General features: G+C 37.7%; 75 protein-coding genes (1 of these 75 running past the window's edge). 5 read left to right on the top strand and 70 right to left on the bottom strand.

Annotation, left to right across the window (positions count from 1 at the left end; all coding sequences use genetic code 11):
- The 23 genes from D7Z26_RS00385 to D7Z26_RS00270 form a co-directional block, all read right to left on the bottom strand.
- Window position 1: a 1-nt sliver of a nucleotidyltransferase family protein gene (locus D7Z26_RS00385; protein WP_120973697.1), read on the bottom strand. It extends 548 nt beyond the left edge of the window; only 1 of the gene's 549 nt is visible here; only part of the start codon is in view: it crosses the left edge, with 1 base visible at window position 1; its stop codon lies off the left edge, out of view.
- 31 nt (window positions 2-32) lie between these two features.
- A complete protein-coding gene (locus D7Z26_RS00380; RefSeq protein ID WP_407643472.1) occupies window positions 33-488 on the bottom strand; it encodes a GNAT family N-acetyltransferase in 456 nt (151 codons plus the stop codon).
- A 61-nt stretch (window positions 489-549) separates the two neighbouring features.
- On the bottom strand, window positions 550-1,116 hold the full coding sequence (locus D7Z26_RS00375) for a GNAT family N-acetyltransferase (RefSeq protein WP_120973693.1): 567 nt from the start codon (window positions 1,114-1,116) through the stop codon (window positions 550-552).
- A gap of 4 nt (window positions 1,117-1,120) precedes the next feature.
- On the bottom strand, window positions 1,121-1,768 hold the full coding sequence (locus D7Z26_RS00370) for a cysteine hydrolase family protein (protein WP_120973691.1): 648 nt from the start codon (window positions 1,766-1,768) through the stop codon (window positions 1,121-1,123).
- Window positions 1,761-2,387: a gluzincin family metallopeptidase gene (locus tag D7Z26_RS00365; protein WP_120973689.1), complete on the bottom strand. Its 627-nt coding sequence runs from the start codon at window positions 2,385-2,387 to the stop codon at window positions 1,761-1,763. The genes D7Z26_RS00370 and D7Z26_RS00365 overlap by 8 nt, the downstream gene beginning before the upstream one ends.
- A gap of 202 nt (window positions 2,388-2,589) precedes the next feature.
- Complete coding sequence (locus tag D7Z26_RS00360) at window positions 2,590-3,384, bottom strand: phosphotransferase family protein (protein WP_158602139.1); 795 nt, start codon at window positions 3,382-3,384, stop codon at window positions 2,590-2,592.
- Window positions 3,385-3,395: 11 nt separating this feature from the next.
- Complete coding sequence (locus D7Z26_RS28040; RefSeq protein ID WP_120973685.1) at window positions 3,396-3,911, bottom strand: DUF2569 domain-containing protein; 516 nt, start codon at window positions 3,909-3,911, stop codon at window positions 3,396-3,398.
- A gap of 64 nt (window positions 3,912-3,975) precedes the next feature.
- Window positions 3,976-4,626 carry a hypothetical protein gene (locus D7Z26_RS00350; RefSeq protein ID WP_120973683.1) on the bottom strand — a complete coding sequence of 217 codons (651 nt, stop codon included), beginning with the start codon at window positions 4,624-4,626 and terminating at the stop codon, window positions 3,976-3,978.
- 247 nt (window positions 4,627-4,873) lie between these two features.
- Entirely contained in the window at window positions 4,874-5,665 is a 792-nt protein-coding gene (locus D7Z26_RS00345) for a lipid II flippase Amj family protein (RefSeq protein ID WP_120974308.1), read from the bottom strand.
- A 286-nt stretch (window positions 5,666-5,951) separates the two neighbouring features.
- Window positions 5,952-6,500: a GNAT family N-acetyltransferase gene (locus D7Z26_RS00340; protein ID WP_120973681.1), complete on the bottom strand. Its 549-nt coding sequence runs from the start codon at window positions 6,498-6,500 to the stop codon at window positions 5,952-5,954.
- Window positions 6,501-6,662: 162 nt separating this feature from the next.
- Window positions 6,663-7,049: a hypothetical protein gene (locus D7Z26_RS27220; RefSeq protein ID WP_158602138.1), complete on the bottom strand. Its 387-nt coding sequence runs from the start codon at window positions 7,047-7,049 to the stop codon at window positions 6,663-6,665.
- 320 nt (window positions 7,050-7,369) lie between these two features.
- Window positions 7,370-8,110: a hypothetical protein gene (locus tag D7Z26_RS00330; RefSeq protein WP_120973680.1), complete on the bottom strand. Its 741-nt coding sequence runs from the start codon at window positions 8,108-8,110 to the stop codon at window positions 7,370-7,372.
- Window positions 8,111-8,133: 23 nt separating this feature from the next.
- Window positions 8,134-8,451, bottom strand: coding sequence for a GRAM domain-containing protein (locus D7Z26_RS00325; RefSeq protein ID WP_120973678.1), 318 nt, complete (start codon window positions 8,449-8,451; stop codon window positions 8,134-8,136).
- A 130-nt stretch (window positions 8,452-8,581) separates the two neighbouring features.
- Window positions 8,582-8,737 (bottom strand): YHYH domain-containing protein, encoded by a 156-nt coding sequence (locus tag D7Z26_RS00320; RefSeq protein ID WP_233566557.1) that lies wholly within the window; start codon window positions 8,735-8,737, stop codon window positions 8,582-8,584.
- A gap of 113 nt (window positions 8,738-8,850) precedes the next feature.
- The gene (locus D7Z26_RS00315) at window positions 8,851-9,306 is read right to left on the bottom strand and encodes a hypothetical protein (RefSeq protein WP_120973674.1); all 456 of its coding nucleotides are present in this window, start codon (window positions 9,304-9,306) and stop codon (window positions 8,851-8,853) included.
- Between the two features lie 166 nt (window positions 9,307-9,472).
- Entirely contained in the window at window positions 9,473-9,823 is a 351-nt protein-coding gene (locus tag D7Z26_RS00310) for a VOC family protein (RefSeq protein ID WP_120974306.1), read from the bottom strand.
- Between the two features lie 384 nt (window positions 9,824-10,207).
- The gene (locus tag D7Z26_RS27970; RefSeq protein ID WP_120973672.1) at window positions 10,208-10,408 is read right to left on the bottom strand and encodes a DUF6199 family natural product biosynthesis protein; all 201 of its coding nucleotides are present in this window, start codon (window positions 10,406-10,408) and stop codon (window positions 10,208-10,210) included.
- A gap of 17 nt (window positions 10,409-10,425) precedes the next feature.
- Complete coding sequence (locus tag D7Z26_RS00300; protein ID WP_120973671.1) at window positions 10,426-10,683, bottom strand: hypothetical protein; 258 nt, start codon at window positions 10,681-10,683, stop codon at window positions 10,426-10,428.
- Window positions 10,684-10,710: 27 nt separating this feature from the next.
- Window positions 10,711-11,142 (bottom strand): hypothetical protein, encoded by a 432-nt coding sequence (locus D7Z26_RS00295; protein WP_120973669.1) that lies wholly within the window; start codon window positions 11,140-11,142, stop codon window positions 10,711-10,713.
- Between the two features lie 41 nt (window positions 11,143-11,183).
- Window positions 11,184-11,711 carry a DinB family protein gene (locus D7Z26_RS00290; protein ID WP_407643465.1) on the bottom strand — a complete coding sequence of 176 codons (528 nt, stop codon included), beginning with the start codon at window positions 11,709-11,711 and terminating at the stop codon, window positions 11,184-11,186.
- 909 nt (window positions 11,712-12,620) lie between these two features.
- Window positions 12,621-13,178 (bottom strand): DUF4234 domain-containing protein, encoded by a 558-nt coding sequence (locus D7Z26_RS00280; protein WP_120973667.1) that lies wholly within the window; start codon window positions 13,176-13,178, stop codon window positions 12,621-12,623.
- A 35-nt stretch (window positions 13,179-13,213) separates the two neighbouring features.
- A complete protein-coding gene (locus D7Z26_RS00275; RefSeq protein ID WP_120973665.1) occupies window positions 13,214-13,756 on the bottom strand; it encodes a methyltransferase family protein in 543 nt (180 codons plus the stop codon).
- Window positions 13,757-13,796: 40 nt separating this feature from the next.
- A complete protein-coding gene (locus tag D7Z26_RS00270; RefSeq protein WP_120973663.1) occupies window positions 13,797-14,351 on the bottom strand; it encodes a hypothetical protein in 555 nt (184 codons plus the stop codon).
- Window positions 14,352-15,103: 752 nt separating this feature from the next.
- Here D7Z26_RS00270 and D7Z26_RS00260 point away from each other — a divergent pair.
- Complete coding sequence (locus D7Z26_RS00260) at window positions 15,104-15,571, top strand: DUF1772 domain-containing protein (RefSeq protein WP_120973659.1); 468 nt, start codon at window positions 15,104-15,106, stop codon at window positions 15,569-15,571.
- Between the two features lie 25 nt (window positions 15,572-15,596).
- Here D7Z26_RS00260 and D7Z26_RS00255 read toward each other — a convergent pair whose 3' ends face one another.
- From D7Z26_RS00255 to D7Z26_RS00235, 5 genes are all read right to left on the bottom strand, one after another.
- A complete protein-coding gene (locus D7Z26_RS00255) occupies window positions 15,597-16,040 on the bottom strand; it encodes a hypothetical protein (RefSeq protein WP_120973658.1) in 444 nt (147 codons plus the stop codon).
- 49 nt (window positions 16,041-16,089) lie between these two features.
- Window positions 16,090-16,557 (bottom strand): GNAT family N-acetyltransferase, encoded by a 468-nt coding sequence (locus tag D7Z26_RS00250; protein WP_120973656.1) that lies wholly within the window; start codon window positions 16,555-16,557, stop codon window positions 16,090-16,092.
- A gap of 401 nt (window positions 16,558-16,958) precedes the next feature.
- Window positions 16,959-17,441 (bottom strand): hypothetical protein, encoded by a 483-nt coding sequence (locus D7Z26_RS00245; protein WP_120973654.1) that lies wholly within the window; start codon window positions 17,439-17,441, stop codon window positions 16,959-16,961.
- Between the two features lie 124 nt (window positions 17,442-17,565).
- Window positions 17,566-18,138, bottom strand: a complete 573-nt coding sequence (locus D7Z26_RS00240) for a hypothetical protein (RefSeq protein WP_158602137.1) — start codon at window positions 18,136-18,138, stop codon at window positions 17,566-17,568.
- Between the two features lie 395 nt (window positions 18,139-18,533).
- A complete protein-coding gene (locus tag D7Z26_RS00235) occupies window positions 18,534-19,265 on the bottom strand; it encodes an RDD family protein (protein ID WP_158602136.1) in 732 nt (243 codons plus the stop codon).
- A gap of 61 nt (window positions 19,266-19,326) precedes the next feature.
- Here D7Z26_RS00235 and D7Z26_RS00230 point away from each other — a divergent pair, with 61 nt between their 5' ends.
- Complete coding sequence (locus D7Z26_RS00230; RefSeq protein WP_120973649.1) at window positions 19,327-19,833, top strand: TlpA family protein disulfide reductase; 507 nt, start codon at window positions 19,327-19,329, stop codon at window positions 19,831-19,833.
- Window positions 19,834-20,016: 183 nt separating this feature from the next.
- Here the strand turns inward: D7Z26_RS00230 and D7Z26_RS00225 are convergent, their stop codons facing one another.
- The 16 genes from D7Z26_RS00225 to D7Z26_RS00150 form a co-directional block, all read right to left on the bottom strand.
- Entirely contained in the window at window positions 20,017-20,421 is a 405-nt protein-coding gene (locus D7Z26_RS00225) for a hypothetical protein (protein WP_120973647.1), read from the bottom strand.
- Between the two features lie 52 nt (window positions 20,422-20,473).
- Window positions 20,474-20,926 (bottom strand): hypothetical protein, encoded by a 453-nt coding sequence (locus D7Z26_RS00220; RefSeq protein ID WP_120973645.1) that lies wholly within the window; start codon window positions 20,924-20,926, stop codon window positions 20,474-20,476.
- A gap of 27 nt (window positions 20,927-20,953) precedes the next feature.
- Window positions 20,954-21,409 carry a hypothetical protein gene (locus tag D7Z26_RS00215; RefSeq protein ID WP_120973643.1) on the bottom strand — a complete coding sequence of 152 codons (456 nt, stop codon included), beginning with the start codon at window positions 21,407-21,409 and terminating at the stop codon, window positions 20,954-20,956.
- A gap of 71 nt (window positions 21,410-21,480) precedes the next feature.
- Window positions 21,481-21,729, bottom strand: coding sequence for a hypothetical protein (locus D7Z26_RS00210; protein WP_120973641.1), 249 nt, complete (start codon window positions 21,727-21,729; stop codon window positions 21,481-21,483).
- An 84-nt stretch (window positions 21,730-21,813) separates the two neighbouring features.
- On the bottom strand, window positions 21,814-22,320 hold the full coding sequence (locus D7Z26_RS00205; RefSeq protein WP_233566531.1) for a GyrI-like domain-containing protein: 507 nt from the start codon (window positions 22,318-22,320) through the stop codon (window positions 21,814-21,816).
- A gap of 52 nt (window positions 22,321-22,372) precedes the next feature.
- The gene (locus D7Z26_RS00200) at window positions 22,373-22,903 is read right to left on the bottom strand and encodes a hypothetical protein (protein WP_120973639.1); all 531 of its coding nucleotides are present in this window, start codon (window positions 22,901-22,903) and stop codon (window positions 22,373-22,375) included.
- A 21-nt stretch (window positions 22,904-22,924) separates the two neighbouring features.
- Window positions 22,925-23,254, bottom strand: a complete 330-nt coding sequence (locus tag D7Z26_RS27635; protein ID WP_120973637.1) for a low molecular weight protein tyrosine phosphatase family protein — start codon at window positions 23,252-23,254, stop codon at window positions 22,925-22,927.
- Window positions 23,255-23,305: 51 nt separating this feature from the next.
- On the bottom strand, window positions 23,306-23,800 hold the full coding sequence (locus D7Z26_RS00190; RefSeq protein ID WP_120973635.1) for an AAA family ATPase: 495 nt from the start codon (window positions 23,798-23,800) through the stop codon (window positions 23,306-23,308).
- Window positions 23,797-24,330 (bottom strand): AAA family ATPase, encoded by a 534-nt coding sequence (locus tag D7Z26_RS00185; protein WP_233566556.1) that lies wholly within the window; start codon window positions 24,328-24,330, stop codon window positions 23,797-23,799. Before D7Z26_RS00185 ends, D7Z26_RS00190 begins: the two co-directional genes overlap by 4 nt.
- 199 nt (window positions 24,331-24,529) lie before the next feature.
- Complete coding sequence (locus D7Z26_RS00180) at window positions 24,530-24,985, bottom strand: GyrI-like domain-containing protein (RefSeq protein ID WP_120973631.1); 456 nt, start codon at window positions 24,983-24,985, stop codon at window positions 24,530-24,532.
- Window positions 24,986-25,046: 61 nt separating this feature from the next.
- A complete protein-coding gene (locus D7Z26_RS00175; protein ID WP_120973629.1) occupies window positions 25,047-25,580 on the bottom strand; it encodes a hypothetical protein in 534 nt (177 codons plus the stop codon).
- 1 nt (window position 25,581) lies between these two features.
- Entirely contained in the window at window positions 25,582-26,001 is a 420-nt protein-coding gene (locus D7Z26_RS00170) for a GNAT family N-acetyltransferase (RefSeq protein ID WP_120973627.1), read from the bottom strand.
- A 27-nt stretch (window positions 26,002-26,028) separates the two neighbouring features.
- Window positions 26,029-26,532, bottom strand: coding sequence for a GNAT family N-acetyltransferase (locus D7Z26_RS00165; RefSeq protein WP_120973625.1), 504 nt, complete (start codon window positions 26,530-26,532; stop codon window positions 26,029-26,031).
- 232 nt (window positions 26,533-26,764) lie between these two features.
- Entirely contained in the window at window positions 26,765-27,583 is an 819-nt protein-coding gene (locus D7Z26_RS00160) for a VOC family protein (protein ID WP_120973623.1), read from the bottom strand.
- A 74-nt stretch (window positions 27,584-27,657) separates the two neighbouring features.
- Window positions 27,658-28,119, bottom strand: coding sequence for a GNAT family N-acetyltransferase (locus tag D7Z26_RS00155; RefSeq protein WP_120973622.1), 462 nt, complete (start codon window positions 28,117-28,119; stop codon window positions 27,658-27,660).
- A 69-nt stretch (window positions 28,120-28,188) separates the two neighbouring features.
- Window positions 28,189-28,512, bottom strand: a complete 324-nt coding sequence (locus tag D7Z26_RS00150) for a DUF3024 domain-containing protein (RefSeq protein WP_233566530.1) — start codon at window positions 28,510-28,512, stop codon at window positions 28,189-28,191.
- Between the two features lie 180 nt (window positions 28,513-28,692).
- Between D7Z26_RS00150 and D7Z26_RS00145 the strand changes: the two genes are divergently transcribed.
- A complete protein-coding gene (locus tag D7Z26_RS00145) occupies window positions 28,693-28,989 on the top strand; it encodes a hypothetical protein (RefSeq protein WP_120973620.1) in 297 nt (98 codons plus the stop codon).
- 91 nt (window positions 28,990-29,080) lie between these two features.
- On the opposite strand, the gene D7Z26_RS00140 is transcribed toward D7Z26_RS00145, so the two are convergent.
- Entirely contained in the window at window positions 29,081-29,437 is a 357-nt protein-coding gene (locus D7Z26_RS00140; RefSeq protein ID WP_120973618.1) for a VOC family protein, read from the bottom strand.
- A gap of 1,491 nt (window positions 29,438-30,928) precedes the next feature.
- Between D7Z26_RS00140 and D7Z26_RS00135 the strand changes: the two genes are divergently transcribed.
- Complete coding sequence (locus tag D7Z26_RS00135) at window positions 30,929-31,177, top strand: hypothetical protein (protein WP_120973615.1); 249 nt, start codon at window positions 30,929-30,931, stop codon at window positions 31,175-31,177.
- 239 nt (window positions 31,178-31,416) lie between these two features.
- Here D7Z26_RS00135 and D7Z26_RS00130 read toward each other — a convergent pair whose 3' ends face one another.
- The 13 genes from D7Z26_RS00130 to D7Z26_RS00070 form a co-directional block, all read right to left on the bottom strand.
- The gene (locus D7Z26_RS00130) at window positions 31,417-31,890 is read right to left on the bottom strand and encodes an HAD domain-containing protein (protein ID WP_120973612.1); all 474 of its coding nucleotides are present in this window, start codon (window positions 31,888-31,890) and stop codon (window positions 31,417-31,419) included.
- Window positions 31,891-32,074: 184 nt separating this feature from the next.
- On the bottom strand, window positions 32,075-32,788 hold the full coding sequence (locus D7Z26_RS00125) for a class I SAM-dependent methyltransferase (RefSeq protein ID WP_120973609.1): 714 nt from the start codon (window positions 32,786-32,788) through the stop codon (window positions 32,075-32,077).
- A 60-nt stretch (window positions 32,789-32,848) separates the two neighbouring features.
- On the bottom strand, window positions 32,849-33,187 hold the full coding sequence (locus D7Z26_RS00120; protein ID WP_120973606.1) for an HIT domain-containing protein: 339 nt from the start codon (window positions 33,185-33,187) through the stop codon (window positions 32,849-32,851).
- Between the two features lie 124 nt (window positions 33,188-33,311).
- Window positions 33,312-34,127: a VanW family protein gene (locus D7Z26_RS00115; RefSeq protein WP_199731625.1), complete on the bottom strand. Its 816-nt coding sequence runs from the start codon at window positions 34,125-34,127 to the stop codon at window positions 33,312-33,314.
- A gap of 74 nt (window positions 34,128-34,201) precedes the next feature.
- Window positions 34,202-34,600, bottom strand: coding sequence for an MmcQ/YjbR family DNA-binding protein (locus D7Z26_RS00110; protein WP_120973601.1), 399 nt, complete (start codon window positions 34,598-34,600; stop codon window positions 34,202-34,204).
- A 42-nt stretch (window positions 34,601-34,642) separates the two neighbouring features.
- Window positions 34,643-35,062, bottom strand: coding sequence for a VOC family protein (locus D7Z26_RS00105; RefSeq protein ID WP_120973598.1), 420 nt, complete (start codon window positions 35,060-35,062; stop codon window positions 34,643-34,645).
- Between the two features lie 188 nt (window positions 35,063-35,250).
- Complete coding sequence (locus D7Z26_RS00100; RefSeq protein ID WP_120973595.1) at window positions 35,251-35,721, bottom strand: hypothetical protein; 471 nt, start codon at window positions 35,719-35,721, stop codon at window positions 35,251-35,253.
- Between the two features lie 176 nt (window positions 35,722-35,897).
- The gene (locus D7Z26_RS00095; RefSeq protein WP_120973592.1) at window positions 35,898-36,425 is read right to left on the bottom strand and encodes an RDD family protein; all 528 of its coding nucleotides are present in this window, start codon (window positions 36,423-36,425) and stop codon (window positions 35,898-35,900) included.
- Between the two features lie 87 nt (window positions 36,426-36,512).
- Window positions 36,513-37,034 (bottom strand): nucleoside/nucleotide kinase family protein, encoded by a 522-nt coding sequence (locus tag D7Z26_RS00090; RefSeq protein ID WP_120973589.1) that lies wholly within the window; start codon window positions 37,032-37,034, stop codon window positions 36,513-36,515.
- Between the two features lie 51 nt (window positions 37,035-37,085).
- On the bottom strand, window positions 37,086-37,574 hold the full coding sequence (locus D7Z26_RS00085; protein ID WP_120973586.1) for a GyrI-like domain-containing protein: 489 nt from the start codon (window positions 37,572-37,574) through the stop codon (window positions 37,086-37,088).
- Window positions 37,575-37,752: 178 nt separating this feature from the next.
- On the bottom strand, window positions 37,753-38,298 hold the full coding sequence (locus D7Z26_RS00080; protein ID WP_147423813.1) for a DUF4760 domain-containing protein: 546 nt from the start codon (window positions 38,296-38,298) through the stop codon (window positions 37,753-37,755).
- A gap of 196 nt (window positions 38,299-38,494) precedes the next feature.
- Window positions 38,495-38,953 (bottom strand): GyrI-like domain-containing protein, encoded by a 459-nt coding sequence (locus tag D7Z26_RS00075; protein ID WP_158602135.1) that lies wholly within the window; start codon window positions 38,951-38,953, stop codon window positions 38,495-38,497.
- Window positions 38,954-39,197: 244 nt separating this feature from the next.
- On the bottom strand, window positions 39,198-39,770 hold the full coding sequence (locus tag D7Z26_RS00070; protein WP_120973578.1) for a DinB family protein: 573 nt from the start codon (window positions 39,768-39,770) through the stop codon (window positions 39,198-39,200).
- Between the two features lie 288 nt (window positions 39,771-40,058).
- Between D7Z26_RS00070 and D7Z26_RS00065 the strand changes: the two genes are divergently transcribed.
- On the top strand, window positions 40,059-45,152 hold the full coding sequence (locus tag D7Z26_RS00065) for an InlB B-repeat-containing protein (protein WP_120973575.1): 5,094 nt from the start codon (window positions 40,059-40,061) through the stop codon (window positions 45,150-45,152).
- Between the two features lie 88 nt (window positions 45,153-45,240).
- On the opposite strand, the gene D7Z26_RS00060 is transcribed toward D7Z26_RS00065, so the two are convergent.
- The 12 genes from D7Z26_RS00060 to D7Z26_RS00005 all read right to left on the bottom strand — a co-directional run.
- Window positions 45,241-46,170: a response regulator gene (locus D7Z26_RS00060; protein ID WP_120973573.1), complete on the bottom strand. Its 930-nt coding sequence runs from the start codon at window positions 46,168-46,170 to the stop codon at window positions 45,241-45,243.
- Entirely contained in the window at window positions 46,167-47,990 is a 1,824-nt protein-coding gene (locus D7Z26_RS00055) for a histidine kinase (RefSeq protein ID WP_158602134.1), read from the bottom strand. The genes D7Z26_RS00060 and D7Z26_RS00055 overlap by 4 nt, the downstream gene beginning before the upstream one ends.
- Window positions 47,991-48,108: 118 nt before the next feature.
- Window positions 48,109-48,489, bottom strand: coding sequence for a VOC family protein (locus D7Z26_RS00050; protein ID WP_120973567.1), 381 nt, complete (start codon window positions 48,487-48,489; stop codon window positions 48,109-48,111).
- 72 nt (window positions 48,490-48,561) lie between these two features.
- Entirely contained in the window at window positions 48,562-49,086 is a 525-nt protein-coding gene (locus tag D7Z26_RS00045; RefSeq protein WP_120973564.1) for a hypothetical protein, read from the bottom strand.
- A gap of 138 nt (window positions 49,087-49,224) precedes the next feature.
- On the bottom strand, window positions 49,225-49,557 hold the full coding sequence (locus tag D7Z26_RS00040; RefSeq protein ID WP_120973562.1) for a cupin domain-containing protein: 333 nt from the start codon (window positions 49,555-49,557) through the stop codon (window positions 49,225-49,227).
- A gap of 173 nt (window positions 49,558-49,730) precedes the next feature.
- Window positions 49,731-50,195 (bottom strand): VOC family protein, encoded by a 465-nt coding sequence (locus tag D7Z26_RS00035; protein WP_120973559.1) that lies wholly within the window; start codon window positions 50,193-50,195, stop codon window positions 49,731-49,733.
- A gap of 215 nt (window positions 50,196-50,410) precedes the next feature.
- Window positions 50,411-50,863 carry a VOC family protein gene (locus D7Z26_RS00030; protein WP_120973556.1) on the bottom strand — a complete coding sequence of 151 codons (453 nt, stop codon included), beginning with the start codon at window positions 50,861-50,863 and terminating at the stop codon, window positions 50,411-50,413.
- A 285-nt stretch (window positions 50,864-51,148) separates the two neighbouring features.
- Window positions 51,149-52,072 (bottom strand): hypothetical protein, encoded by a 924-nt coding sequence (locus D7Z26_RS00025; protein ID WP_147423812.1) that lies wholly within the window; start codon window positions 52,070-52,072, stop codon window positions 51,149-51,151.
- Between the two features lie 106 nt (window positions 52,073-52,178).
- Window positions 52,179-52,706, bottom strand: a complete 528-nt coding sequence (locus D7Z26_RS00020; protein WP_120973550.1) for a hypothetical protein — start codon at window positions 52,704-52,706, stop codon at window positions 52,179-52,181.
- A 1,336-nt stretch (window positions 52,707-54,042) separates the two neighbouring features.
- On the bottom strand, window positions 54,043-54,633 hold the full coding sequence (locus D7Z26_RS00015) for a hypothetical protein (protein ID WP_233566529.1): 591 nt from the start codon (window positions 54,631-54,633) through the stop codon (window positions 54,043-54,045).
- 312 nt (window positions 54,634-54,945) lie between these two features.
- Window positions 54,946-55,530 (bottom strand): hypothetical protein, encoded by a 585-nt coding sequence (locus D7Z26_RS00010; protein ID WP_147423811.1) that lies wholly within the window; start codon window positions 55,528-55,530, stop codon window positions 54,946-54,948.
- Between the two features lie 197 nt (window positions 55,531-55,727).
- Window positions 55,728-56,084, bottom strand: a 357-nt coding sequence (locus D7Z26_RS00005) for a serine hydrolase (protein ID WP_147423810.1), incomplete at its 5' end; no start/stop codon positions are given.

Here is a 56,084-nt window from a genome sequence, read left to right as displayed (position 1 = left end):
CCCCGTCGTCACCAACTTTTCATCTGTTCAGCTTATGATTTCTTGATCGTCAATTCATAATGAACGTAATGGTCGTCACACGTATACCCATGCTTTTCATACAATCCGCGCGCGACGATGTTGTCTACTGCCGTCTCTAAGCTTAACCCCTTCGCATCGGTCGCTTGCGCGTATTCTTTCGCCGCCTCGAGCAATCGATGGGAAATCCCCAAGCCTCTATAGTCTTCAAGAACGTACAGATCGTTCAGAACCCAAGCTCTCCGCATGGAAATCGACGAGAAAGTAGGATAGAGCTGCGTAAACCCGACTAACTTCCCATCATCTTGATGCCGGGCGACTAGAATAACCGATTCCCGATGGGCGAACCGATCAAACAGAAACTGCCGGGCGCCTTCGATATCCGAGGGTTGTCCATAAAATACGCGATAAGCGTTAAACAACGACGCGATCTCATCCAATTGTTGAATTGTGGCATGCAGTACCGTTATTTCTTTCAAGTTAGCTTTAATATCCATTGCGTGTTCAATCCTTCCGTGAAAATTCTAAACCTCAATTATCGAGAAAGTTTTCCAACCGAGTCTTAACTGCGTTCCATTCGCTGTTAATGATTCCGTAAATGTAGTAGTCCAGCCCGTAATATTTTTTTCTCAAAAGACCTTCCCTAAGCGCCCCCAGTCTCTCGATTGCTTTCTGAGAACGTACATTATCCGTTGATGTAACGAATTCAACGCGATTCGCTTGAAGGATTTCGAATGCATACTTCAATAGGACGTACTTGGTTTCCGTATTCACTCGCGTTCTCCATACTACAGGAGAATACCATGTCGAGCCAATATTCAGATTGTTATTTTCTTCGGATATTCTTAGGAATCGAGTCGTTCCGACGAACTCGTCGCTCTCCTTATCGAATACGGCGTATGGGAACTGTTCGCCTCGCTCGCGGCCAAGAATCGCCTTGTTAACGAAGCTGAGCATCTCCTCCATCGTGTTGATTTGGAAAGGATAATGAGCCCAAATCTCGGGATCTCGCGAGCAACGAAACAAAGGCTCGGAATGCTCCAGCTCCAACGGCACTAGCTTTACTCTCTTGCCTTCTAGACCCGTGAATGAATACATGAAGTTACCTTCCTTTATTTAGCGAAGTGATTAATTCTACCGTCGTATGCACCTTAATTCCGATATTTTTGATCTCCTCGATCCCCTTATCGTAAACTCCGGAAATCGCATCCTCTACCATCACGACCTTAAAGTCTCTTTCGCTCGCTTCATAGATGCTTGTCCTCGGGCAATTCGGAAAGTTACAACCTATGAAAATGAGCGTATCGATTCCCCGACTCCTGAGGAACGGTTCCAAATCCGTTTGGTAGAAAGCTCCCCATCTAGGCTTATAGATTGCCCATTCGGCATGTGCGAACGGTTGTATCGTACCTTTTAATAGATCACTATAGTCCAGAGTTTCCGCATGTAATGGCTTAATCTCGCTAACCAGATCCGCGCCGACTGTTCCGGGCTTGACGATCGCGACTCCGGATTCGATTAAATCTCTGCGGCAAATGTCTACATTAGTACCGTTTTCCTCGTAGAGGCGGATGACGTGCAGGATAGGAACCTGTAGGCTTCGGCATGCATCAAGAATTTGTTTCATCCTCGGGATGACTTCGTTCGTCCCCTTGATTTCGGCAATAGCCCCAGGCAAGCTAAAATCATTCTGGGTATCAATCGTGATCACGGCGCAGTTCTCGTAGTTAGGCAGCGTGTATTTATCCACTAAAATTCTCCTTCACGATACTCATTAAGCTGTGATTACTCCACGCCTTCCATTCCTCATAGAAGGTTTGAAAAGAGACGTTCAATAGCTCTTCGAAATGATCCGGATTCCTAATGACCTTATTTAAGCTTTCTTGACCGTATTTATCCGTTATGAATTTTACGATCGTGCCGCTATAGAAGTAGGCTGATTGATTGAATACGTCGAAAAAGGAAGGACTCGCAACTTGCTCGAAATCAGGAAAAACAGGGTGTCTGGTCGGGGATTTCAGCTCGGCTTCAAGCTGCCCGGAAGCATAGTAGGCCGTCCCTTCATCCAGCCACTTTACTTGCCCGATCTTAGAATTGATCTGTTGAATGACGGAGTGAACGAATTCATGAATCAATTGAAAAACGTACTCCGATCTTACGCTAGGGCTTGAAAGATTTAAGGGCGTATAGATTTTTATCGTATTGTCGTCGAGATCGTAAGTTCCCTCCGTAACTCGACCGACCACATCATAGAACTGAGAGACCTCCGCATAGACGTGTATTACCGTTTTCTTGTCCGAATGGTAATTAAACAGTTCGGTGATCCTCTGTTCTTGGTTCTCGAATTCCTGGGATAAGATTCGTATCATGTCTCTGACGCCATCATCGGACTCCGGACTATAGAATAATCCATGCGCTGTTTCTTCGATTAAACTGAGCTCATTACCCGCATCGTCTCTGACTGCCTTCTTGCCGCTGGAAGCACACGAGCTGACCCCCATGGATAGCGATAGAATTATGAGTAATAACGCCGCGCGCCGCCTTCGGAATGAATGAGTACTAGACAAAGAATCAACTCCTAATTAGATCAACAAGTGCATGCTTCTCGTCGTCAGGAAGCCATTCGCATATTCGGGCTGCCGCGACGGGAATCAACCATTGATCTATTTCTTCCCTCGTAATATCGGAAATCCGTATGTACTCTTCTATGTAAGTTTCAAGAAGCAGATTTCTTAAATCTAAGATCATATTCACGATCTCTGGAGGTGTTTCATCAGGGAGACTACCCCATTTGAGCATTAATATCGTTCTAGCCACATCTCCCGCTGGATTTCCTTGCATCCCAGTTATCCAATCGATAACCCAATCCTTTTCTACGCCTATCATAATATTGTCGGGGTGAAAATCGCCGTGGCAGAGAGAAGCCCCTTCCCTTAAACCGTCCAATTGCAAGAGAGCTCGCTTTTTCTCCTCTTGCGTTAGTAATGGCGCATTCTCAATTTGGCCCTTTAATTTTTCTTTCTGCTTCGGCAAATTCCTGACCGTTTTCATATGTATATCCGCGTGGAGTCGAGCCATTTTCCGGGCTTCTTCCTCTAGCGTCCATTGATTGTTGAGCATCGTACGGAGCATGGTTACCCCTGCTACTCTTTGATAAATAATCCCTCTACGTTGATTGTACTCCATCATGCCAATAGGTTCCGGACAGGGTATGCCTTGATGAAATACTTCCTGGCCAATCAGAAATTCCTCTTTAATCAGATGTTCGGGAATGTCATTTCTAAATAGTTTTAAGACTTGGTTATCCGCGTAGGACAATATATCAGCGGTTCTACCGCTTGCAATGAATTCATAGGATGAGTTCATGTAATAATCTCCTAATTCACAAATGTGTTCTGTACCCTCACGGATTTTCTGAAATACGGGATCCATATCGCGCATGTTATTATCGATCTGAAAATACCGCTAGTCGAATTGCCTTCTTCTATGTTAAAAGAATCTTGAATTTGAAAAATTAAAATATAATCAATGATTCCAACTACCAAGCCCAAGCTGATCAAAATAATGATTAATCTAGGGAATATCGATTGTTTGCGATACATGCTGTACAAACAGTATAGGACTAATAAAAACAGTGACGCATTCACTACGAGTTCAAATACGAGCAAAGGTCCCCATAACACATGATACATGCTCGAATTTTTGTCGGTTAACTCACTCCACAATTCACCGGTTATGGACGGGATATTGTTTTTGGTTAATTGAATAATAAGCATAAGCAATGTCGCATATAAACCAATTTGAACGAGTATTAGCCAACCTCCAAGACCTTTAACGCCTAACGGCAATTCATTTTTATACTCGTAATTCGTTTCCACGGTATTGTTTTCCATGTTGTTCACGCTCTTTCTTTGGGTTTGTGATAATACGGATCATCGTGACCGACGTCCCACCTGCTTAAACAACGCCTTTAACGATTTTCTTCTTTCCATCGATCATCATTTCTACTCCTATAGCAGGAAACGTCCCCATAAATCCAGCTCCGTCATTCTGAAGTCCATTGAATTCTGTACCGATCGTAACCTTGGAGTGCGGTCGGATATTGATTTGCTTGGATTCGAATTCGATGTTAGTGAAGTTACCGTATAACACCGGTCTGACCATAAGGCTTTCTTCCTTACCATAGTTATAAAAGGTCAGAGAGCATTTCGCCGTTGTATTGTTTCCTTCGGATTGAATACTGCAATTACTGTTTTTCTTCGAATAATCTATGGAATTTAGTCCATGGGAATCGTGATAAAGGATAAACATAGCTTTCTCCGTGTGGGCTGGATACAAAAATACAAATGCAATGCAAGCTAATATTGTCCTGCTTAGCACCTTTGGATATCTAGATCTATAAAACTTAACCGTTCCTCTAATTCCAACGACTAATAAAATTAATCCGAGTAATACGGATAAGTGAAAGCCGTTGTTATCCCCTTTTGTCCATGGACTTAAACCAAATAGCTTGAAAATACGATCACCAAGAGAAACGCCTAAATAACTATTCGTTAACAATAATAAAGCCAACGCTATCGCGACAATGAATAGTGGTTCCTTCTTCATAAACATGACCCCCTATCTTATTAATGAACTTAGCAAATAGATGGCCACTCCCCACATGACGATCGCGGAAATTTTATTTAGATATCGAGCCAATCTGCCCGAAGTACTTACTTCCTGTAAACCTGCCCAAGGCAAGCAGCATGATATGCCCAAGAGATCATAATACATGCGCAGGTAAACGCAAACTTGTCATAGCCTTCATAACTTAATGAATGCTGATATCATTGTATCTCCCTCTATCGGACAGTTAGATTATTTTCACAAGATAACCGATTAAGTAGGATGCCGGAATAAGTACGAGTTGCGCCAACATCGTGCCGAAAAACCTGCTCGTCATCAACAAAATGTAGATTTTACCGAGCTGGTGACGTTGCTCCTCATTGGTTAAGGCTTTGTCCGTGATTAAGCCTAATTGCGGATCTATAAATAGAGTCAATAAAATCGTCGCGACTCCATTAATGATTCCAGATGCTTGCGAGGCTGCCGTACTGTGCTGAGGCAACAAATGTGCCGCATAGAGGGAAGCTAATACTCCGACCGTATAGAAAGAAGTGACGATGACATTCAAGAGGATGAACTTCTTCGATATGCCTAAGTATCGATATTGACTGATTTTGAACCTCGGAACTCTAATATAATGCTTCGTATTCTTTAGTTGACCGATCGTTACGCTGGATATCAGCTTCGGAATCGATCCCGTGAGCTCCAGCCGTGCAATAATCCTTCCGGACAATCTGACGAACGTAGGGAATAAAACTATGGCAATCAAAGTGCCCACCGTTGAAGCCAAGATGATGATACGAAGATGATTGAGTAAGTTGAACGAAGCGTGGCTTCTGGCATAATCTACGAACTTAGCCGTAAGAGGCGCTTGTATCAAATTGGCCGTTCTCGAGATAAGTACGACGATTCCGGAAAGCGATAAGGCAACGGCGATTTTGTTTAATCTTACTCCTGCCAGCCGAACGGAATAAGAAAGCGTCTCCGCCGTATGAATTATCATCGTCATTACGAATACAATGATCAGGCTGTGAGTCAACATTTCATCACTCCGAGGATCGAATTGTCTAACTCCGCATTACTCGTCAGATAACTTTAACCCACATTCCGGGCAGAATCTTACTGTTTGACCAACATGCTGCACAGTCCCGATTATCCAAATTACGATTGCAGATCCCTTTGTCTAGCCTCTCGGATACTTCTAAGCACGTCTCCTTATTTGGTATTATAACCCAGTCGGTAAATATCCGCTCTCTTTTAATTTAGTAAAAAAGAAGCCTGAGTGGCGAAAAGGGTTGCTCCCTTCTCATTGCCTCTCAAGACTTCTAAGCGTCAATTACCTCATATTCAATTAACCAACAGTCTCTTAACTCCCCTTCATGCAGCTCATGTTGCTCGAGATATTTCTTCTTAATAAAACCATTCTTCTCATACACTCTAAGGGCTCTAGCGTTCCAGGCTTGGGGATCCATCACAATCTTGCTGGCTGCCTTTTTCTCAATCAGATATCGTAAGGTTATCATAATTAGGATCGAACCAATACCTTGATTCCAATATCGGGTTTCTCCGATAAATTGATCCATTCCATAAATCCGGCCAGTATAATCTTGGTAGCCGTATAACTCAACTTCATCATTTTCAATGAGATAGAACTGAAGATAACCGATGTCCGTTGCTTTATATTGGATAATACATTGCGTAATTTCGTCGCGCTCTACGTAGTAATGACTTCTAACTTTTTCGATATCGTGGGGATTGTCTCGTCCCTCATAATATTCCAGGACAGTTGGATCGGAGAGCCACTTCGCAAGTAAAGCAGCATCCTCAGGTTCAAGCCTTCGTAGAGCAATATCATTGTTCTCGAAAAGGATCATTCGAACGCTCCCTCTATTATGGCTTCCCCTTCACCCGAAGGTACTTCAAAACCATTTAAGAATGACGTTATAGTATCTACTGTTATCGTAAATGCAGCATTCGCATCGAATCGCTGAATATCCAGTTCGATAGGAATCAAATACTTTGATATTGACCTGCATTTATTGGTCGCCAGCTCTATTATTGGATCGGTTAGAGATAATGTATATGAAGAAAATAATTTGAGAAACCGTAAAAATTGCAGGCAGAAAAAGTTCCCATAATCCCCAATCCCAAGGAAATGAAATCCATCCGCCAGTATTGGTATCGGTTCGTGCATGCAGCATAAACAGCAATCCTGGAATGAGGGATGACATCAACCATTTCAAATAAAATCTCTTCTGGTTTGATCTTACTGAAAATATACAATTGGGTACGCTTATTAGTAATAGAACTCCATATTCGATTACGTAACTATAATCTGGCTCTTCAAAGAAAGTACTGCCAAGGAGTCTCCCAAATAGGTAGTAAACCAATATTATGATGAGATATGCACCTATTGCCTTCATGTTATACCTCCTTAAGTCGTCTCTTGTAAACATCATAAGGAAGTTAAGGCATATGAAATAGTACCAACTATTTATAGTACCGTAATCACACCATGCAAATGACTTTTCAGAGTATACATAGTCTTAAGGCTTAGTAGCTTTCCATATGTATTTGTATTCTTATACTTGAATAATTCCCTCGATCGTATTTTCTTTAATTTTCGCTTCTAGTTCATCCCGATGTTCACTGAGAGCGTAATCCGGGTTGCCGGGAATTCCGGACAGGAATTTAGTGAACGCCGTTTCTAATCGCGATCGCGTTGTACCAATCTACTCCCACGTTATCCCCCCAGGTGTTTATTTAGCTTTCCTGAATAGCCTACTCCTAGGTTGTACTCGCCTTCCGTCATTCTGGGGTCTATTGTCCATTGTTTGGCGATAGATAATACATCTTCCTCATCAGGATGCTTCATTCCATCATTTATTGTTAAATTGCTGAATACCAGATTTAAACTAGTTTCTTCATCTGTTGGGACTCCTTGATCCAACATAATTGTTCCGGATTCCCCCAAATAACCAAAAGCCCTCTCAACAATGCCTTTACTTGCTTTTGCCCAAGAATAGTAGCCGACGATCCGGTGGTTACCGAAATAATACGCTTCCCCAAATCGTTGACTTAAATAAGAAATTGCTTTTAACGGAAACGAAAGTGGATCTGAACTTATTTCCGCTCCTAAGTCAGGCATTAAAGGATTAATAATTAAAGTCCACCCTTGAACAGGAGGCGAAACAAAATAGTAGCCTGACCCTGTTCCTGCAAAGCCAGTACGCCAATTGGCTTCATGCACATCGGTCAAACTTATCGAATCAACAACCGATTTTGTGTCACTCGTTTTTACTGCAATCCACTGTGTCTTATATCCAAAACCTACGGGCAGATCGGGTGAGCTATCAAAAGCAATCATTTTGCTGGCAGCACTCTTTTTCAAAGTTTCCTTGACTAGATTATCGTTTTTATTGAACAGGAAAATTAAGCCGACAATAGCTGCTGAGATTAGAAACACGACATAGTAACGATCCATTTTGTCTCCTTAAAAACTACCTTTTATAGCGAAGATTTTTTCAATTTCATTATGAGATCAATAAGCTTTGCTCTATTCCAAACTACAAATTTATATTCTTGTCCATCGTTCAATCTTATTTTCATTCCGTTCGGAACTAATAATAAGGTATTCCGTTTTTCAATACTAACGATGTCTTGAATATTTAATTCTAGCGGTTTGGTTTGGACATTGAAGCCATGAGGCTTAAATATCACTCTTTCATTGGTAACATCTATTTTACCGCCTACTGCTTCAATTCCCCTGAATAAGTTCGCTGGCAAATTTTCTTTAATATATCTTTCAGTTGCCCTTAATTCCATCGTTTAATTCCCCTTGAGTTAATTTTGTCATGTCCTCTTATTTCCCTACACTATTAAACCCAGCCATAAATATATCTTAGCTGGGTTTAATTAATTAAATTAAAATTCGTTTATTCTTCATTTCTTCCTGCTACTTTTTCTTATTATGATAGTGGTACCCTGTGCAAAGCCCTTTTTGCTTTGACTTTGCGGAGCAGTTATGTCCGCCATTTTTATCGGTTCTTCCTGAATGAGCATACGCAGAAGTTGCCGTACCAAACAATACAGCCAGAGCAACGATTATCATAATAATTTTCTTCATTTATTCACCCAGAAAGGTCCTATGCTTTAGGACTAATTAGAAATCCTCTTCCATTCTATAACATATTCCATTTTTAGGACATAGATTGTTTAGCGACTTTAGAATCTTATACTTATTGTTTTCCCAAAATGATTTACCTCTTCAACTCGATCTACATATCCCTTAATTTCTAGATAGCATTCATCCATCATGATTTTATCATTTCCTTGAAGCTCTTCGATAGGTGTAAATGCACTTAAGAGAACCTCTTCATGTGGCTTAATATCCAGTTTGTTATCCTTCGCCTCTACCTTGAATTCATTCCCCTTTGAACCATTTGTGGTCTTAATAGCATAACTAATAAATACATTGTTTTGTTTTATTGTATGATTCGACTCGTTGGATAATTTGATTGTGTACGCGATACCTACAGGCATCTCGGATCTGTCAATTACTTCGACGTTAATCTTATCGAGTTCATTAGGGGTTATCGGCTTATTCGTGTTGCAGCCTGTTATTATTATCATAATAATTAGAAGTGAAAATAGAAACTTGAAAGGAGCCTTAACCTCCATTAAAGAATCCCTCATTTCATAATTACCTGTTGCCCTCATTATTATATGTTAAAACCCTGTCCGGATTCTTCATTTGCTTCTCTAATTGCTGGTTGTTCTATTGATTCCTTTCTGGTTTAGAACTGAACTATAAAAAGGGACCTGCAAGCAGATCCCTTTTCCTAATTTATTTATTCTGAATTAATCCTATTCCATTACCTACTGGATCAACTAAATAGGCAAGGTAGAAATGATCAAATTCCATTTTATCCCGTACGATTTGTGCACCTAATTCAACAGATTTATGTATTGCTTCTTCAATGTTCTCAACTTCGATTTGTATTCTAATTCCGTGCGGAAAATCATTTGGCCCTTTCGAGATGCCCCCATTGATTCCTGGTTTATTATCTTCACCTGTCGTTACTGGATAATACCCCCAGTTCGGCTCAGAAATCTTCCATCCAAACACAGATGAATAGAAAGCTCCCGCACGCTCAGGATCTTGACTACTGATATCAAATAGAACGACTCTCCCCATCATTTTCAGCCTCCACAATTGGAATTAACATCCAATTAAACTATACCAAACACTTGTTCCCCTGTAAAGGGTGAGGCTGAGCCATTCATGATAGCTACTTCTTTCTTGTTGCTCTTATAAATCTATAAGTCAAAAAGATTCCCAGTACGACGATTCCTATCGATATAATTTGAGCAATTGCAGCTGACCAACTAAACACCATTATGTGCTCCTCCCTATTACTTTTCATTAATCTGTCCTGTTTATCGATTTAACGAACTCCCAACTTGGTAATGGTACCCCCACTTGAAGTTCATTCATTTGCAACGGGTTAAAAGATATCTTTATTCCCGCATCCAATCAATAACAAAACGATTAGAAGCATAGAAATACAAAATGATTTCATTACGCCACCGCCAAAGCAATGATGACTCCAATTCCTGACAGAAAACAAACGATTCCCCCAAAGCGGGTTGAAATGATATACAAATCGGAGGGTTCCGTTGCGTCATTTGATTTCCAACTTTCTGATATTACCCAAATGAGGTCTGGCCGAATGCTCCCAAACAGACCAAATATCGCCAAAACGCAAGCGAGTACAATCATAATAAACCTCTCTTTCGCTATTTTTTTAACAAGTGAATTACCTGGTTGAGAATAACTCCGACTACAATTAGTAAGTTGATTATTATAATCCATCTTATGATTTGTTTAAGATAACTCGGAAAATGATTAAGTTGTTTGGGTGATTGAAATCCGTTAACTGCATCATAATGCTTCAATACATCATTAAAACCCTGTCTTTCAAACCTCTCATGGTTATCGGAAGCCTGAGTTGTATGAATGGTTTCATCTTTATAAGGATTGTATTTATTGTCCATTACACACCTCCTCATATTGAGCCCTCATCATCCACCTGCTGCATCAAAACTTGTCTCAATGCCATTTTTGAAAATCTGGATTTTCTCATATTTATTAGCACTTGCCAGACTGAAAACTCTCATGCTCCCTAATCTTTTGTCTTGGTAATCCTGTGTACCTAATACATTAATATTTATGATTAGGGTATGATCCTGGACTTTTGCATTTATTGATTCGAGAAAATTTGCTTCCTCTCCTTGATTAACGTTTGAATAATTAACGATTAAATAGTTCTTTTCGCCGACTAGCGTATATAAAAACAACCCATTACGATCCTTTAAGATATCTGCAAAGTCTTTTACCTTTTTGTTAAGGGATTGTGGGTTTACTTCAGCATACAATTCGGCTGAGTGGTTACATCCGACTAAGCCACTTACGGCGAGTATGAAAAGAAATAATAAAGCCCCTACTCTCCTCATTGTATTAACTCAACTCCCCGAGATTACGGCATCTTGAACATTCAAACCTTCAGTCTCTTCTTTATCATTCTGATCTGACCTCTATGATTAATTTCATCTTCAAATACATGAAACCACATGAAATAATGATTAGCTTGTTTCTTATACCAGAACTCTTCTTCTTGGTATAACCAGTCATCGTCGACGGTTTTAAATAATTCATAGGTTCGATTTCTGATCTCATTTAATTTACCAACATAGTAATCCAGTTCATTTCCCCTAATTTCTGCCCGTCCTCTTTCACCGAGTTCCACAGCAGCTCCCCAGATGGACATCTCTTGTTCATTCAATTCTCGTTTTTCGAAGGTTTCCACTTGATAGGCGTATTCCACCGCAGCGAAATGCATCAACAATGCACCAATTGAATTACTCTCAGGATCTAATAAAAAATCCAATTGATTAACGGATAAATCTTTTGTGGCTTCTAATGTTGTATGCCTTGCATAATTCATCATCGACAGCAATCGACTTATTTGTGGTGGATAACCAGGAATGTCCGAAATGAGATAAATATTATTCATGTTTAGCATGTTTTCCTCCAAGTGTTTACGTTTTGTCAACTTCCAGATATTAGGTACAATGTAGCACGAATGACTAAAAAAGAGAATACGAAATTCGTATCCTCATCATACTTATTTGAATTCAGTAATTATCTTAACGCATGTAGCATGAACAATGCTATCAGCTGTTACCTGTCTTTCTCGATTTACTCACAAATACCGTTCTGAATTTATAAAATAACCATGTTTTTATTAACGATTCCCGACTTCTATGTATGGAGACCTTATTGTAGAAAGGAAAATCACCGGTAGCTACTTGTAGTCTTGTTATTGGCTTTATTGGTTCTTCACAAATCCACTCGTCAAAGGTTATAAGACCCTTTCCAACTTTATAAAATGATTCTCGGGGAAGTATATACACGATCCCATCTGTCCATGGGTCATTATTTAAGGTTTCTTCAGTTAACGAGAAGAAATAAAATCGATTGCTATTGTTAGATTCAATACAGCCGTTCCTGAAGTTTCCGATTAGTTTGCTTCTATCGAACACTGCGTAAAAAATCGGCCATATCCCATCGCTTGTTGAAAATACAGCTTCTACATATTGCCCATTGAATAACGTCTGCCGTCGAGGTTGAAATTCATTGATTTCTTTATTGTTAGATCCATGGAACAGCACATTCCTACTCATTGAGAGGTATTGTAAGAAACGGTGTTTGGGAAACGAACTTTCGTATTTAATCAACCCATTCTGGCTCAATGCTTCTTCATATATATTGTTGTATTCCTCTTTCTCTACATCGCTAAACTTATAATGATTAATACGATTGAAAATTAAACTTAAAACAAATGAAATTAGGATAGGGACAACCCCCTTCCATTAAGCTCAATTAGTGTTCCACTCTGATTTCCAATTACTCAAATGTAAAGGACGACTCCTCATTCAGGGACTGTCATTCCGATTATTGCGAGCAGCCACCAGATTACTCCAATAACTATCAAAAAGATCTGCCGGCCTCGAAATTTGGTTCTATGTATCAAACCGGGCTGCACTTTCCTCCACAATTCATTTAATATTTTTTGCACGATGGCTAATGGAATCGTCGATAAAAAACAAAGTAACCAATAGGGATCAGGCAGCCTGGTCAACAAACCAGTTATGATAATAGCCACTACGATGAGCCCCGGGTAGATAGTTCTATTTACCCCTTCTTCTTTTATTAAATTATGGTAATCCTTATGCGCGCTATAAATTAGATACAATCCAAAAATCGGGACAAGTATACCTATTGTTCGCCATACTGGACTTATATTTAACCCCTTATATTTCTTTAGATATTTCCAATTTCGATAGTACCAATAAAGATCATAGAGTCCAAATGTAAGAACCGATAAAAAAACAAAATGCCACACTGGTTGACAATATCCATTTAGATCACTTTTATTAATAACTGTACTAGAAGCAACTAACTCAATTGTTCCATCGTTGTTGTCCAAGATATTTCCTACCTCTTCCTATGTCATTTAAATAATCAATAAATAAACGGTATTATTCTCCACGTCTTTTTTATGTATTGAATGTACTCATCCTTAAATTCGGATTTCATAACTCTCTCTTCAATATTCATCCGATAAGTATAGGCAAGAAAGTATAATGCAATATTTACGATTACAGAGATCCAACTCGATGTTGAAATTGCAAATCCTAAATAGGTTAATAGTGTCCCTAAATATCCGGGATTCCGGATATATTTATACCAACTAACCTGAATAACCTTATGCTCTTCTTGAAAGCCTACTTTTCTACTATAGAATCGACCTAAGACTCTAATAGCTGAAAATCTGATCCAAACCCCCACACAGCTCATAAGCATCCCAACTATTAATAAATATATGATTAGTTTCGAATTAGCAAATTCATAAAAGATAAAGCTTGGAACAACAATCATCCCTAATAAAGTCATTCCAATGATCTTGTTGGAGTTGTCTTTTGTCGTTACTTCCTTTATAGGCTTAAATCTTTGGAATTCCAATAAAAAGAAAAAGATGATTGGTATATATGCTAGTAAGAACATCAATTAACTCCTTTCTGAAAAAGCTAGATTAGCAAGTATCCTAAACCAAGGGATATCCATTCAAAAGTTTTTTCATTAGTTTATTTGCAATGTCTATTGCCTCTGATCTATTTTCAGCAGGCCCGGATATCATGAATCCGTCTTCGCCACTCCATCCTTTATGGATTCCATTTAAGTCATTCTTTTCTTCTTTGTATTTCATTATAGAAATTTCACTTAGATTATTATTGATAAATACTATTCCATATGAATTTAGTTTTGGTATCCCACTACTGGTTTCATCAAAAATGATAAGTCCTCTTCCGACTTTATCGAAAGTAATTTCGATATTTCTATTTATTTCAGGCTCAGAGGAGTCACTCAACTTTAAATAAAAAGAACCGACAAACTTTTTGTTTCCGTTGAGTTGTCTATTTAGATATCCATTCAATTGAACATTGACTGGAGTAGCCAACTGTCTGTTTTCAATTCCCAATTGATAACTGATCCCATTAATATTACTAGAGTATTTCTTGGGATTTGTATACAAAGTATACAATACGAGTAGCATGATAATGGAGATAACAAGAATCGGAATAATTATTTTCTTCGTCAAGATACTTCCCCCATTATGGAGAATTATTAGATATTCGATTCGAATGGTTAGAGTTTCATTTCCAGATATTAGGTTCAATGTGCCATAATTAATTTATTCTTTACCGTATTTCCTATGGAATTCCTTAATTAACCTATCTCTTTTTTCCTTGCCCACTACAATCCATGCGTATGGTTGGTACCTTGTGGTAATAATTTTGTTTGCAATGTCTTCTCTAGCTCTTGATCCTATTGGTGTTGTATACAAGAGACCTATAAATAGAATAAATACAATAAACACAGTCGAAGCTCTTTTAATTAGATTATTAATAACGATTCCCCCTGAAACTACTAGTTTATCCAAATTGGAATTAATAATAGCACCATTGAGAAAGTGATTAAACTTATTGTCGAGCTTTTTTTTAGTTTTTTATTATTCTCTGATTTATACCATCCCTTAAACTGAAAATAATTTCGGTAAACCACTAAAAATAATATCATGTTTCCTAAAGTCATACTCCAAAGGTAAATTGGATTGCCAAATATCAATCGATAGATTTCTCTTTCTAGGCCACCTAGAATAAGCAATGTCAAAATAAGTAAAATACATAGACGTAGCAATTCAAATACAAAGGAAACTAATTTAATCATTTGATCTATCTTCCTTTCACGTATTGCGCGGATTTCCGTTCATATTGAGTTCATAAATTTATTTTAACTTTAGTACACATTACTCTCGCGCAAACATGAAAACACTTATTTGGAGGATATCCCATGTACCTTGTCATTTTTGAGTTCGTTAGTTTGTTTCTCGCTGGCATTCTAGCTGGCGAAGAGTTTGTGGTTCGTTATGGAGTCCATGTGTCACTGTCTCATCTGGATTACCAATCACAGATTCGGGTCCGTCAAGCACTCATTCTGAAGCTACGAGTTCTTGTACCCGCTATTATTCTACCGACGGTTGTTTCGGGGATTACCGTTCTATTTCTGAATGGCACTGGCCCCGGTTTCGCCTTCCGGTGCGCCGGAGTACTTGCCTTGCTCATTTTCATCTTGACCACGATTATCGGAACTGTCCCTATTAACAAGGGAGTACTCGACTGGCGTCCAGATGCGCCACCAAGCAATTGGAAGCAGTTAATCAAACGTTGGGAGCGATTGGACGTGGTTCGTTCCTCCGCAGCGATCTTAGCATTTGCATGCTTCTTGGCAGCCGTGACGGTGCAATTGACTGTAAGTTGATGTTTGAAGGCTCACATTAGATGCATTATCCCACCTCAACGATTAATTTTTCAGAATTTATCCTGTAGTTCTTATATTCGTTTTTCATTTTTATACTAAAGGATGCAGTAATATTAATTTTATATTTACCTGGCTCTTCAATTTTAATTGTCTCGATATTTGCATATTCATTATTCGCCCAGATTGTATCTTGATATCCCGGACCCTCAATTATTAAATCAACTGGATCTTCTATTTTACGATATTGTACTAATATTAATTTAGGTCCTCTTTGAACATCAAAGTTTTGCTCTGTTTTATTAATTAATTTAGTGTTGATTGTAATTTCCTCTCCAACCTTGGGCGACATATTAGATACGCTCGAACTAATCGTAAAATCATTTTCCTTGGGGAATTCTTTGGATTTTTCTGTACAGCCTAATAGAGTAAATATTAAAAACATAAGAATTATTATTTTGGTATATTTCATCGAACTCTCCCCCTAGGGAATCCTTATCTAAACTCCGCCGAGTTATCTATCAAATTCTTTTCTCATAGATCATTATCTCTTTGTTATCAATCATTGTTGTAGTTACTTCTATAAATCCGTGCTTCCTCCAAAAAAAATGAGCCGGTTCATTCTCTAACAGGACTCCAATTCTAAATGCTTTAATCTTTCGTTCACTCATAATTTTATAAAATTCGTTTAATGATTTACTTCCATATCCTTTATTTTGAAATTCCTTTTTTACAATTAATAAACCAAGCCAGGGAAATCCATCATTCGGATTCTTCATAAGGAATTCAATTACTCCAACAGATTTATCTTTATCTTTAATGAGATATCGTTCTGCCCCAACTTGTATTGAATCGGTAATCTCAGTTAATAAGTCCTCATGGGTCAATTTATCTTTGTCTTTGGAAATTACATTAAAGAACATGTTGGAGTTAATGATCTCCAATTCAAGTTCAATATCATTGATTGAGGTTTCAACAAACCTTAACATAAAGCACCTCTCCGAATAAATTGTTCATGTCTCTGCAGAAATACCTGAGATCTCTATGAATCACTTTCAAATACTCATTGAACTAAGTTATCAAATTGATTCCATATCCTAGATGTACTGAAAATATTAAAGGACCTATGTAGAAAAACCTATTTACGATAAGACTTTCTTCAAACCAGGCTATTTCCTCTTTGGTTGCATTGGTAGTAGCAGAAATGAATTTCCTAAACAGATAAAAAGAGAAAATCATAAAAGGTAATGATGCAATGATAGTAAACAGATATTCAAGCTTTTCTAAATTCAAGTTATGATAAAACCATCTCGATATTACTACATTTATCGAAAAGATTATAAAAATGATGGTTCTATAAACTAGCACATTTTGTTTCCCTTTAATAAACTTATTTTAAATCCACTGTTTTTGTGAAAACCAATCCTAAGTATTTGTATTTGATTTTCACAATTTCTACTTTATCTTCATAAGTAATTCTTAGTCCATAGTCAGTAGGATGTGCTTTACTTTTTATAAGTTCAATTCTTTGTTCAGAATTTGTTGCGGGTCTAATTTTTATTGAACTAATATCATCAGTAAATTTAATATCTGGATCCTCGTCTAATAAACCACCTGCTACTAAATGTGATGAGTAGCTAGCAACTAATTCTACTTTGTTTGGCAATTGCGAGTTATTAATAAAGACCTTCAATAATTTAATATCCGCTACTCCTTTGTTTTCTAACTCTAAAATGATACTTTGTTTTCCAGTTTCATTGGATTGAGTCAGTCCTGTAATATTGATCACTTGATTATTTCTCAAATATATAAAACTGGCAAAAAGAATAATTATCAATATTGTTGAAATGATTACTATAATCTTTCTTTTCATCTAACAATTCCTCCATCAGTTTTTTCATCAAGTGTTGTCTTATTTACGTCGTCCCGCCAACTTATTCTGCTGCACTTTGGGGTTTCTATCCCTGTTAACGGTTGATCACGCCCTCATTTAGTACTTAAGAGAATTTGTTCCGCTTCTTAATTCTCCATATTCCAAAAATCGTTATTGTAAGCATTATTATTATTCCAACACTCACTACTACAATATAAGACGGCCCTTGATTAGATTCTGTTTGTATCTCTGCATTCTTATTAACTGTTGTCCCTAACCCTAACTGATTAATTTCATCTCCCGCTTGCGAAATAGGTATGTTCCCGCTACAATAATTTGTTTGTAATGAATTGTCTTTATCTAGATAGGAATAGACTAAATAACTCTGCCCCTTATTAAACTGAAGCCCACATGAAGCTTCACTACCATCATAGCTATAAATAGTCACTTTACTCGATTGAACGCCTTTCCATGCTTTATCAACATCAAATGTATACTCTCTTAATCCACCAAACTGAGACTGCCTGGTCTTGCCCTTTTTGATAACTTTCCCTTCAAAGACTACTGTAGATCGTTCTAATTTATCTTTAGCACTTCCACCCACACAACTACAAGCAGATGCTCTATTGGCTGGATACGATACTATTCCGGTTACAACAAAAAGGATACTAAACATAACAAGAAGTATTCGTTTCATAACTATCACTCCCCCGCTTTGTAGGGCCGATTGTCCGAATCGGCTTTCTAAAACAGAAATAACTAGCGAAATATGATTTGTATGAGATTTGTTACGATCCATAAAGAAACTATAATTAAGATTACGATTCCGCTTTTTCTTGAGAACTCTGAAATCTTTGTATCGCTTCTTCTAATTACAGGGGACATAACATAAAAAAATAATCCAAGACAAAAAGGAATTATGCTATTCATCAATAGAGATAGGACTGATTCAAACATATTTATTCTCCGATCAGTTTAAATTTCCAGATATTAGGTATAATGTAGCATGGATAACCAAAAAAGAGAATACGTGTTTCGTATCCTCTTCCTTAATCGTTCTGCCTTATTCGAATAGCTCGCTTTAATTACTTACTAATAATCAACGCTTTCAATAAACCAATCACTACCAGGTTTCTTATCCAACAGAATATGCACGGATATTGTTTTATTTTTTCCCTTTACTTTCATAGTTAAATCCGATTTTCCGTAGCCATTCTCATACTGGATACTCCCCATTGGAAAATAGCCAAACTTGATCTCATTACCTACAATCTCTCTTATGTCTGAACTTGACTGAATATAGTCCGTGGCAACCTTGTAAGAATCACTTTGTTTCATAATCTGAAGAACTCCAAAAAGGATAATACAAATAAAGAAAATAGCTATTGAACTAATAGATAAAATAATGCCTAAGATACCTTTATTCTTCCTAATCACAATAACGTTAGTATGAACTAATCGATCGCCAATTTTCTTTTTTTGTTGACTTACCAATATTACTATTAATTCTACTGGCCATAGGAAAGTAAACAAGTTTCTGATAAATAATTTACTGGCTTTAGGTACATTATTATTGTCATCTCGGACTGCGAGTCCAAAAACCCTCTTTCCAATACTTCTTCCATTTATGATATCTTTAGAACAGTATAAAATAAAAGCCGCAGCCAACAATATAATCATTTTAATAGGCATTGCAGATATATCGAGGTTATCTTGTCCCAGAATTACAAAAAAGATCATAACTACAACAATCGTAAAGATAACATGATCGATCAAAAAGGCACATACTCTTCTAAAAACCGATGGATTCTGCAATAGTTCCAAGTGTTTATCATCCTTTGTGTTTATCATCATTGTAATTATTTTTAAATTCTGAGGTGTAGTAATGAAAAAAATACAACAAATAAGTACCGTTATCGTCTTACTCATTGCAGTTTTTACGTTGTTTTATGCTTTAAAGGATAATAAGGAAAATCCCGAAGATATTGTCCTAAAAGATCTTAAAACTTCAAATCAGGTTTCAATAAAATTCTCTGAGAAGCCTACGGTATTATTGTTCTTTACATCTTGGTGTCCTTACTGTAATGAAGATGCCCCTAAAATCGTGCAGTTATACAATAAATACAAAAATGATTTGAATATATTCGGAATAAATATAACTAACCGTGACGACATTCAAGATGTTAAAGATTACGTAGCTAATTATCATATCGATTACCCGATACTTCTAGATGAGTCTGGAAGTATATACAAGAAATACGCAGGTTCTGGTTTTCCTTCTCTGTACTTCTTTAATTCTAACGGTGAGGTAATAGATACAATAATCGGTGCTACTGATCTCGATACCATTGAAAATTCATTTATCTTTCTTAAGAATAATTATAAAGCTTAGTCATTCTATCACCTATGTAACTTTCAAATCTCTTATCATTCAATCAGACTGAAAAGAATTAATCACAATATCTTTTTCCATTAACATTTCAGACGCTTTTAACCAATCTTCTCTCATTAAATTAAGTTCATTATTATCAATACCTGTAGTCTTTTGGATTGGGGAGTTGGGTTTTGTAGTTCCTTACGGTCGCGTCCATTCACTTTGAATATTTTCCGTTTGATAATTCAATAAATAATTAAGCTTATTTCCACTTTGTTGAAGTTCAAGTTTATTTATAAATTCTTCTTTAGTATGGTTTTCATTTTCTTCTGATAATTCTTCAATAAAGCCATGAATGACTATGTATTGTTTTTGTACATTCACTTCTTGGATTGTGAAGTCGGCTTGGGAGATTTTTTCCGAATCTTCAATCCCTATTGTTTCTATGTTTTCTTTAAGCTCTAAAAAAATAGAATTATCCTCAGAACTTATCCATTTACCCATAATATTATTGATGAGTTCATTTTCCGCTTTATTGGGCTCTTTATTACATGCAACCAATAATGATAATAACAGTATTGAGAGGACTACTTTGAGCTTAGACAAGCTGCACCTCCAAAAGGAATTTACTTGTATGCGTGACACCACACCGATTGCTTCATTCTTTTACTCCAGAAAACTCTCCCTCACTCAAATCTAATACTTTGAGTAAATAAGATCTAAATTGATTACCTTGTGGCTCCATCGCCCAGTAGACTTCATTATTATATTTCACTTGTTGGCATCCTGTTGCGGTTACATTAACAACTGTATCGTTAAATATATTCTTGAACTTCAAATCATAATTTACTCCGTTATCATTTGGGCAAAAAATTGTCTCATCGGGAAATCTTGATAAAGCTTTAATCTGATTTATCAATTCATTTATTTCTTCAACATCATCTATTTCTTTTGTTAATGCTTTTGACTTTAGATTTTTTAGAGGATCATGCCCTTCAATAATCAGATAGGGATTAGGATTAGGATTAGGATTAGGATTTTGCCCTTTGTTATTCTGAGAATCACAAGCTGCGAGTAATAAAACTAACACTGTGAAAAGTAAGAATCTCATTTAGGTCCTCCGATTTGACTTTTCGACTTATTGATATTCTGTAAACGGTATTTGATAATTCGTCTGGATAATATTAAATATTATTCTTAGGTCTTTTTCAAAATAAATGCTGTTTTTTATTTCCAGCATCTTTTCTTCATTTCCCTCAGTAAAGTATACAAGTACGATAAATAATTTTGACCCCAGTATTTTTCGGTTAATGTATTCCAGCTTCTTGATATTGCTTAATTCAATAGTATACTTTTTATACCCTCTGGCCCCATCCAATTTAATAACAAGTTTTGAATCCTCGATACTGATTCCATGTAAAAAGTAATTCAAGGCGACCATCAATAAAGAAAATGATGTTCCGATTACCATACATAAAACAAAATTTTCGACTCTCTCTGTAAATAATATTATTGAAAAAAAGACTGTTCCTATAAATAGGATTATGAAAACAGTTAACATTACGGTTTTAGGGTGCACCTTGGAAGCATTCAAAATAAATCAGTCCCCTTATTTTGAATATGGAGTTAACGTCTTGGGTTTCGTATAAGGATCGAATTATTATTTCAATAGTGCTTTTTCAATTTCTCAAGATCATCTATTTTCTTTCTCAGATCAATATTTTCAATTCTCAATTTGTCTAATTCGGCTTTTGAAGCACTTATTAATTCTTGTAACACTACTCCAATGATGATGGTAATTACTCCAAGCATTGGGAAGGTGTGTTCGTATATCAATTGTAAGAAGAAAATAATTATTCCAGATACTAAAGTAATTTTGGCAAAGACATTTGATTTCTTGAATGTATCAAACATTTTATGGCTCCAATCGATTATTTTTTCAATACTTAATCCAATGTATATGGTGTTATGAGATGCCGTCTAGAAATACTATCAAAATTACTTTCTCTTTACTGGACAATAGATTAGAATTTCACTGCTTTCATCATCTGTTCCTCTAATTGTCTTTTCATCATAGCGCTCAAAATAATACGAAGTATCGTCATATTCATATCCATTTTCTTCAAGCCACTTCGTTGTATAATCATAGGCCTTTACTATTTTATTCGATGGACCTTTATAATGTGTGACTGAATATGTACGAGGTAGTAAATGAATATGAATCATACCTTGTGGCAAATTGCCGATTGGATCTACTTCATAGCAGCAGTAAAAATCAACCAAACCACTATTGCCTTTGTAGTTGGGTGGCGTAATTCCATACGTAACTTTGTGAGAGGTTATGTGTTTTATTTCTTCTCTTCTGTTAATTAATTCATTAAAAGCTGCTTCAACAGCAGCTCCCAAATTAGTCATGTAACTGTTGGCTCTAACCCCTACATATGAAGTGATTTCATTGGTTTGAATGATTTCAATCCTCATCGAACTCAAGCCTTTAGGATCCATGAGTTCCTCCTATATGAAAATGGTGTTAACGGATGTTTTCCACATCATTTAATCAACTAAAATCATTCTTTATCTTTTCTATGCTTCTTTTGGCTCGATCGTTTAATGACTTTTTATCTTTCAAGTTGTAATTTTCTAGTTCATGTCCTGGATCAATAATTAATGGTTTATTGATAATATCTTCAAGTATTAGATAAGTTGTCTTATAGGCTTCAGTTCTAAGGTCATTTTGTATCTGGTCTTTTGTTTTATTAATGATTTCAATGATCCCTTCAGCATACATAAGCTTTACAATACTATCGGAACTCATTACATTCCTAGAGGTAAACGCAACAACGTTCCTTAGAATCCTTTCGTCTTTATAATGGTTCGCAATTGAATCTAAACGATATACTGCGTTCCAGTCTTTAATTGATAGCTCTTGAGTGTATTGGTTTATCAGTTCATTAAACCAGTCGATTTCTAATTGCTTTGGAATATTATATTGTTTGTATTCTTCTAATTGTCCTTCACGATACATATGCAATGTACTGCCATCATAGGAAGTAAACAATTCTTTAGCTCTTATCAGCTGATCATCCATGCTAACACCATCTTTTGATAATTATTCGGGAACTTCCAGATATTCAGATACTCTGGATTTCAATATTTCTATTAATTCTTCATCCATAAATCTGTAATCATCCGGGATATCTAAGCAAATCAATTGTTTGGTCACTAATGTGTTTGAAAACTTCTCTTTAAGCCTTCTTGTATGTTTCTTCTCCATAACGAAAATCATATCTGACCATCCGATGTGTCCTTCGGTAACCTTAATTCTAGCGCCTTCCTCAGTTCCTGCCGATCTAACTTCGTAACCATTGTATCCATTAAAGATTTTTTCAGCTGTTAAACTACGCCATTTATTACGGCTGCAGACAAAGAGTAATTTAATGTCTTGTCACCTGTTCCTGAATTGGTTTGGTTTTTATTATATCACTTGAACTTAAGAATCATTAATGTATTTCCAAATCTCTTTATGGTTATTAATTACTACTCTTTTGCCGTTATATTTTTCTGTAATTTCCATCACTTTATTTATTTCATACTTGTGATTCCACGCGTACATCATCTTAAATACATTTTGAAACGTTTGTTTGTAATTGGATTCCTCAAGACCCCATCTTGTCTTAATAAATCTCTTTAATATTCTCCAATCTCTTACTAATACATGAGGTGTGAGAACAAAAATAACATCAGCATGCATAAAACTTTCATGTGACCAATTGTAATGAACACCTTCGATAATCCATTTCGAATTGTTTACTACTTTATTTAATTGGTCATTCCTAATCGCTTCAGGGAATCTCTTTGATTCCTCACTTCTATCCCATACAAAGTTATCTAATTGATAGAACGGGATATTTTTCAATTCAGATATTTCACGAGCGAGGGTTGTCTTCCCGCTTCCGCATGATCCAATTATTCTTATTCTATTCATGAGTCAATGTTCTTAGTTGAAATCTTGTTTAAGATGATTTCAACAATTTCTTCCGTTTCGATTTGGTCTGTTAGGATATGTTCTTGAAACTTATTGTCCTCAAAAGCATTAATACACTTCTGTGTTTGTTGATATGTCCAACCTCCATAAGTATCTCCACGTGTTGCTAATCGTTTATGTATCGTATCTTCAGAGGCTATAAGACAAAAATGAAAAATATCATTATCGAAGCTTCTAAATCCGTTATATATGTAGTCATAATTCTCTGACTTGTAAATGGTCATGGGTACAATTATATGCTTATTATATTTTTGCTTTACTTCACTAGCAGTTTTTACTGTAAGTATTCTCCATAATTCTATGTCTTGAAAATCATCTGTTCTTTCCTCTTCTAATCTATTCTCTTCTAAAATGATTTTTCTAATCATATATCCGATTTCCTCAGGATCATAGATCATACTATTAGGTATTAAAGGTTGCAGCATATGGGCTGCCGAAGTCTTTCCGGATCCAAAAGCTCCGTTAATCATGATAATCAATTTATCACTCCTATTACTTTGATTTCCTAAAGCTCTATTCGAAATTTTCGCAGGTCCTTTTATAAGCGACGTCCTTTCCCATAAAGTCGAAGATTTCTAAACGCATCTGATTTCTTGTAGTTGATTATGATTGAGATTGAATCTACCAATTGGAATCAATCCTTATATTATTCTCATGGCAAACTTACTATTATTCTTCGATCGGAATATATACATCTACATTATTTGGCCATTGTGGGTCTTCAAATTTATAGATTTCTAAGGACATCGCTCTATTATTATTTTTGATCCCATTCTGATTAAAATAATTATGTATTACTGAATATGGATCATTTTCTGATCTTGTTTTTCCATATTTATGAGATGGAATTGAAAACCCTAGCATCCCTTCTGGTACATCGATTAATTCCTTTACTTCCAAGCAAATTAGATAAGTAAACAATGATTCTGACACAAAGCTTAGGCAGACATATTCCAATGGGTTAGTTATTTCTTTTATTTCTTCTTTGCGAGATACAAACTCATTTTTAACTTTTTCGATTTTATTTGGATCATGTCCTATACCTATAAATGCCGAAGTGACAGGTATTCCAACAAACTTCTTTTCTTGTAAGTGAATGATTTCAACATCTTGAGAAAGAAACATCGCTAAAACTCCCTTCAAAATGTATTTGAATATCGACTAGCAGACCCTCAATCCCAGCTTACTAAATATATTTTTTGAGTACTTCTTCATCCCAAATTTGAACTTCAATATATCTTTCTGGTCCTTTGTCTCCCAGCCTATTCCATACCTGCGGATAACCAAACTTTTCAATTACATCTTTTATTTCTTTCTTTGTATAAACTTGTTTGCGATATGGTTTATCATCCTGATATCTCATCGTTGGAAATAGATCACCGTATGTAAAACTAATTGATTCTTCTAAAAACTTATCCAAGTTTATTGATATCTTACCCGGAGTTTCATACCAAGATTCAAGCCAGTCACAAGATCCCAATGTCATGTAGTGTGGAAATAAATTGCGTGGTTTACCGCCTTTAACTATAAATTGATCTCGAGCTATTTTCTCTAATTCTCTTCTAATAGTCATATAATCACTTGATCTCTGACTGGCAAATATCTTTCCTTCATGTTTAATTTGATTAGATATCTCCAACGCTTCTTCGATTGATAAACTGGAGAGGTTTCTGAATGGTCCATATTTTTTCTCGAAATAATGAAACAAATAATAGGTCATTTTAAATATCCTTCTTTAAATAATAATACGTATGCCCTCCAGCATTTTCAATGGTTCCAAATATCTCGAATCCTTCTTTCTTATAAAAGTCTAGGGCTTGAAAACTCAATGTATCCAACTTTATAAAATCACATTGCTTTTCTTTAGCTATTTTTTCTGCTTCCAATAATAACTTTCGACCATATCCCATCTTTCGAAATGCTTGTTCAACAAATAAATACTGAATCTCTAACCAGTTCCAACAAAACTCCCCAACAATTCCCCCGGTGATTTGATTATCCGAATCTATCAGATACAAATTTAACTCTTGGTATCTGCCTCTTAATTCAACTGGAAAATGAAATAAATTGTATTCATACATTTTGTTCCTTACGTACTCTTTATATTCTGATTTTGGCTCATTGGATATTTGCAATGACATAAGAAATCTTTTAGATTCTGTAAAATTCTATAATCGTAGTACCATTAAGTCCTCATCATAATATTGACCGTTATACTTTAAAGCTCTTCGTTCCACACCATAAACGTCAAATCCTACTGACCTGTATAGCTTCTTTGCTGATTCGTTATTGGATACGACGATTAAATTTAATTGCTCCAAGCCATCGCATTCTCTTGCTTCTCTTATTAATTCCAGCATGAGTACTCTTCCTAGTCCTTTTCCTCGCATTTCTTGTGTTACATACATCCCATATACATTTCCTTTGTGGGAGGTTTTAATGCCAGTTTCACGAACAAAAGTTACTATCCCCGATAAAGTGCCATTTTCCAAAAACGCACCTAAAACAAACTTGTCCTTATTTGGTCTTATTCTTTCTTTTACAGCGTCTAATGAAAAGTTTGATTCTCGATCGTATGTTGAACCGAAAGCTTCTGGGTTAGTTTTCAACCCGCTCAATCGTACTTCCTGATACAATTGAGCGTCTGATTCTTGAAGTATCCGTGTGATCATTTATTCACCCTCCGTTTCAACTATCCTACTCAGTTCACTAGTACAGTCTATCAATAAGATTTAAGGATAAAATAAACAAGAACAAAAAAATAGCAATGCTTACTATCAAACTGATTGCAATTCTCTTTTGATTGTTTTGTTCCAATTTTCTCACTCTTGATAAGAAGTACATGATTGCAATGAAAAAACAAATTCCGAATGGGAATTCCTCCATTGCTTCTTCGAGTAATACCTACATGCTACTTATGTTAAAACGATTCCCATCAGGATCGTAGAAATGAAAACTTACCATACCTCTTGTAACAAATCCCCCGATTTCAGACGTTTCAATCCCGCTATCAATCAAATATTGATGGTATTTAAAAAAATCATCCCTGCTATTAATCCAACATACTGGTTGGATTTGGCCATCTACTTTTCCAGTAAAAGTTTCAATTGGTTTCTGCTCGATACACCAGAGTGAATCTTCTTCAGAATGATTTAGCTTTAATGTCATAATTACGAATTTGTTGCTCTTATCACGTTCAACTAATTTCATTCCCATATGTTGTTCATACCACATGATGGAATCATCAAGGTTTTTTACACCTACTCTAATCCAGGAAGGAAACAACTCTGCAGATGGTACAGATAAATCCTCTTGTAAAGTCAACCTGATGCCCTCAGGTGTGGCCCATATATCAAAATATTTTGTCACTGGTCCATCATATATAGGAGAAACCCTCACTCCATCATCTGATAAAGTTTTATGTATTTCCCCTAATTCATTAATTCGAAAACATAACCGAATATTGGACTCAACTGTACCCCGTTCAGCATAATGGTGTGGCAATCGTGAATTCGTAAGATATGAGACAAGCCACGTACCATAATTCATTTGAGTCATTTTTCCTTCTAAACATCTCGGATCTACTTTCCAATCTTCTTGCCTGATTACCTTCCATGTAAAATATTTCTCAAACCATCTCACAAGATTTTCATGATTGTCCCACAAAACATCTATAAACTGTCCATCAAAAAACAGTGTAGGAACTGAAGAGTTAGGTGTCATGCTTTACCTCCTCGATTTTACTTGAATATAGTGTTATATGCTGAATTACAACTCGAAGCCATACATCTACAATATTATTCCTTAATTACATATTCATAAATTCTTGTTTCATCATCACTAATAGAATATCCCTTACCCACATAGTTCCAATTTGTTCTTTCATAATATTCCGTTAATTCTGTGCAGAGATATAACTTTAGATATCCCTTTTGCCTAGTCTCATTAATTGCATGGGTTTGTAGAAGATCTCCAATATTTCTTCCTCTTGCTTCAGGATTAATATAAAGGCAAGCAAACCAAGGGCTTAGATCCTGTCGACTATTAAGATCACTTCTAAGCAGCGCATACGAACCTATGATCTTGTCATCTTCTATCGCCAGATAAAATCTGGGCAAATCACTTTCTGTCCTACAAGATTGAAAAATACAGTCTTGATAAAAATTAAAGTTGGTTTCAGTTCCCCATTGTCCCCAGAAGTATTGAATGGCTTCATTAAGGAGTTCGGGATAATCCCGAACATTTTGAATTCGAATCATCTTTGACTCCTATAATTGTGACATTATACGCACTTGCGGTAATGCACATAACTTTCTTGTACCAACCGATTAAAACCAAAAAATATCGTTACTATCTATTTCCATTAATTGTTTTTCAAAATGTCTGTCAGGTACTATATCATCTACAAAATGCCATTTATTCTTACTGTCTCGCCAATATACTCTCCAGTAAGTTTCTTCTAATCTTAATTGTGCAATGGGGTACTCAAAGCGTCTTTCCATATATCCTGGTCGCTCTTGACTTAATGTGACGGTATTGCCCCTAAATTTATAAAGTATTTTTACGTCATTTTTGAGATGTGCTGGAACTTTTTGGTCTATATAGTTTTCTAATAATTTTTCAATTCTCTTCTTAGTAAAATCATCTAACACGATTATCACTCCGTCTTTTTATGTACTATGCAATGATTTCACATGATCTTAAGCCAAAGTTATTAAGATTCCCCTTTACAGCAAAGTCTTTTAATGGAATTGTATCCTAATGCATATAATGATGCCATCATATCAATATCCTTGACAGTTGGAAAAATAATAAAGGGACGGTGGCGGAGTATGAAATTAAAGAAATTATTACTAATGTTACTACTAAGTGTTTCTGTACTTTCATTAACGGGATGCGTGCCAGGGGATGGAATCAATAACGAACATCATCTTGCTGGATTCTTCTGGGGGATTTGGCATGGATGGATCGCACCTATATCACTAATCATTGGATTGTTTAAACACCATATTAGGATTTATGAAATTAACAACACTGGATGGTGGTATGACCTAGGTTTTTACATCGCTGTAATCACTGGATTTGGCGGTCTCTCTATATCCCGACGTAGAAAGATAAACAAAGACTAATCCAGTGCTAATCTTCAAGTGAAGACGACTAGAGCATTGAGCTTTGCTCTGTCATCATGATCTCGGAGGTTTCGGATAACATTTATTCTTCTTAATCATATTGAGAAATCATTAACTGGTTTCCTTCACAGTCCTTAAAACTAAAGCTTTTATGATCTCCATATGTTTCTAGTGAATCAACTTCTACACCATTGTTCTTAAGTGCTATATAGGCGTGTTCAATATTGTAAGTATTAAATGAAAAGACTGCTCTCGTTATCGGCACTAGATCTAAATCCCTAAATAAATGCATTACATATGTTCCTTCAATTGCTAGTTCAACAAAGTCATCAAAGTTATAATCCGTAATTTGAAATCCCAGCTTATCAGAATACCAATTACTTGCTCTTTTCAAATCCTTAGCGTAAAGCATAACACCAAGCAACTTAGAACTAACTATTGGTCTCATATTATCCCTCGCCCTTCAAAGAAATAAGGGAATTTCATTAAACGCTCTTTTATTCATGACGAGACCCGGCCTTAGATAGCTCCTATCTTAGACCGGGTTGTGTGTTGTCTGCGTCTCTTCCATTATTATACATTCAATAACCAAGGGACGAAAGCCCCGAAGCGTGAATATGGAGTTATATGATACTCCCTCTTCTTCGAGTTTAATACTCCTTGCTTCTTAAGATCGACCAAATGAATAACCCTACTATTGCAAACAGTGAATACAATATAATTAACAGATTGAATCCAAGTTTATCGAATCCTACATTTATTTCTTTGTTTAAATCGGTAATGAACGTTGATTCAAATTTCCCCTTAGATCTATCAAGACTTAGATAGATATCTCCAGAAATAGGCTCAATCGCGAAATTATTATTTTGTATGCAATACGTTGAGGGGAAAGAAAAGTTAATTGCCGAATTTAATGTGCCATTTATTCTTGGAAATTTAGAGTTATTTGTTGTTGCTGTCCATACATGAGCTCTTCTTTCAAAAGCCATATATGTATTTGGCTTATAAAAATTGAAATCAACTTCCTTAATAATAGTAGGATTCTCACATTGATTATTAAAGAAATCTTCCAAAGCCACCTTTAAATCATTTTTAGCTATAAAGTAATCTACACATCTATATATCGTTGGTATAAGGACGACAAGTAAAATAGAAAAATAGATAATAAAGAACTTAGATGATTTACGTTTAATCTAGTATCACCTCTTTCTGTACTTACACCCCTGAATCTTCATCTATCTCTAGCCAAACTGAGGGGCGAAAGCCCCGATGCGTGCACATGTTGTTATTCAGACCTCCAGGATCTCCTGGTTGAAATCGTAATAAAATACTAATGATTTCAATATTGTATTTTCCTCCGTAGGTTGATTACGCTTCCCTGCTGCTGCCAATTACAACACTGAGTCCTTATCTAACTTTTGCCGGATCGAAGGCCGACTGGCCCGAAACTCGAATATGGTGTTATACGTAGTTATAGCCCTCCTCGAAAATGCTTACTATTGATTCCCATAAATATCATACTCCTTATGAATTTTGATTTAATCATAAGGAATAGTCTCTAAACCGAATAGTTCTATTTATTTATAGTACCTTTCAAGGTTTTCTATTTACATATATGATTTCACCCTGGCTGCGTCAAGCGCGGCCCTTTTTTGATCAATTATTTAATCCTTATAGTTCCCTTATTAAAAATCTGCTTCTAAAATTTACGCTTATAGCTTAGCTACTTATTTCATCCCTTCATGAGTTTCCTAATGTGTGATATCCGTCACATTAATCGAATGCTTAGCAGATTAATATAGAAATCAGAAAGAGTATCAATCACTGTCGCTTGAAGCAACCGAATAATAGCGGAAGTGTGGATGTTATGATGAAGCAGCTCTGCCCTATCCGGCGACTCCGCTCCCCACCAAATTAACTTTTATTGGAGGAAACCTCAATGAAGATCGAGCTATTATCGAACCTGCCCCCTATCGGAGAAAGTGTTGCAAAGTTAGCCTCGAAAGGCGGGCAGCTGATTGTAGACATAATGAGTGTTTACGGATTCTTCGCCCTATGTCTAGCATTCGTGGGCTTCTTCCTGATGGTCCCGGTTCGAATCTATGAGAAATATTATTATGTCGTGGACGATGAAACTATTGTTGAACTCAATCAAGATAAACAAAATTCAACAAATCCGGCAGCATGAGCTGACACTCAACAAACAGTGTTCATTAAACTATCAGGATAAGATAGTTCGGCATTGAACGCCTAGTGAACTACCCCCAGTATCCTATTCAAACTTCAGCCAGACCGAGGTCCGAATGGACAACCAAATCGTGAATATGGTGTTAACTGAAGTTCGGCTCTTCTAGAAATACTTAAAAAATATTATTCTTTTCATCCAAATCAACTTCATTCACTACTTCTTGTTATGTTTCTATTAGATCATGTGTTTAGTATTATTTCTGCTTTCGTCCTTAAATCATCCGTTAAACCTTTATAGGCTTGACACCTTACAAATCTTCTTGAATAAATCGCCATGTCCCATTCGTCATCTAAAATAACAAAGGATTCAATTCCCTTATCTTCATTCTTAGATAACCAATCTTCAATTTCTTTCCATCGAATCGAAGTGTTCGAATTCTTGTCGTGAACAGGGGTTATTCCAATAATTCTTTCATCTATCAGGTATTCAATAAAGTTCCTTATCAAATCTCTCCAAAGTTTCTCATTTGATTCATAATGAATTCTCCATGTTGAACAAATAACAATAAATGAATCTGTCATTTCAACCAGTAACTTTAGATTTTTCATTGCTTCTGGGTCAAATGTAATCTGTCCATTATTGTGATTTTTTTGTATTCTTATGTATCTATCGGTGTTCAAGACACCATCGATATCCAAGAAAATGAGTTTCATCTAGAACACCTCATATTTATTGCAGTTTAGCTTTAAGCGTATTTCAGATAACAAAATTGTGTTCACGACATCCCACTACCTTAGCACAAAGGGCGGTCGCGACATAGTTAGGTGGTGCGGATGTGTCCGGCTGATCCGGATCTAGGGGGGGGGGGGGGGCATACATCGATGCGTGAATATGGTGCTAGCTAATGCCACCCTTTCTTCGAGCTACAAACGTAATCCAATTACTTCTGAATTCAATTTCTTTACCATATTTCATTTCATCTATTGTTTGTGGAAGATATCTCTTAAATAAGATTTCCCAATCCTCGTATAGTTCTTGTAAAAGTGCAAATGTCTCCTCTGTCTTTAAATTCAATTCTATTAAGCCCTCATTTATCTCTCCAGTTTCAATATCTAATTCTTCAATTTCAGTACTCATTAATATTGTGTTTATTCCATTTTCTTTTGTTCCCTCAATCATTCGATTAACGACTATTCGAAATGCATCTACTGAAGATAAATGCTCTAAGCAAGAACATGCAATTATATAATCAAAACCGTTCGGCTTTATTAAAAATAACTCTGCATCAGCTATTTCTGCAATGATCTGATTATGAACATCGTATTTCTTTGAGTTTTCAATTAAATGTTCAATAGCAGTTGGAATCAAGTCAACGCATGTAATAATCCCTTGATGATTCTTTAATTTCTGGGCAATTGGAATACTGTTCCTTCCTACTCCACATCCAAGATCAAGTATTTGAATTTCGTTGTGATTGAAAAGTTCCAACATATCCATTACAATCTTGACCGGTTTCGCCAACCAAGTTCCAGGCTCAAAGAGAACATTGTATGAATAAAATGTTTCGTGATATTTAATCTCTTCTGTTCGAGCTTGAATAAATTTATTCATAGATCACCTAGGATTTAATTATTTTTCGCACTTGGGTGGTTTCAACTAAAGATATTTGTTCTACATCTGCCAGGTTAGTTCCCTACCACCAATCAAATGATAATGTAAATGATTAATCTCTTGTTGTCCGTGCTTTCCAGTATTCGTTATTATTCTAAACCCAGATTGATCAACTCCGAGTATTCTTGCTACTTTCTGAAATCCTAAATGGCACTTATAAATAATGTTTTCATCCTGAACTTCAATATTCATAATGCTCTCTATATGTTTCTTTGGAATTACAAGAGCGTGCACCGGCGCCATATATTGAAGTCCATAAAATGAAATTACATCTTCTTCTTCATAAATAATCTCTGCTGACTCTTCTCTTGCAATGATTCTGCAAAAAATACAACTCATAGGAATCCCTCGCTCTCGAGATTATTTGTGATTCCGCTTCCCTGCTACTGCCAATTGCATCATCGAATCCGCATCTAACTTCTGCCGGACCGAGGGGCGAATGCCCCGATACGTGAACATGGTGTTATACGAAGCTGTTGCCATCTTGAGTAACTTCATATTTCACTTCTGAAAAATTTTTGATCATCATCTCATGAAGAACAGTATTTCCAGTTATCTTATCCACTACTTTTCTCCAAATTTCATTCTCTCTGAAGTTTTTTCCATTAGCCCTAATAAATCGATGGCCTCTTTCTTCAACATGATATGAATTAGGCCAATTGTGATTGCAGTGAATAGATCCCTTGATATGATCATGAGTTAACCAAACAGTTATCTGAAAGGTAGATTCAGTATTATTATAAAAACGCAAATCAACATAGTTATAAAAAACACTAGCTCCACTACCAAAAGGTAAAACGCGACGATCATCAGGGAATGGATCGAAACTATGATGATACCTCTCCCGTAATTCCAATGGTGAATGTAGGAAAAGCCAAAAAAGTAAATTAGCTAATTGACAGACTCCACCGCCAATTCCCGTTTTAACTTCTCCTTGGGATAATTGCAAACCCTCAATATATCCTTTTTTTGAGGTTGTCTTTCCAACTAGCTTCCAAAAAGAAAAGGTTTCACCTGGCTTGATCATTATTCCATCTATTTTTGAAGAGCTTATTCTTAAATTAGTAATCTTATTCTCTTGCAACTTGGGGTCGCTTGTTCCTAACTTTCTCCTTAATAAAGATTGATGCCTCATAATAGGAAACTTCAGTCTTTCACTTGACCTAGTCATCGAATAATGAATTGCAGGATTTAGATTTAATATATGTCTTTGAAGTCTTAACTGCATTATTCTAAGATTGTATAGAGCAGGAATTTTTTTTAGTAAATATTGTTTCATCAATTACACAATCCTTTGCAGCGGTATCGTATAACGTTTCAGTGTTGTACTGCAGTTGGGTGGATAAAATATCCTTAAACCTTTTTAATCATTTCTCTAAATTTCTTTGGTGCTCTATTCAGATAAGCATCTTCAATTACTCCTCTTATATCTGTCCAAGTCGCATCTCGATCAAGTCGTAATCCAATCCAACCTAGATGTCCCACATATGGAGGCCTAAAATAGATTTCAGGTGTTGACTCAATTAATAATGATTGAATTCCTGATGGAGCAGAACACCAAAGTGCAATTCTTCCGTCGCCATGATGATTTACTCGATATTGTACAAAAGACAGCTTGCCATTTATGAAAAATGACGGAGCGCCATGACTTATTCGTTCACTTGTCCCAGGTAATGAAAGACACAAAGTTCTAATTTTTTCAAAAAGAGCCTCAAGATTTGGCGATTGCTTAAATAATTCTTCGCTGTCCAACTTTCTCAACCCCTTTTTCACTGGTTTCGTATATACACAGTTTTACCAAGATATCTTATTAGTTGCATGTTTATAAAATGGGGAAGTTTCTTTCTCGCAAAAAATTGCGATTTGATTTCCACTTGGGTCAATGATATAGATTTCATTCATTAATCCATGATCCTCTTGTTTCATAATTTTTATGTTATTTCCCCTTAAATGGGCTTTAATCTTATCTAAGTCATCTGTTTCAAAATGAAAGTAAACATTATCAACTTGATTATCACCAGTTGAAAAATGTAAAGGTTGAATCTCGCTTACTTGAATTAGTGCTACCAAAGCTTCTCCTGAAGGAAACTTGAAACTTGCACCGGCTCCCCAATTATCAACAAGCTCAAGTCCAAAACATTCGGTGTACCAAGTAATGCTTGATTCAAGGTTTAGAACAGGAATGAATACAGTTCCTACTCTTAACTTATTCATTGCTTGACTCTCCTTTAGAATTATTGTTTCGATGCGGTTAGTCGGTGTGGATATGTCCGGCTGACTCCACTTCACTGATACTGCCAATTACTTCTCTGAATCCTCATCTAACTCCTGCCAGATCAAGGGGCGAATGCCCCGATTCGTGAATATGGTGTTATATGAGGTTCCCTCTTCGTCGAAATACATTACTCTCTAATCTTCATAATTATCCAAATTATAAATCCTGTGATTACTAAAAATGAATACAAAATAGCCAGCAGAAATAAATCCAACAATAAATAACCGATCTTTATTTCGTCACCAAGTATAGTCATATTGGTGGCTACAAATTTATTATGTGTTCTATCCAGCACTAATGGAATCTCTGTTGTAAAGCCTTCTACATTCATCCCACATAACTCGGTCGGAAAATCTAAATTAAATGGTTCATAAAAATCTCCACCAATATATGGATAGCTTTCATTGTTGGTTTGAGCATACCAATGATATTGATCTTTATTAAATTTATAGTCTTTACTATACCATTCATATTGATAATTATTGTCTCTATTATTAATAATGAAGTTAACATGAACAGTTTCAATCTGAGTTGGATTCTTACATTGATTATTTAGGAAATCTTCTAAAGCTACCTTCAATTCATGCTTGATAACCAAAAAATCTATATACCTATAAATTACTGGTGTTGTAAAAAGAAAAAATATAAAACAATAAATAATCAAGAATTTTGTTGATTTTGATTTGTTCTTTAGTATAATCCCATGTCACCTCTTTTTCAGCTCTATAAGGGAGTATCATATAACGTTCTTGTTTTCGGTTTATAGTGCGAGTCTTACATAAATCCATATATTGTCAAACAAATAAACCCAACAACACAAACTGGACAAATTAAATAACGAATCAAACTAGTCTTCTCATGGACTATAACTAGATCTAATTCTTGATCCCAGGAAGTTATGCCTTCCTTCTTTAATCTATTATAGCCCATAATGTTTGCAACTATTTCAATAATACCAATTCCTAATCCCATTCCTCTTAACCAAACTAGACGAGATCTCTTAAATGAAATCGACTTAGACAATCTATTTCCGTCACTATGTAAAACTTTAATATTCATAATTTTTTTGCCAGGGGTCGTTCCAAAAAAATACATATATATTCCATCCAACACAATCCAAGAAGCCATTAATAAAAAGCTCAAAATACTATTATTAATTTCATCAAGACTTTTCATATCAATAAAAGCCCAAATAACACCAATTAAGAATGAGTGAGAAAGGTAATCAAAATTTCTGGCCCAAAATCTACTCCAAGGTTTTACTGTTGTTGTATTTGTTTGCGACTCAGCTACAAAATCCATTTGTTTTTCTCCTTTGGAATTAGGGTTTTCCTTTAACGTTCATTTGCTCACGATACCAATGCCTACTAGGATTACGGTTTAAATCTCTTACTCTTCTACAATAAATCTTGGATTATTCATAATTTCATTTACGACATCCTCAATTTCCATATCCGTTGTTGTTAATAAATGCTTTTCAGGAGGGTTTGAATGTAAAATCTCTTGTAATCCTTCAATACATCTTTGGCCCATTTGATGTTCCGGAATTCGTTCAGCATCTCTACCAAGTAGTTCTTCTTCGCCAACTATCAGAACAACAAATTTGATTGTTATTTTATTATCATTTAACTTCTTCTTGATCATATCTACATTACTAAAGAATGCTACATAATCAATCACAACATCATGGTCATGTTTTAGATAATTCAAGGTTAACGATAAAATATTCAACCAAATCAGATCACTATGATATGAACTTAACCACGGCTTTTCATGGCCACCAATTACCATGTGATCAATCAAGTCACCCTCAATGTATGCACTTCTGGTTAGTCGCTCCGCAATAATCTTGGATGTTGTGGATTTACCGGCGCCTGCAGGGCCGGAGATAATATATACGTTTCTTTCCATGATCTTCATCCTTTGCAACGGTTTCAGATAACGTTCCTGACTTCAATTTGATTACTTGTTTTCCCGTTTTTCAATTGGAAAGTATAAATAAAGATCCCCGTTTGTTTCTACTGGGTTATAGTATTCATGAATGGCTCCCACAATTGTATATTTGTTTTTTGGTAAATAATCATTGATCATATAATTGAATATCTCTTGATATGAACTTTGACTGCATTTCATTACTGCAAATTTATATGAAGGTATTATCCATTTTGTCCATCCAATTGGAGCAATCGAATTCTCTAACACTTCACAACCAGCTAGATATTTACCTTGATCTGTCCAACGGTTAAAGCTTTCAGATAAATCACTCATCGCCCCCCATATACCAACGATATTACCTTCCGTATCAGTCTTTGCTAATGACCGGATCTCTTCAAAGTTATTATTTGCTTCTTGCCAAAGGGGTGGAATCCAACTTTGACTATCGGCTGCAAAGCCCTGCCCGACCTTGCCGATAACTGTAAATGAATTCTTCTCTTCAAAAAATACGGACATAACACACGCTCCTGGCTACTTGGTTTAATTCTCTGAATTGCAAGTATTTCGGATAATGTTCTTATGTTCACGACGTCCCACCGCCTTAAGCCCGAGGGGGCTTGTCCCCCGATGCGTGAACACGGTGTTAACGGATGAAAATGCCTCATTAGAAAATATCCCAGATCTACTATTATCTTCACTGTTTCAACCATAGAAAATACCATTTCCTTTTAGAACGTTTTTGATTATAGTTCTTAATTTTGTTGTAAAGATATTCAAAATCATTTGCATACAAAGGGTTATCTTTTCTTCTTTTTTCAATATATCTCTTAAGTACATTATATATTTTTCTGACACCATGCCCTGATGCCCCTTTAAATATGTAAAATGGCAAGTTCCCGTATCTAACCATCATGCTCCACTTATTAAAAAAATTGCATACAAATGCCGCATCTTCATCGAATTCATTGCTTAGAATTGCATTATTGTTATCGTATAAATTAAGTAAGTTCTTTCTAATTTGAACTAATTCCTTACTGTCGCCTTCTTTGTAATATTCTTTTATTACATCCAATTGCGTTTTCTTTTTGTTCCATTTGCTAATTAAGTATCCAAAAAAAGATAGAATCGAAGTTGTGATAGCAGTGAGAATAGAAACAATTATTTGGATTTCTTTGAAGTCCATCTTTTTCTCCTTTAATATGCAGCTTGCATGTATTTCCGATAACATTCTTTTGTTCACGACGTCCCACCGACTTAAGGCGATGAAGTTGCCGAGCTCGATGCACTTAATCTGTGCGGATGTGTCCGATTGATTACGCTTCCCTGCTACTGCCAATTGCTTCTCCGAATTCTCATCTATCACCTGCCGGACCTAGAGCAGAAAGGTCCGATGCGTGAAAATGATGTTAGCTGAAGAAACTGCCTCCCTGAGAAACTTACATAATTCTTTCTACTATTGGTATATATATATCCGCGTTATTTAAGTGTTGTTCTTCACCAAATTTAAATACTTCTAATGCTAATGATTTTACATTGTTTACAAGGCCATTTTCTTTTAAGTATTCCTGGCTTATTGCATATGGATCTTGATCTGATGATCTTACTTTAATATATCTTTGACTAGGTACTTGAAATCCAATCATACCATTGGGAGTCTCAGTGATCTCATTCACTTCCATGCAGTAAATGTAAGTAAACAATATATCGTTTGCAAAATGCGGGCAAACATACTCTTGATTATTAATAATTCCATTAATTTCATTTTTTCTTTCAAGAAAAAGCTTGTTTGCTTCCTGCATTCTTTCTGAATCAAATCTGTCGAATACATTTGTCACCGGAACTCCGATAAAGTACTTCGCTTCTAATGTAACGATTTCAATTTGATAAGTTTTCATCATCATCTCTCCCATATTTGATTTGATTAATCCCTTGCTCTTATTTCAGATAACGTTCTTGTGTTCATGACGTCCCACCACCTTAAGGCTCCGAAGGAGCCGACCGCGACGCGGTTAGGTAGTGCGGATGTGTCCGGCTGATTACGCTTCTCTAGTACTGCCAATTACTTTTCTGAATCCACATCTGACTCCTGGCGGACCGAGGGGCGAATGCCCCGATGCGTAAGCATGATGATATCTGTAGCTACTCGACTTCCTTGTATCTGCTAAACTCTTCTTCCACGCTTTGCATTTGTGTGATATGTCGTTTTGCATGCTGACAAAGAAAGTAAATATATTGATAAACATCAATCTTTCCAAGATCGTTTACTGTCATTGTGGTTTTATATAATATTCCTTCACCATTCGGTATTTCAATTAGGATTTCTTTACATTCATTTATTTGTTCTTCAAATAAAGCTTTTACTTCATCTAATGTCTTTTCTCCCTTTGGTTCCATGTGTTCTGGTCGAATCCACTCAAAAGAGTTGTGCTCCGAGATCTCCTTAAGTTTTCCTAAATTATATTGATAGTTTGATAATGCTTGGAGTAAATCGGCTTTCAATGAAAGTTCTTTAGCCTTTTTCTTACCTTTACGAATCAGAATCAATAAAAAATGATTCGTTAAAGTTACGTGTTCTAGTATTTGTTCAACACTCCATCCAACAAGTGGTCTATATCTAATTAGGTCAGGATTTTTATCAAACCATACATAGTATTCATTCAAAGTAAGTGAAAGTTCATGATTTATGAACTCAATAGTTTGTTTTAACGTCATTATTTTTCCCGCCTTCAAGTAGTTTCAGATAACGTTAACGCATTCACGACATCCTACACCCTTAAGCCCCAAAGGGGTAGCTTCGGCTGCAATCCCTTCTATGCTTTATTACTTCTCTGAATTTACATCGGACTCCTGCCGGACCAAGGGACGAATGTACCGATGCGTGAACATGGTGTTTTGGGCTGCAGTGGAATTCCTGAACTGTGTTTAGATTCCATTTAGATTCGTCTGGTAAGATCAGTCATTGACTACAAGTTGAAAGATTACTGAGGAGGGAAATTGAACTTGCTTAAACGCCTAATAAGTATTTTACTATTGTCTAGTATTCTCGTAACCCTAATGCCTCCTGGGATTCAAGCTGATTCACCCGCTTCTGTCAAACCTGCGGCAACGCATCAATCGACTGCGCAGTCCGTGCCTCAAAGCTTATTTGCGGACGTGAAGCCATCGGACTGGTTCTATGACGCTGTCATGTATGTAAAGCAAAATGAAATATTCAGCGGCACGAGCAAGGATCGTTTTTCGCCCCGCGCTACAATGACTCGTGCCATGTTTGTTACTGTACTGGGGCGAATCGCAGAAGTCGATGCAAGTCAATATAAAACTTCTGCGTTTACGGATGTGAAGCCAGACGCTTGGTATGCGCCTTATGTACAATGGGCAGTGGAACAAGGCATTACAAGCGGAACCAGCGGCAGCAAATTTTCGCCGAACGTTGCGATTTCAAGAGAACAGATGGCAACGCTGACATTGAAGTATTTTGAAAGCGATAATGTTCCATATCAAACAACCGAGAGCAAATCCAAGCCAGACGACATAGAAGCCGTTTCTCCGTGGGCGGCGGATGCGGTAGTTAAGCTTTGGCAGGCCGGCTTGTTTGCAGGAGAAGCCAGTAGCAATTTCCGTCCGCATGCCAATGCGACTCGCGCCGAGGCGGCCTCTCTTTTAATGCGTACCGACCAAGCTTCGAGAGTTAGCGACGTTACATACACGATTGCTTTTAACTCCAACGGCGGCTTGCCGATCGATAACCTTCGTCTGAATCGAGGCGCATCGCTAAACAATCTTCCGCTCGCATTCAAGGAAGGCTTTATTTTTAATGGCTGGTATAAGGATCCTGCTTTCACAACGCCGGTAGTGAATAAAGATACCGTCAAGAGCGACATGACTTTGTATGCCAATTATATGGCATCGGCCGATGATGCCGTGAAAATCACACCGAATGCATATGCCATGGATCAGGCGCCGAGCTTCAAGATCGCAGTGAAAGAGGCTATAGGTAAAATGACTGCGGCCCAAGTTCAAGCCGGAATGACTCTTAAATCCCCGTCCAATCCTGATTTTGCAGGTATTGCGGTAACCGGCTCGAATGGCAACTTTACAGTTGCTGCAAAAGGCGGCGCCTTTGAAGAGGGCCACACCTATCAGGTCACTTTGACGAACAAAAATCTTACGTTTACAGGTAAAGACCCCACGACCAGAAATTATATTTTTAGTATCGCTAAAAAAGAAGTCATGCGGTTGCCTCTCAATCCTTACATGATTAATATGAAGTTTTCCGACATCTCTCATATGACCCAAAATGGCGCGTCCGTCGCTTCCCCTTCGATCGCTGTCATGAGCGCGAACGTCGGCGGCGGATCGGTTTCGAACTCGGCCCCTGCCGCGATCGGCACCTTCCGTTATGACGGAAGTACGCGCTTAAAAGTCGGCGATACCGTCTCCATCTATGAAGGGACTCGCCCTGATCTGCGTACTTTGAATACTTCCGATGATGGCGATATCGCCTATGTAACGATTACCGCGGTAAACGGAAATGTTTATTCCTACACAAGCGCAGACCCGATGAATGTTTTGCTCAAGCCACACGTACTTCCGGTTGATCCTGCATCGGACACCGACGGTGACAGCGCGAACCACTCCATAACGGTAGCTCCGGTAGCTATGGATTATTCTAACGCTAAATATGCGCCGATGGGTCTTAACGCCGCTACTGTGGCAAGAGTAGGGGACTTCCTCGCGCTCGTCAATACGCGTACTGGAGCCTCTTCCGGCTACGGAAAAGTGACGTCAGTCTCCAGCTCGGGGAATAACTATGTTATTGCCTATACGGATGCAACACAGAATGATATTACTCACGCCCTGGACTTCTATAAGCAGGAAACAATTAACGGGGACGACCTGTTGTCGCAAGCCGACATCGCTTCTTTGGAAGCGCAAATCAAGCAGCAAGCGCTCGCTAGCGGATTTGTGGATGAAGCTGCAAATTATTTGTCAACTGCGGCTTTGCAAACCGATAGCTTCAAAACATTACTCGCAGCTGGCGTATCACCGGCCGCACAACAAGACAAAAAGCAGGAAGTCCACATCCTCTCCGTACAGCCGGAACAAAAAACGGAAGTCCGCATACACAACTTGCAAGTTTCAGCAAACATAGACACGTCGTTGAATCATTTTAAGGGAAAGAGCGGTTTGCGTCTCAACCTCACCGTTTCCAGCGATATTCAAGTTTCAACAGGCGGGGCTAATGATATCGTTATCCATATGAGCGCTACATTTACGGAGGAAATCTCTTTGAGCGTAGGTGTAGATGGTAGCACAGTTTGGGGTTATATTGATCTGGGGCTGTTCGATCTCCCGTACCCGAAGGACTATCGAGCCAGCGCCAACCTGGACGCCTTCACGTTTACGAGCATTGATGCGTCTGCGCAGATCGGTACCGTGGCTGCGAATACTCCGCTTGATCGCTGGAAGAATATTTGGAATACTGCCAAAAATAAAGTAGACATCAAAGCGCAACTGAAAGCGGTTCTGGAGCAGACGCCTTCCGCTCCGGCCAAGGTAAACGCCGATACGCTGGTGGAAAGCTATCAAGCTATGCTAGAGAACGAGACGAATTGGGTTGACTTGGTAGAGGAAGAAATCTTCGAATTAGACAGACACCTGTTATTGGGTCTTCTTCATATCAACTTTAAAGGCAGTTTTGTCATCAGCATGAATCCGAATATTTCCTTGGGGATCGGCTTCAGCTATGAATCCGCGAAGAGATATACGGCCAGCTTTAAACTTAGCGAAGGCTCGCCTTCTTTTGGCACCGTAGATTTGCCGGGCGACGGGACCTATAATTTCTACTTCTATGTGATGGGCACTTTAGGGCTACGGGCTGGCATTCGTCTCGAGCTTGCGGCAGGTCTGTTCCACATCGAATTGGACAGTATCGGGATCACGGCAGAGGGCGGCGCCTATCTTCAACTCTACGGGTATTTCTATTACGAAAAGTCATCATCGGCGCCGACCAAAACGTTAGGAGCACTGGTTCTGGAGATCGGTATGTATCTGGAGGCAGAGTGGGGGGCGCAGGTGTTCGGCGGATCTTTCTCATATTCTGAACCGTTCTATAACGAATACTGGCCGCTTTATCAAGCCGGCAAAATAAATGGTCATTTCCTCGATTTCGCCTATAAACAGGTAGATGCGCCTTCCTTTGTCGCCATGGCAGAGAAAGTTTTCCCCTCGATCGAGGACGCCTTGAAACTGAACGATTTGAATCTGGTAACGGGCGATATTCGTATAGGTAAAGATCTTGACCAGAATTACACTCTTACTTTTGATAACAATCAGTTTACTTACAATCGGAATACATCCCGTGTAACCGTATCGCCAACAGCTACGGATGATATTCTCACCAGCAAGATGACTGTAACGTGGAAGGGCTCAACGACGGGTTTAAATTCCCTTCCTTACTCGCGCAATATTGATTTGACCTGGTACAAGAGCGGATACCACTCTATTACCTTGAATCTGAATGTCCCATTTGTAAACGGTCAAGATCCAACAGGGGAATTTCGGACGAACGAGTTCGGGCGGATTGTTCAGCCGGTCCGCACGTCAATCAAAAATGAAAAAATCTTGACAAAAGTGCCCAAAAGAACCGGGTATACGTTCAAGGGATGGGCTTCGGATCCTGAAGGAAAGAACCCTTACATCATTCCTGACACTATGCCAGCAGGAAATATAACGCTTTATGCGCAATGGACGCCTCTCACGAATATACCCTACTTGGTCGATTACCTTACGGTAGATCCCAATACAGGAATTCGCAAAGTCATGAAAATCGATTCCTTTTCCGGTACGACAGGCGCTTCCGTCTCTCCAGTACCGATAAAAATCGAAGGCTATGAAACACCTCCAACACGGACCATTACCATACTTGGAACAGGTTCAACGAAACTGAGCTACGAATACCTGCCTGTCACGCGCAAAATGACTTTCTATGCCGACAAGGGCGGAACTTCGGTCGTTTTTTCGGCAAGAAGCTTGTCGAAAGTACCCGACGGTGCAGTGCCGATTTTCACCAAACCCGGCTATACCTTTGTGGGATGGTCGCAAGCCATTCCAGGCACAATGCCGACAAGCGACACCACGTACACGGCAACCTGGAAAGTACGTACCGATACGCCTTACCGCGTTTCGAATAGGCTGCAAGGTGTCGGAAGCACTTCGCTTTACGTTGAAGCCGATACGGGAAGCTTCCAAGGGACAACCGGCGCGCTTGCGGCTCCCGAAATTCAACAGTATGCCGGCTTTACCTATGACCATGACACAGCCTATGACAGCAGCGGTAAAGCGTTGGCATCTAGTACGGTTGTAGCCGATGGAAGCCTGTCGATCGTACGTTATTACACGCGCAACAGCTACAATTTGACGTTTAATGCAAACGGAGGCATTGGCGGTTCTTCAGCTAAAATTCAGTACGGCACTGCCATACAGGCGCCAACCGTAACGAAAACAGGTTGTTCTTTCGCAGGTTGGTCGCCCGCGCTTGCTAGCACAATGCCGGCCCAAGACACCACCTATTCCGCGCAATGGAATTGTTCGCCGCCGGCACCGGTGATTAGCGGCGCCAAATCGGTTCTGTCCAATGCGAACGGGAAAGTGACCGGGAGCAGCCTTTCGGCTCCGAGCACCTTTACCGTAGGTCAGTTGTTGAATGGGTTAGCTCTATCCCCGAACGCTACCGCCCAAGTATTGGATCATGATTTGGTGGCTGTAACCGATCAGACGTCCGATATCACTTCAAGTATGATCGTACGCGTTACCGCTCAAAATTCGTCAACTGCGGATTATGCGATTCAGTACAACGACGTTGAAGTGACATCGCCTAGCTATCAAATTAATCATAACGTAGGAACGATTACCGTGCCTCCGTATACTTATGGCATGACTCTATCTATTACCGCACCACCAAATGGAAGCTTTAAGGTCTATGACCATAACAACGTAATCATTTCGCATGGATATTCTATTCAAAGCGGTGACAAGTTAATCGTGACCGCACAGGATGGCACTCAAAAGACATATACCTTTATCATACAGTAAGTTTATAGAATATCACGGCACGTAATAATGAAATCGCCCGCAGCTGGTCACAGCTGGCGGGCGATTTTATTTTCCGGAGGCTATTTGTTCAGAGCATCTTTTTCATCTCATAGTACTTGGCTTTGTTCTCATCGCCGCGTTCCCTATAATACTGGATCAGAGTATTTAACGCATTGTCGAACCTTACCTCGTAGGGTTGCTGTATACTTAACGTCCATGAATAAAGCTTGTTTTCAAATAACATGCCTTTGTACAGCTCCACCATTTGCTCGAGGATTTCCATTTTACTCTTATCTTCATTATAACTTTTACTGAAATGATCGAATGCCAACAAATCCACTTTAATGTCTTCGAGGTTGAGCCAAATGTTCCCGAGTCTGCTCTTGATCAAATGATGGATTCCAAAAGCGTCGAATCGCTTCTTTAAGTTATATTGCGTCGTATATAAGTTTGCATAACCTCTATCCATCTCCAAATCGGGCCACAAGTCATAAATGATTCGTTCTCTGGACACATGCTTGCCGTTCATGCATAGTAAATAGGCGAGAAGCTCTTCCGTTTTTTTGGTTCGCCAATTGTCGTCGATCAATTGCCCGTCTATGAACACGGAAAAACTGCCAAAACACTTCATCTCAATGTTGCGTCCTATGTCGGTTTTGCTTCTGATCTTCTTAATTTTTTCCACTGTGACATAAAGCTGTTCGTACTTCACCGGCTTAACGAGAAAATCCAACGCTTTTGTTTCAAGCGTGTCCGACACATAGGCATGGTGAGCGCTTGTGAAAACAAAATCCATTTCCGGTCTTTTTTTGAACATCATCCCCAACAAGGATATCCCATCGATCTCCGGCATTTCGATATCCAGTAAAGCAAGGTCGGGCTGTATGCTGCCCAATTCTTCCAAGGCTGTTGCAGGATCTTCATACATCGCAACGACTTCGATATCCGCCATTTTCTCCAACTTGTTTTTCAAGTTCCGCAGCGCATAATATTCGTCGTCTACAATAATAACTCTCATGGCTGCTCCTTAATGGGTACTTCAAAACGAACCGAAGTTCCTTTACCCTTCTCGCTGACGATTTGAAGTTGCGTTCCATACTCGGCCTTAAGCCGCGCATGAATACTGGCAAGCCCAATGCCCTTGTTGGGCGAATATTCCAGTAATTTATTTTTGTCTGTGTCTCCTATGCCGACGCCGTCGTCTTCTACTGCAATGTAGTAGCCTTGTTCAAGCTCTTTAACCCTTACCGTGACTGTTCCCGCCATTTTTCTTTTACGAATACCGTGTTTAATCGCATTTTCTACCAAGGGTTGAATAACCATGCGCGGCACCTTCAACTCAATGCTTGGATCAATATCATAATGGACGAATATTTTGTCCGGGAACCTGGCTTGCTCAATGCGAACATAAAACTTGACTGCCTCCATCTCTTCATGGATAGAAATATATCTTTCCGAATTGCTGTAGTCGAATATATTTCTGAGATAATGGGATAAATCGTTGACCAAGTTTCCTGCTTTTTCTTTGTTTTCGGCAATAACCCCTTCTATCACATTCAAGGTGTTGTGAACAAAATGCGGATCCATTTGAGCTCTTATGAAAGCAAGCTCGAACTGCTTGGATTGAATTTCGGAATTTTCAAACAGAAGTCGGTTGCGTTGCTTCTCTTCATTTAAATCATTAATGATTTCTGCGAGAGACAGGGCGAAGGCGGTGGCGGAGACGCAAGAAATAAAGAAGATGTAATAAATCATAATGTAGCTTTGGGGCAGCAATCCGAAAACCATCAAATCGAATAAGATTATCGACACGATGAACAAGAGCCATGCCGTTATGAGTTGCGGCGAACGAATGGATTTGTTCCTTATGCCTGTAAACATAATGATAAAATACAAGACATACACCACAGAAGATGCGCCCGCGCCGAATCCTCCCAGCTCTCTACTGACGAAAAGAAACACCAATATATTGATAGGGAAGTAAACGATGAGCAGCTTTAAACAAAAATCGATCTTGGGAAACCTGGTTGGGGTCTGAAAGATCGCCCTCATAAAAATAACGATAGCAAGCGACATGAGAATGCCGATGACAGTAGAATATTCCGCAAGCCAATAAGCGTATTTGAAGCCCGTGATGTTTAAGAGTCCCGTCGTTGCCGCGTTCCATAACAAGGTGGCGAAAACAAAAAAGCAGTATTTAATAAAAGTTTTGTTTTTAATGGCTATGCCCATGATCAGATTATAAAAAAGCAATGCCACCATTACGCCGAATAAGATGCCCCCTGCCCAGACATTGATCATGCTTGTCTTTCTAAAGAGATCATCGTTTACGACTTGGACAATAAAGTTTTGTCCGTATACCGATTTGCTTGTCATGTATATGTACTGATTATAATCAAAATGAGGAGGGATTTTGAATGCGGGGTAGACATAACCGATCTCATCGGGATTGCCTTTATACGAGTACCCGAAATGCTTTGTTACGTAATCGTTACTTGTCGGGAGGTAAATCGTCGCATCTTCAAAAAGAGGGTTGTTAATTGTAAGGTAAATGATTTCATCAGCGTTATACCGGTTTAATTTTATTTTGAACCATAACCGGACCGGAGAATAGCCAACCTTGGAATAGTTGCCAGGCAAAGCTACGAATTGATCGCTGACTTTAACATCGGACAAAGTCATGTTTCCTGAGTTGTCTTGTAGAATCTCCATACGGATATCATCTTTGGGTTTGTTCGCATCCTGCGAATAGATGACGAAAACGAATGCGGTACAAAGCAAAATGGCTAACAAAATGGTCATAAATTTCATTAAAAACGTAGTCGATTCCGATCTCATGAACATGCTCCCCAGTAAACTCGGACGATGTCGATTCTTGGAGCAATTTTACCATGGTTCCGACAATCCTTCAATCTGACCTGCCGGACCAGGGGGCGAATGACCTGTAACGTGAATATTAATTATATTGAATTGCTCCCCACATGTTTCCATTAAGATCAATGAATTTAAGAACCCATCCAAATCCTTCATCTTGATAAAAAGGAACTTCTACTCCAATTGATTTCAAGTGATCGTGTAATTTATGTATTTGCTTAGTGTTATAGAGTAACACAGGCATTGATTGTCCATTAAATATGAAGTTCGCATTTGTATCTTCTTTTGTTTCCCACAGCATTAGCATTGGTCCTTCTTCCAGTGTTAAAAAGGCATGATGATTTTCTTTAGACTTTCCAGTTAATTGAAATCCGAGGTTCGATACATACCAAATTATTGATTCGTCTAAGTCTTTTACTGGAATTTGCATGTGTTCTAATTTAGAAAGAAAAGTACCATTCATTCTCTTCACTCCTTAAAGGATTATTAATTCTAACTCTATGTCGTTTCGTAGTTGCCAGCTGTTTTGATTACTTTATTGAAATATGTTCATTGATTTTTTGAAAAGTTTTTTTTCTACATTTGTTTTAATTATTTCAATAAAGTTTTCAAAGCCAACCATATGAGTATGTATCTTAATTCCTTTAAATTGCGATCTAACTTTTACTTCTTGAGACAATGAGTTAAAGGAGATCTGAGTAATCTCATCCCATTTAATAAAGCTATACTTATTAAGAAAACTATATTGGGTTATCCCTTCTGAAGATAATATTATTCTATAAAACTTACCTCCAAGGATAAGAATAATCCCCAAAATTATAAGTATCGAGGAAATTGAGAAAAACCCCCAATTAAATTCAGCTGAAAATGAAAAAATAATTTCTAGGGTTAAGAAAAATACAATACTTACATAACCAACAATTGAATACATTCTATTTAATTTTAAAGTAATTTCTCCTTGTCCGTTAGGATCGATTATTTTGTTTGACATTCTTGTTGCATAATTCATAAAAAATGAGATAACTAAAAATGAAATTATCGTAGAAATATAACCTGCCATTTATAAACCTCCCTGAAATTACTTCTGTAGTTACGCCTAACGTTCGTGCGTTCACGACGTACAACTCCCTGAAGCTCGAAGGGCGGCCGCGATGTGGTTAGGTGGTGAGGAGTTACTGCTTTTAATATTCTTTTTGTTTTACTTTTTCTGTAGTGAATATTCCGCTGGCGAAAAAATAACTAGTATTTTAAGGTCTTCTGTAATTTTAGTGAATTGGTGCTTTTTGTATGCTTCAACGAATACTAGTGACCCTGATTCCACTTGAATTTCTTCTTCCTCTACTTTTAATATCGCTTTCCCCTCAATAATGTAATATAATTCATCCTCCGAATGGGGTTCTTGCAAGTCTTTACTGCCTACGGCTAACTGATAAATTCCAGAACTCATTGAAGGATAACGCAAAAACTCAAAATAGAGTTTTTCTTTGTATTCATTTTCAGCTATTAAATCAAATAGATTAAATGATTTCATTGAGAATCTCCTTTGACCTTGTTATTTTTGCAACGATTTCATATAACGTTGCGTCTTCACGACGTCACACCACCTTAAGCTCCGCCAGAAGCTGGCCGCGATGCGGTTAGGTGGTGCGGATATGTCCGGCTGATTCCGCTTCCTTGCTACTGCCAATTGCATTTGGTCTTCTATTATGGTTGCCAAGCTTCCCATATGTTCCCGTCAGGATCAGCAAACGTTATGTTTAGTCCGCTTGTCATTCTTTCTCCTAATATGTTCACTCCGTTTTCCTTGAAACGTTCATATAGTTCATGGATTCGTGGGGTAATGAAACATGCCATTGCATGGGGTTTACCACTGTCCATTGACCATAAAAAACGTAATCGACCGCCTTCTTCGTCCGATTTATGAAGGAACAGCGCAGGTACTACTTGCCTTAACCCAGGTGAAGGCAGGTTCCCGTCCCTGTTGGGAAGATTCAACACAGCCATCACTATCCCAGGCTCTACAGGATCGTTGTTTGCAGGTTGATATCCTAAATTTTGTTTGTACCATTTAATTGACTCGTAAACATCATTTACCGGTACGTAAATACAAGTTATACCCGTTATATCTTCCAGTCTGTCTTCCACTTTGATTTCCTCATTTTCCTGCATATTCGAATCCTCCCTCTTAATATCTTAAATTAATAACGACTACTTAGTAGACCGCTCAGTACTAATCTAAAACTTTATCTTGTTCACCGAATACTCCGAAGCGTGAACATGGTGTTATATGACGTTCCCGACTTCTTAGAGTTACTTTCACTCTGCCTTTCTGTTTCTATTTTTACTCTGTATTTCAATAAAGGCTTTTATAAACCGTCACTTACTTATTTGTTACCGAGTTGTTCCGCCAAACCGATTAGAAGTCCTTCGACTCCACGAATGTAGCAGAGCCGATACGAGTCCTCGTACTGAACCACTTCGCCCACGAGCTGAGCACCATACTTAGTGAGTCTGGATACCATTTCGTCAATGTCTTGAACTGTAAACATGACGCGTAGATAACCGAGAGAGTTTACAGGAGCAGTCCGGTGATCTGATATAGTAGGCGGGGCGAGAAATCTCGAAAGTTCAAGTCGACTGTGGCCATCTGGGGTAACCATCATAGCAATCTCTACGCACTGAGAACCTAGTCCGGTTACGCGACCAGCCCATTCACCTTCTACAGTCGCTCGTCCTTCGAGGTTCAAGCCAATCTCCTCGAAGAAAGAAATTGCGTCATCAAGGGATTCTACAACGATGCCGACATTATCCATTCTTAGTAAATTGTTTTTTATCATAGTTTTATCTCCTCTTGTACAAATTTACTACCTGATTATCTTCAATAATATTTCAAATCAAGAATATTTATTTAATCCTAAAAAAATGCTTTGCCGCGACGCGGTTAGGTGGTGCGGATGTTTCCGGCTGAATTCACTTCTCCGCCAGCTGCCAATTGCATCTTTGAATCCACATCTACCTCCTGCAGGACCGAGGGCCGAATGGCCCGATGCGTGAACAAAGTGTTATTTGAAGTACGGAACTTCCCTGACTAACTACAAAGATCACAAGATTACTTCGATCCCTCAATCCCATACCATATGGAATCCACCTATCCATCCGATCGCACCATCTTCTGTACTTATTTTTATTCCATCATCTAAACTTAAAACTTTAAATGTCTCATTTCGTTTTAGGATTTTAACAATTTTATTTTCTGACATAGATATTTTTTCTTCTTCAGTAACTGGCGCTCCATCAATAACATCTTCTTGTGATTTATACACTATAAATTCTCTATCTGAAGTTATGGATTTCCCAACAATTTGATTAGTTTCAACTACTTCTTTTTTGTTGATATCATAATATGATAGTACTAAGCTAGAATTAAATTCCCCATCCTCAGAATCCTCATATAAATTTCCACCCCAATAGTATATTTCACCTTTACCTGAAGTAGCCAAGATTCCACCATCAACCCTAGCGATTTCAACATATTTCTTGTCTACAAATCTATAAATAACTGCAATTCCTCCTCTTAAATCCCCATGTGTAACAAAAATCTCAGTATAATTATCGTCTATATTTATATCTACAAGACCTAGCTTTGATATACCTTCGCCAATGTCAGACTCAATGTAATTTTCCTCAAGTACATTCCCCCCGATATTGATTACACATTTGTTTATAACTTCATATCCATAAGAATCTTTACCCATAAAAGTATTGTATTCCATAAGATCTATTTTCCCATCGCCATCGAAGTCGTAATTAATATGTCCATTTTGATTTTTTCCTTCTTCGAATAAGTCGATTGAATACGGCAATTTATTCATCAAAACTTGTTTAACTTTTTCGATATTTGCTTTATCTGCAGAAGAAAGAACAAGCCCATTTTCTTCAATATTAATTGCAACATCTTTAGGTTGCTTACTACTATTAAATCCACAACTTAAAATAACTAAACATAGTAGTAAAATAAATACCTTTATAAGTAATCTAGCACTCATAGCCACGTCTACCTTTCTGTATGATACCTCATCTAACTCCTGCCGGACCGAAGGGCGAATGCCCTGAAGCCTGAATGTGGTGTTAAGCGGAGTTCTCGTACCCACATTAATTCAATTCACTTAGAGTCTTAGATAAGACCGAGCTAAATGATTCTCTAAAAACTGTAATTTCAAAGCCATCTGCAATACATTCAAATAATTCATCATGGAAGAGTAATAAATAATGAATTCGTTCTTTCCATCTTTCCGGTTTGTAATAAGCATGAATACTATTTATCTTTTCTTCCGCTTTAATCCAATTTGAATTTATTACTTTATGTGCACTATAAAACTTAAGACCTTTTTTATATAAGGGATGGCCAGACATTACCTCATCGTTAGCCCCACCAAATTTATAAGCATAGCAGCCATTAAACTTTACAACAGCTATTGGTAGAACTTCATTACTGTTTGGGTCAATCACTGTAACACTAGTTCCATCCCAGTCTTGGGATTCTTCTTCAATGTAATATAATAAATAAGTTTGGTGTCCTGAAGAAATGACATGAGGGATTGGGGCTCCAACATCCCAAGCAGGTTCCCATTCTATTGGTAATGCATATTCGTACGAGTTAGTGGTCTTCTTAAATAACATGACTGGCCTCCAGATACGGTTGCGTAAATACGTTGTTGGACCCTTCGTCTCATGCTTGCCTGACTCTTCAGTGCCTTCTGGGCTCGAACCCTCTTTGAAAAAGTAAACTCTACCTCTTCAATACATGTAACAACGGCTCTCCATCTTCTTCTCGATTACTACCTCGAATCGCCTTCTTGCTTCCACTTCATTACCAATCTCGCTGTTCTCTAGACACCGACAATCAATGCCTCTTGATCCATTCTCACAACCAATTCTCTTCCCTCAAAATAATATGTCTTAACCTTCTACTTTCAGGCGTCTGTTCCCCCAACAACATTCATAATTAATTTTTTTCAAAATATCATTTTTGATTTCATTCATTATTCTTTGTATTTATTCGCAACCTCGCTGTTCCTAGATCCCTCGAAACCTGAATTCACTTCATGTTCTTCTCTGATTTAAGATGGCTCTTCAATAGTTCGCTAACCCTTATCTTTAATTCGCTGTCACTTCGGGTCCAATTTCATATATCGTTCCCGTGTTCACGACGTACCGACTTAAGGCGACGAAGTCGCCGGGCGCGATGCGCTTTGTCGGTGCGGTTGTGTTCGGCTGATTCACTTCCATGCTGCTAACAATTGCATCCTCGAAACCACATTTAACCTATGCCGGTCCGAGGGGCAAATACCCCGAAGCGTGAAAATAATGTTATACGCAGTGACCGCTTCTTCGAACCTATTAGAATAAATTCTTTATCATTTGGCTCTGTTATTTTTGATTGTTGATATTTTATTATTTTTTTCTTCTTTAATCTTAAACACATAAGGGTTTAGAAGATTTATGGTTAAAATCCATAAAAGATATAGACTCCCATATAAATGTCTATTTACATCCTGAAGATACCAAATGAACAAAAGCGGATAACTTAAATGGAGAAAAATATAGAAAAATATACTATAAAGTTTAAACCCATGAATTATTCCACAATTTGAACAGCGTACAGTATATCCCCATGCTACATAAAGTCTCCATCTCTTTATAGGCATATTGCAAGACGTACATTTCAATCTCATCAATCCCCTTCCCCAATTGACGAAGATAACGAATCGAATATTGATTCATTGCTTATTTTACCAAAATCATCCTATTTTTCTCTATAAAATAATAAAGAAAGATTTTTACATAGCCCGAAGGGGCGGTCTTGATGCGGTTAGGTGGTACGGATGTGTCCGGCTGATTTCGCTTTCCTGTTGCTGAATTACTCCTGCCGGACCGAGGGCCAAATGGCCCGAAGCGTGAACATGGTGTTCTAGGAAGTCAGTGCCTTCTACGCCTAGACTTTCAAAGCCTCTTCTTATCTCTGATTGCTATTTGATATTTGACTTTTGTAATAATTCATTGCAATTTCATGATTCCAAATCTGTGCTTCAATGTAAGGTATCGTGCCTTTGGGGATCAATAATTGAAATTTATTCATTAAATCAGTCGTCATCATAGTCTTTACTTCTGACAAAGTAAAAATTTGACCATGATATTTAGAATTGTAGTATTCTTCCGGCTTATCTCTACCAATCCAGAATGAAACCATACTATCTGGCAATGTAAAACTTACATCTTTATCACTGAAAAGAGATAACGGAATTCGCAGCAACTTTACGTCTAACCCTTCACTCAAAGTATAATTTTCTATCCAATCAGCTGTTCCCAATACAGCATAAAATGGATATTTGTCTTTTGGTACTCCGCCTTTTTCTTTAAAACCGTTTCGTAGCCAGTTCTCAGCTTCTAATCGGTTCTCCCAATACTGAACTGGTTCTTTGAATCTTTCAAAGATTGGTGAGTCGTCACATAATTCTTCCATGACTTTCATTGCTTCAGACCTAGAAAGTGCAGACAAACTTCTAAAAGGCACTGTATAGTAATAGTGCGTAATATATTCAAACATCATTGGTCCTCCAAACGGTTTTAAAATGATTTGCACTCATTACCTATAACGTTTCAGTGTTCACGACGTCGAAAGACTAAAGGTAATGATAGGTACATGCGAAGCTGTCTTTCGAACCGGTTGCGCATCGTTCAGTTAGTCTTGGAGATGTGTTCGCCTGAATTTACTTCTTGAGCATAATCCTGCCGGACCAAGGGGCGAATGCCCCGAAGCGTGAACATGGTTAGATGAAGTCACAGTCCCTCATTATTACTTACAGTCTTTTTAATTTCTTATATATTGTTTTGATCATGGTTTTTATTTTACTTGGTTTTATAACTTTAATTTTGATACTTTGACGTCACCTGTTAATTGAAAAAGACCTTCTCTTTGAGTTCCCTTTAGATAACCTTCAAATAATTCAATTCCAGAATCATATTTATCTATAAAGTCCTTACAATCTGGGTCATTAATTCTTTTCTTCAATTCTTCAAGTACTGCTTCAATTTCAAATCGTTTCAGATTCATCATTCTACTTGAACAATAAGTATCAAAACTTGAAAAAGCCCCGATCAAGAAGTCATTCAGGAACTTGTCTTTGCCATATCGAATTAACTTCTCTCCTAGTTTATGAAAATCAAATCCTACTGACCATGCTTGAACAGACCATTTCGCTTCTTCTAAAAATAAGTCCCTATATAGCTCAACAGGAAAAAACACTTGTTCATTTTCAATTACAAACTTAATGATATTTCTTCTAAATTGCTGATTGGAATCCAAAAATTCATTTGCATGTTTTCCATTCCAATCAAAAATTATTTGATTTCGATTGCTGACATCGTACCCGGTCGAAAAGGATAAAAGCTCCATAATCTGTACACCCTTTACTGTAATTTCATATAACGTTCTTGTGTTCACGACGTCCCACCGATTTAAGGCGACAACGTCGCCGGCTGCGCGAATGCGCAGTTAGTCGGTGCGGATGTGTCTGGCTGATTCAGCTTCACTGCTGCTGCCAATTACTTATCCGAACCCACATCTAACTTCTGCCGGACCGAGGGCCGAATGGCCCGATGCGTGAACATGGTGTTAGCAGATGTGCTGACTTCTTAGAGTTACTGTAAAAGTTTTTTAATTGCTATTAGTGGTTTCAATGTATCACTGTATGAATCACTTGTTAAAGCAATAACTATATTTTGGGAGGGATCTACACAGATATACTGACCGCCCATTCCCATAGCAAAATAAAATGATCGGTCTAATAATTCATCCGATACCCACCAATGACGACCGTAATAACCTAAGTCTTCATAGGTTAGATACTTAGGCATTGTTGAAGTAGATATCCATTCTTCACTAAGTAGTTGTCGTTTCCCCCAGCGTCCTTTGTTCAAATAAAAATAGCCAAATTTCTGCATATCTTGTATAGACATGTGTAACCCGAAACCGCCAATGTTAACTCCTTGAGGATC

This window comes from Cohnella endophytica (assembly GCF_003628305.1).
In the GTDB taxonomy this organism is placed as follows: domain Bacteria; phylum Bacillota; class Bacilli; order Paenibacillales; family Paenibacillaceae; genus Cohnella; species Cohnella endophytica.
Note: the sequence above shows the minus strand (reverse complement) of the source record. Positions and strands in the feature narration are given on the sequence as shown.

What these genes read in the sequence shown, in the direction of transcription:
- D7Z26_RS00230 (WP_120973649.1), top strand. Translation starts at nt 19,327, where the DNA reads ATGAAAAAAATACAACAAATAAGTACCGTTATCGTCTTACTCATTGCA.
- D7Z26_RS00165 (WP_120973625.1), bottom strand. Translation starts at nt 26,532, where the DNA reads ATGATCACACGGATACTTCAAGAATCAGACGCTCAATTGTATCAGGAA.
- D7Z26_RS00050 (WP_120973567.1), bottom strand. Translation starts at nt 48,489, where the DNA reads ATGAATGGTACTTTTCTTTCTAAATTAGAACACATGCAAATTCCAGTA.
- D7Z26_RS00185 (WP_233566556.1), bottom strand. Translation starts at nt 24,330, where the DNA reads ATGATTAACGGAGCTTTTGGATCCGGAAAGACTTCGGCAGCCCATATG.
- D7Z26_RS00260 (WP_120973659.1), top strand. Translation starts at nt 15,104, where the DNA reads ATGTACCTTGTCATTTTTGAGTTCGTTAGTTTGTTTCTCGCTGGCATT.
- D7Z26_RS00140 (WP_120973618.1), bottom strand. Translation starts at nt 29,437, where the DNA reads ATGAGACCAATAGTTAGTTCTAAGTTGCTTGGTGTTATGCTTTACGCT.
- D7Z26_RS00245 (WP_120973654.1), bottom strand. Translation starts at nt 17,441, where the DNA reads ATGAAAAGAAAGATTATAGTAATCATTTCAACAATATTGATAATTATT.
- D7Z26_RS00115 (WP_199731625.1), bottom strand. Translation starts at nt 34,127, where the DNA reads ATGAAACAATATTTACTAAAAAAAATTCCTGCTCTATACAATCTTAGA.
- D7Z26_RS00250 (WP_120973656.1), bottom strand. Translation starts at nt 16,557, where the DNA reads ATGTTAAGGTTTGTTGAAACCTCAATCAATGATATTGAACTTGAATTG.
- D7Z26_RS00060 (WP_120973573.1), bottom strand. Translation starts at nt 46,170, where the DNA reads ATGAGAGTTATTATTGTAGACGACGAATATTATGCGCTGCGGAACTTG.
- D7Z26_RS00025 (WP_147423812.1), bottom strand. Translation starts at nt 52,072, where the DNA reads ATGAGTGCTAGATTACTTATAAAGGTATTTATTTTACTACTATGTTTA.
- D7Z26_RS00135 (WP_120973615.1), top strand. Translation starts at nt 30,929, where the DNA reads ATGAAGATCGAGCTATTATCGAACCTGCCCCCTATCGGAGAAAGTGTT.
- D7Z26_RS28040 (WP_120973685.1), bottom strand. Translation starts at nt 3,911, where the DNA reads ATGGAAAACAATACCGTGGAAACGAATTACGAGTATAAAAATGAATTG.
- D7Z26_RS00310 (WP_120974306.1), bottom strand. Translation starts at nt 9,823, where the DNA reads ATGGGGAGAGTCGTTCTATTTGATATCAGTAGTCAAGATCCTGAGCGT.
- D7Z26_RS00075 (WP_158602135.1), bottom strand. Translation starts at nt 38,953, where the DNA reads ATGAAAACTTATCAAATTGAAATCGTTACATTAGAAGCGAAGTACTTT.
- D7Z26_RS00190 (WP_120973635.1), bottom strand. Translation starts at nt 23,800, where the DNA reads ATGAATAGAATAAGAATAATTGGATCATGCGGAAGCGGGAAGACAACC.
- D7Z26_RS00315 (WP_120973674.1), bottom strand. Translation starts at nt 9,306, where the DNA reads ATGGAGGTTAAGGCTCCTTTCAAGTTTCTATTTTCACTTCTAATTATT.
- D7Z26_RS00015 (WP_233566529.1), bottom strand. Translation starts at nt 54,633, where the DNA reads ATGTTTGAATATATTACGCACTATTACTATACAGTGCCTTTTAGAAGT.
- D7Z26_RS00090 (WP_120973589.1), bottom strand. Translation starts at nt 37,034, where the DNA reads ATGGAAAGAAACGTATATATTATCTCCGGCCCTGCAGGCGCCGGTAAA.
- D7Z26_RS00085 (WP_120973586.1), bottom strand. Translation starts at nt 37,574, where the DNA reads ATGTCCGTATTTTTTGAAGAGAAGAATTCATTTACAGTTATCGGCAAG.
- D7Z26_RS00105 (WP_120973598.1), bottom strand. Translation starts at nt 35,062, where the DNA reads ATGAATAAGTTAAGAGTAGGAACTGTATTCATTCCTGTTCTAAACCTT.
- D7Z26_RS00255 (WP_120973658.1), bottom strand. Translation starts at nt 16,040, where the DNA reads ATGAAATATACCAAAATAATAATTCTTATGTTTTTAATATTTACTCTA.
- D7Z26_RS00120 (WP_120973606.1), bottom strand. Translation starts at nt 33,187, where the DNA reads ATGAGTTGTATTTTTTGCAGAATCATTGCAAGAGAAGAGTCAGCAGAG.
- D7Z26_RS00070 (WP_120973578.1), bottom strand. Translation starts at nt 39,770, where the DNA reads ATGACGTTAAAACAAACTATTGAGTTCATAAATCATGAACTTTCACTT.
- D7Z26_RS00325 (WP_120973678.1), bottom strand. Translation starts at nt 8,451, where the DNA reads ATGGAATTAAGGGCAACTGAAAGATATATTAAAGAAAATTTGCCAGCG.
- D7Z26_RS00180 (WP_120973631.1), bottom strand. Translation starts at nt 24,985, where the DNA reads ATGTTTCTTTCTCAAGATGTTGAAATCATTCACTTACAAGAAAAGAAG.
- D7Z26_RS00350 (WP_120973683.1), bottom strand. Translation starts at nt 4,626, where the DNA reads ATGAAGAAGGAACCACTATTCATTGTCGCGATAGCGTTGGCTTTATTA.
- D7Z26_RS00170 (WP_120973627.1), bottom strand. Translation starts at nt 26,001, where the DNA reads ATGTCATTGCAAATATCCAATGAGCCAAAATCAGAATATAAAGAGTAC.
- D7Z26_RS00030 (WP_120973556.1), bottom strand. Translation starts at nt 50,863, where the DNA reads ATGATAAAAAACAATTTACTAAGAATGGATAATGTCGGCATCGTTGTA.
- D7Z26_RS00295 (WP_120973669.1), bottom strand. Translation starts at nt 11,142, where the DNA reads ATGAGGAGAGTAGGGGCTTTATTATTTCTTTTCATACTCGCCGTAAGT.
- D7Z26_RS00155 (WP_120973622.1), bottom strand. Translation starts at nt 28,119, where the DNA reads ATGATTCGAATTCAAAATGTTCGGGATTATCCCGAACTCCTTAATGAA.
- D7Z26_RS00040 (WP_120973562.1), bottom strand. Translation starts at nt 49,557, where the DNA reads ATGAAATCATTTAATCTATTTGATTTAATAGCTGAAAATGAATACAAA.
- D7Z26_RS00365 (WP_120973689.1), bottom strand. Translation starts at nt 2,387, where the DNA reads ATGATACGAATCTTATCCCAGGAATTCGAGAACCAAGAACAGAGGATC.
- D7Z26_RS00175 (WP_120973629.1), bottom strand. Translation starts at nt 25,580, where the DNA reads ATGACCTATTATTTGTTTCATTATTTCGAGAAAAAATATGGACCATTC.
- D7Z26_RS00220 (WP_120973645.1), bottom strand. Translation starts at nt 20,926, where the DNA reads ATGAGATTCTTACTTTTCACAGTGTTAGTTTTATTACTCGCAGCTTGT.
- D7Z26_RS27970 (WP_120973672.1), bottom strand. Translation starts at nt 10,408, where the DNA reads ATGATTGTACTCGCTTGCGTTTTGGCGATATTTGGTCTGTTTGGGAGC.
- D7Z26_RS00020 (WP_120973550.1), bottom strand. Translation starts at nt 52,706, where the DNA reads ATGTTATTTAAGAAGACCACTAACTCGTACGAATATGCATTACCAATA.
- D7Z26_RS00200 (WP_120973639.1), bottom strand. Translation starts at nt 22,903, where the DNA reads ATGGATGATCAGCTGATAAGAGCTAAAGAATTGTTTACTTCCTATGAT.
- D7Z26_RS00340 (WP_120973681.1), bottom strand. Translation starts at nt 6,500, where the DNA reads ATGATCCTTTTCGAGAACAATGATATTGCTCTACGAAGGCTTGAACCT.
- D7Z26_RS27220 (WP_158602138.1), bottom strand. Translation starts at nt 7,049, where the DNA reads ATGAAGGCAATAGGTGCATATCTCATCATAATATTGGTTTACTACCTA.
- D7Z26_RS00330 (WP_120973680.1), bottom strand. Translation starts at nt 8,110, where the DNA reads ATGGATCGTTACTATGTCGTGTTTCTAATCTCAGCAGCTATTGTCGGC.
- D7Z26_RS00275 (WP_120973665.1), bottom strand. Translation starts at nt 13,756, where the DNA reads ATGTTCTTACTAGCATATATACCAATCATCTTTTTCTTTTTATTGGAA.
- D7Z26_RS00055 (WP_158602134.1), bottom strand. Translation starts at nt 47,990, where the DNA reads ATGAGATCGGAATCGACTACGTTTTTAATGAAATTTATGACCATTTTG.
- D7Z26_RS00375 (WP_120973693.1), bottom strand. Translation starts at nt 1,116, where the DNA reads ATGTATTCATTCACGGGTCTAGAAGGCAAGAGAGTAAAGCTAGTGCCG.
- D7Z26_RS00240 (WP_158602137.1), bottom strand. Translation starts at nt 18,138, where the DNA reads ATGAAACGAATACTTCTTGTTATGTTTAGTATCCTTTTTGTTGTAACC.
- D7Z26_RS00360 (WP_158602139.1), bottom strand. Translation starts at nt 3,384, where the DNA reads ATGAACTCATCCTATGAATTCATTGCAAGCGGTAGAACCGCTGATATA.
- D7Z26_RS00125 (WP_120973609.1), bottom strand. Translation starts at nt 32,788, where the DNA reads ATGAATAAATTTATTCAAGCTCGAACAGAAGAGATTAAATATCACGAA.
- D7Z26_RS00205 (WP_233566531.1), bottom strand. Translation starts at nt 22,320, where the DNA reads ATGGATCCTAAAGGCTTGAGTTCGATGAGGATTGAAATCATTCAAACC.
- D7Z26_RS00035 (WP_120973559.1), bottom strand. Translation starts at nt 50,195, where the DNA reads ATGCAGGAAAATGAGGAAATCAAAGTGGAAGACAGACTGGAAGATATA.
- D7Z26_RS00095 (WP_120973592.1), bottom strand. Translation starts at nt 36,425, where the DNA reads ATGGATTTTGTAGCTGAGTCGCAAACAAATACAACAACAGTAAAACCT.
- D7Z26_RS00130 (WP_120973612.1), bottom strand. Translation starts at nt 31,890, where the DNA reads ATGAAACTCATTTTCTTGGATATCGATGGTGTCTTGAACACCGATAGA.
- D7Z26_RS00300 (WP_120973671.1), bottom strand. Translation starts at nt 10,683, where the DNA reads ATGGACAATAAATACAATCCTTATAAAGATGAAACCATTCATACAACT.
- D7Z26_RS00145 (WP_120973620.1), top strand. Translation starts at nt 28,693, where the DNA reads ATGAAATTAAAGAAATTATTACTAATGTTACTACTAAGTGTTTCTGTA.
- D7Z26_RS00160 (WP_120973623.1), bottom strand. Translation starts at nt 27,583, where the DNA reads ATGACACCTAACTCTTCAGTTCCTACACTGTTTTTTGATGGACAGTTT.
- D7Z26_RS00290 (WP_407643465.1), bottom strand. Translation starts at nt 11,711, where the DNA reads ATGCTAAACATGAATAATATTTATCTCATTTCGGACATTCCTGGTTAT.
- D7Z26_RS00320 (WP_233566557.1), bottom strand. Translation starts at nt 8,737, where the DNA reads ATGATAATCGTTGCTCTGGCTGTATTGTTTGGTACGGCAACTTCTGCG.
- D7Z26_RS00045 (WP_120973564.1), bottom strand. Translation starts at nt 49,086, where the DNA reads ATGGCAGGTTATATTTCTACGATAATTTCATTTTTAGTTATCTCATTT.
- D7Z26_RS00210 (WP_120973641.1), bottom strand. Translation starts at nt 21,729, where the DNA reads ATGTTTGATACATTCAAGAAATCAAATGTCTTTGCCAAAATTACTTTA.